The sequence below is a fragment of the Macrococcus bovicus genome (genome assembly GCF_004359575.1).
GTDB classification, from domain to species: Bacteria; Bacillota; Bacilli; order Staphylococcales; family Staphylococcaceae; genus Macrococcus; species Macrococcus bovicus.
In genome coordinates this window covers 113,974-169,752 of the sequence record NZ_SCWF01000001.1, presented here as the reverse complement: position 1 = coordinate 169,752, position 55,779 = coordinate 113,974, and the positions used below count along the sequence as shown (strand labels likewise).

Below are 55,779 nucleotides of genomic sequence, written 5' to 3'. Positions count from 1 at the left end.
TATTTTTCCGACCTATACGCTGGAGGAATTTGTTCAGAGTCTTGAGACACCTCGCCGGATTCTGATGATGGTCAAAGCCGGGGAAGCAACAGACCATACGATTGAAAGTCTGATCCCCCACTTAGAGAAAGGCGATATTCTGATAGACGGAGGTAACACGAATTATAATGACACCATCCGCCGGAATAAATATCTGTCAGAAAAAGGTCTTAACTTCATAGGCACAGGCGTCTCAGGCGGTGAAGAAGGTGCGCTCCATGGTCCATCCATCATGCCGGGCGGCCAGAAGGAAGCCTATGAACTTGTCAGACCTATTCTGGAGGATATCGCCGCAAAAGCGGAGGACGGTAAACCTTGTGTCGCTTATATCGGACCGGACGGAGCAGGTCATTACGTCAAGATGGTGCACAACGGTATTGAATATGCAGATATGCAGCTCATCGCTGAGAGCTATCACTTGATGAAAAATGTGCTGAAAATGTCTCACGAGGAGATTGCAGACACATTTACTGAGTGGAACAAGGGTGAACTTGACTCCTATCTGATTGAGATCACAGCGGATATCTTCAGAAAACTGGATGAAGACGGCACGCCGCTTGTTGAGAAGGTGATGGATAAGGCCGGTCAGAAAGGTACAGGTAAGTGGACATCTATCAATGCACTTGATCTCGGTATCCCGCTGACGATTATCACGGAATCTGTCTTTGCACGTTTCATTTCATCTCAGAAAGAAGAGAGAGTCGCTGCCTCAAAAGCTTTTGATGCGCATGAATATGACTTCAAGGGTGACAAAGCAGAGTTTCTTGAACAGATCAGACAAGCTTTATATATGAGCAAAATCTGTAGTTACGCCCAAGGCTTCAGCCAGATGAAAGTGGCGAGCGATACGAACAGCTGGAACCTTCGTTTAGGCGACTTAGCGATGATCTGGCGTGAAGGCTGTATCATCCGGGCGCAGTTCCTGCAGAAGATCAAGGATGCTTATGACAACAATGCGGAGCTCAAGAATCTGCTGCTTGATCCATATTTCAACGGGATTGTCTCCCAGTATAACGGCTCTCTGCGCCGCGTAGCGGGTACAGCGATTGAAGCGGGCATCCCGGTCCCATCATTCGCAGCAGCGATCACTTACTTTGACAGCTACCGTGCCGAGGATCTGCCGGCGAACCTGATCCAGGCGCAGCGTGACTATTTCGGTGCGCATACCTATGAACGTAAAGATAAAGAGGGCATCTTCCACACCGAGTGGAAATAAGGCCGCAAATAACCCCTGCAGATGAGTCTGCAGGGGTTATTTTAGTCGATGGGCAGATGGAAGAGAACTTTATTATGGGCGTTGTCGAAATCCAGCGGTTCATTCAGCTGGATGATATAGTAGTCATTTTTTCTGAAGCTCAGCATGACGGCTACTTGCTGCTCGATGGATTGCCAGATCTCATTGAAGATATAATCGAGATGGCCTCTTTCCTTGAAGACCGCAAACTTCTGATGATGCAGATGTTCTGTCTCAAGCTGTGTCGAGGCATTGCTCTCGATTCCGAGAAAGACCTCCAGACCGTAAGCATGCGGATGGATGACCATATATAGCGGGACACGATGGTTGGAGGTGAGGCGCTCCAGTCTGCCGTCCTGCTGGTAGCTATACAGCAAGTCGGCCAGCAGAAAATGATGATACAGATCCCGGTTATGGATCTGCTCCCGGTAACCAATCATTCTTGCGAAATCACGGGTTTGGATTAAATAGGGAAGAGGCGGCTTTTCTGTGACGCTGAACTTGACATAGAGCCGCTTCAGCTGTTTAAGCTGCTCCTGATGTGAACGTGCCTGCAGGGGTGAAAGGCCATGATAATCTCTGAAATCCTCACTGAATGAAGCCGCATCCTGATACTGATACTGCTCTGCGATTTCGAGCAGACTGCTGCGGCCCTCCACAAGCTCTCTTGCCGCTTCAGTCAGACGTCTGTTCCTGATATATTCCTCGATATTCATGCCTGTAATCATCGTGAACGTCTGATTGAGATGAAAGGGAGTTTCTCCGATATGACGGGCTACTTCCTCCAGTTCAACCTGCCTGAGTAAATTATCTTCCAAGTAAACGATGGTCTGCTGAATCATGTTTAACGGTTCCATAGTGCCTCATTTCTAGATTTAACCAATCTGGTAAATAACGATGATATCGTCGGGGTCGTCCTTAAAGCCGGCAAGTTCAATCCGGTGAATTTCTGTAAATAGTCCGAACTGCTCCAATATGTCAATATATTCATGCTTTGCATAATATAATATCACAAACGCACGTCTTTTGTACGGATAACTCGATAAGAAACGATGAATGATCGTCCTGAATAATTCACCGGAAAACGGATTGAAAAAGAACAGCATGCTTTCGCTGCCGTCAAACTGATAGTCGAGCACATTTAAATTGATCGCCTGGACCTGAAAGTGAGCTTTATCTGTGGCAGGGTGAAAGGTCTGACGGTACTGTTCGATATTCTGACAGCTTGCCAGGTACAATGCCTTATTGAGCTCGATCCCTGTCGTTTTTATGCCAAGCAGATGATGGATGGCGATAGGGACACGCATTAAACCGGAGCCGAAGTCGACGAAATGGTCATTCTTTGCGACTGTCAGTAAATAATCGGCCAGTTGCACAAGGTCGGAATAGGCCGTAGCCTCATAGCGATGATAATGTCTGAGTGCCGGGAAATGGCGCTCGCCGTCATGCGTCATGATATTCAGTTCTTCATCTGACATGTTGTCATCTCCTCAAAAAAAGCCTGAGACTAAGGTCTCAAGCTGATTAAAAATCCCACCAGTGCAGATGATCACGTGTGAGCAGGAGCTCGCTCTTAACAGGGCCGTTTGAACCTGCCTGATAGTTAGGGAAGGGAGCCGGGTGCTCGCGCCAGTACTGATCAACCGTATCAACATAGCTCCAGGTTGCTTTCAGTTCTTCCCAGTGCGTGAAGTTGGTCGCATCACCTTTGAGGCAGTCATAGATCAACCCCTCATAAGCATCGACGGTATTCATTTTATCCTGTGCGGTTAAGGCGTACGATAATTTGACAGGTTCAGTGTCGATGCCTTCAATATATTTGCGAGCATTCAGGTGAAGTTCAATCCCTTCATTCGGCTGTATATTGATGACGAGCAGATTTGAATCCAGATGCTGGTCGCGTTTGTAGTATAAATTCATCGGGACTTCCTTGAATTCAACCACGACGCGTATTTCTTTCTTTTTCATGCGTTTACCTGTACGGATATAGAAAGGAACACCGGCCCAGCGGAAGTTATCAATCATGACTTTCGCTGCGACGAAAGTAGGTGTATTAGATTCTGGATTGACGTTCTCTTCATCGCGGTACTTAGGGACAGCTTCGCCGTTGACGGTTCCTTTATCATACTGGCCACGCACGAAATAACTACGTACTTCTGACGGTTTGATTTGTCTGATGGAGCGGAGTGCTTTGACCTTTTCATTCCTGATATCGTCGGACTCAAGCGAGATAGGAGGCTCCATCGCAAGGAGTGAGACAATCTGCAGCATATGGTTCTGCACCATATCCTTCAGGGCCCCGCTGTTATCGTAGTAGCCACCCCGGTCTTCGACGCCGAGTGTCTCTGAAGATGTCACCTGAATATTAGAAATGTATTTATTGTTCCACAGCGGTTCAAACATCGCATTGCTGAAACGCAGAATCTCGATATTCTGCACCATATCCTTGCCGAGATAATGGTCGATACGATAGATCTCTTCTTCTTTGAAGGAACGTGTGATCTGAGCATTCAGTGCTTCAGCTGATTTCAGGTCAGTGCCGAACGGTTTCTCGATGATCAGACGCGTGAAGCCTTCTGTATCTGTCAGACCACTTTCTTTCAGGGCATCAGTGACAGTACCGAAGAATTCAGGTGCCATCGCCAGGTAGAATAATCTGTTGCCTTCAAGGCCATACTTCGTATCAAGCTCTTGGGAGAGGGATAACAGCTGCTTGTAGCTTTCAGGATCCTTGACATCGTGAGACTGATAGTACACATGTGTCATAAAATCATCAAGCCGCTCCGTATCTTTGACGTGTTCTCTAATAGAGGCTCTGATTTCCTCTCTAAACTTCGTATTATCCCAGTCTCTGCGGCCAATACCGATGACCGCAATATGCTCATTCAGATTACCCTGCTGAAAGAGGTGGAATAATGATGGGAATAGTTTGCGATGACTTAAGTCGCCTGTAGCGCCAAAAATAGTGATGAGACAAGGAATATTCTGCTTTTCAATATCCATCTAGGGGACCTCGATTCGTTTAAATTCCTTATTATTTTTTCATACAATGACCTAAAATACAATTAAAACATGCTATAATATCTTGATAAATTAAGTAGGTGAACAAACGTGGAAATCATATTTTTAGGAACAAGTGCAGGCTTGCCCACAAAAGAAAGAAATACACAAGCAACGGTTCTGAGTCTTGAGCCGCTGCTCAATGAATTCTGGCTGTTTGATGCAGGGGAAGCGGTTCAGCATCAGATTCTCCAGACGAGAATTAAACTGGGCAAGCTGCGGAGAGTCTTTATTACACACATGCACGGTGACCATCTCTTTGGACTGCCCGGACTATTATCATCCCGGAGTTTCCAGGGCGGTGAGAATAAGCCGCTGACCTTGTACGGGCCGGCTGGCATCAAGGCATTTATCGAGACCACTTTAAAGCTGTCGGAGTCTCGCCTGAACTATCCGCTGGAAATAGTGGAAGTGGAAGATGCCGCTGTCTTTAAGGAAGACGATATTACCATCAAAGTCCATCTGCTGGCTCACGGTATCCCGTCTTATGGCTATAGACTTGAGCTGCCAGCCAGTCAGGGCCGGCTGCTGCAGGACAAACTGGAGAAAGAGGGCATTATGCCGGGCCCTATTTACCGGGATTTCAAGATGCATGATACCGTTGAATATGAAGGCAAGGTGTATCGCGCACAGGATTATCGTGCTGAAGCGGTGCCCGGCAAGATTCTGACCTTCTTCGGTGATACGATGCCGAACAGCAATGAAGACCTGCTTGCCGAGCAGGCGGATGTCATGGTGCATGAGAGCACTTATTTGGAAGGAGACCATCTGCTCAGCCATCAATACCATCATAGTCATATAGCAGATGTGGTCAGCCTGGCAGAGCGCAGCCAAGTTAAGCTGACTCTAATCAATCACGTGAGCAACCGTTACCACCAGCAGGATGTCACAGCGCTCAGTGAGGTCATCCGAGCAGAACATCCTGATTTTAACTTCAGGATTGCCCATGATTTTATGACGGTGAAGATAGATTAGACAAAAAGAGTGTCACTCTCTCCGATAAAGAAAGGGACACTCTTTTTGTCTATTCAGCTAACTCTTTACTGCGTTTAATGGCCTGTTCAAGACAATCCTTGAAGATATCTTCAATAGGATACTTTTTCAGGGCATCAAGCCCCGCTTTTGTCGTTCCGCCTTTAGAAGTGATGTTCTCTCGCAGCTGCTCGATTTCCAGCTCACTTGCCTCCAGCATATGGCCTGTGCCGATGATGAGGTTTCTGACAGCGGCATCGACATGCTCTTTATCAAGCCCCATCTTCGTAGCTGCTTTGATGTACTGTTCGTACATATAGTAGAGAAAGGCAGGGCCGCTGCCCGTGATGGCAGTCACCTGATGCAGCTTATCTTCTTCAACTTCAAGTGCTGTCCCGAATGAGTTGAGAATGTTGAATAATTCTGCCTTATGACTGTCATCGAAGGCCTCTGAGAAAGTGATGCCGGTCACTGACTGCTGGACCTGTGCGTTTGTATTCGGCATGATACGCGCGACGGGGTTCTGCGTTTTCAGTTTAGTCTTGATCTGATGGATTGAGATTCCAGCCATAATAGAGATGAAATGATTGCCGGGCTGAATTTTATCCTTGATGCGTTCCGCTAAGGCATCAAAATCATAAGGTTTAGCCGCTAGGAAGACGTAGTCCGCATCAGTCAGGAGCGCCATATCATCGTAACTGTATCTGATGTTCAGTTTCTGCTGATAATCCTGCAGCCGATTCTCACTGGAACGGTTCGTCAGATAAATATCATGACTATTCAGCAGGCTGCTGCTGATCAGTCCTTCGAATATTGCACTTGCCATATTGCCTGCACCATAGAATACAATTTTCATGCCGGGGCCCCCCTTGGTTTCATTCTCCTATCATCTAGTGTAACATTGAACGAAAAAGAGTAAAAGTGGAGGATAAGATGATAGGCAAAAAATTTATTCTGACTGGCGGCACAGGCGGACTGGGAGAGTCCATTCTGAAGGAACTCATCCACCGCGGTGCACAAGTATTGGTGATCGGCAGGAACGGGGAGCAGCTCAAGTCTTACACCGAACACTATCAGCATATAGCTGTTTATCAGCTGGATTTAAGTGACAAAGAGCAAGTCAGTGCTCTGATCACTCATATTCGCTCAAAAGGCGAGAGTTATGACGGCATCATCAATAATGCGGGATACGGTTACTTTAAGACGTTTTTGGACCATACCGACGACGAGGTCACAGATATGTTCAACGTCAACGTCGTGCATGCCTTACGTCTGCAGAAAGGTCTGCTGCCTGTCTTAAGACCCGGCGCATCTATCGTGAATATTGCTTCGCAGGCTGCCCGTGTGACGACGCCTTACGGTTCTATCTATGCCGCCACTAAAGCCGCGTTACTCAGCTTTTCAGACGCGCTCAGGCTGGAGCATCCTGAATTCCATGTCATGACTGTGAATCCGGGGCCGATTGCGACGAATTTTTTCAGCCGCGCTGATGCGACAGGCCGATATGAGATTCTTACAAAAGGCATCCAACTGGATAAAGATGCACTCGCCAGGGAAATTGTCGCAGGAATGACTGACAGAAAGCTGGAAGTGAACCGGCCGCTCTGGATGCATCACGGTCTGACCTTATATAATCTGGCGCCGCGCTCCATTGAGAAGTTATTCAGAAGATTTTTTCTGTCCAAGAAACCTTAAAGGTCAGGCAGCAGATTAAATTCAGTCAGAAAGTTTCTGACTTTTTTGCGGTATGTGACAGGGTTCACATTGAAGCTGGCAGCATGACCGCCGTATTCAGGGTACCATTTTCTTTTCGGGCCTCTCTTTTTGTTATAGAGGTCGACAGAATGGGTGTAAGGAATAAAGAGATCCGGTTTTGAATGTATAAAAAGGACGGGCTGTTCTATATTCTGGACCACTTTAATGGGTGAGACCGCATAAAGAGAAAACCTTGAGCGTATTCTGAGGAAGATATTGATGAACTTGAGCAGAAACCCTGAACCAATCTGCAGTCTCTGGCCGATGAGATGCGTCAGGATACGTTCAAATGAAGAGAATGAACAGTCAGAGATATAGAATTCTGCTTCATTGGCCAGTTCCCCTGCATAGAGGAGCATCGTCGCTGCGCCCATTGATTCACCGTGCACACCAAACTTCAGATCAGATCCGTATGTAGCTTTCAGATAGCTGATGACCGACTCCAGATCATATTTCTCAAAATAGCCGTAGGTCGAAAACTTGCCGCCGCTCGAGCCGTGTCTGCGATGGTCGAAAATGACGCCGTTGTAACCTAATTCCAGGAAAAGATTCATATACTTAATAGAAGTAATGCTGTTCTCTGTGACTCCATGGCAGAAAATCATCCAGTGATTATGGGGATATTTCTTGATGATCTCTGCATTGATATGATAACCATTCTTCGATTCAATGGAAACTTTTGTCGGGTTCAGTGCCTGATAGGCTTTCTCGTCCAGGCGTTTCGCCTTGATTTCACGCCGTCTGATGACATCCACATCCCGTATCTTAAAGTTGAGGATGTAATGACTGCCCACTGCGCCTGACGTGACCAGGATGAGCGTCGTCAGTGCTGAGACACCTGCAGCGATGTTTCTCAGTCTCATAGATGGTCCTCGTAGTTCAAGTCGTGGAACAGTTCTCTGTGATGCGTGCGGTAATCCACTTGCTGATAAGCGCTGACAGTTGATTGCAGCTGACCGACCGAACTCGCGCCGGCGACGATGCTTGCTACCGGCTGGCTTAAGAGATAGTTCATCGTGCTGACAGCTAAAGGTGCAGGAATTTTACCGAGTGTTTCTTTCAGTTCATCTTGACTGTAGTCGAAGACACCGTCAGCAAACTTGCGGTCCGCTACAGACGCAGCGTTATCAGTCAGCAGCCCTTTCATCACTGGACCCCGTGCCAGTATCTTGACATCTCGTTCACTGATTTCGTCGACCAGCATTTCCGGGCGGTTGTCGATGAGATTGAACTGCATCATAATGACATCGATATCGCTGTGCGCCAGATAATGACGGATCACATTCGGACGGATAGAACTGATGCCATAGGCTCTGATCAGGCCATCCTTCTTCAGTACATTGAACGCGTCAATGGTTTCTTCCTTATTATCTTCTATCATGCCGCCGTGCAGCATATAGAGGTCCAGATAATCGGTGCCGAGACGGCGGAGAGAGTCCTTGACACTGCTGAGAATATGTTCACGTGATGGATTCCATTTTACTTCATCATTCTGCTGAAAGAACTCATTGCCGACTTTAGAGCCGATCATAATATCCTGACGATGGCCGTTTTCTCTGAAAAATCTGCCGAGAAGTTCTTCATTCGCGCCTTTATGATAGAGATCTGCTGTGTCAAAATAACCCATGTCCGATGCCAGAGCTTCCTTCAGTATCGCTTTCGCCTCCGGATAATCAAGCGGGAGATTCATACACCCAAGACCCAGCTCCGAAAATTTCAGACCACTTTTAGTTGTTCTATAATTCACATGAATACCTCCTAGTGTTATATTATTATTAGTTTAACATGAACGGAAAAGAGGGCAAAAGAATGTCATTGATTGAAAAAACACTTTCTGTTGAAAAGATCTACGACGGGCGCATCATTAAAGTGGAAAAGCAGCAGGTGGAACTGCCGAACGGCAGACAGACGACCCGTGAAGTCGTTAAGCATCCCGGTGCGGTCGCCTTGCTGGCAGTCAGAGAGAATCAGGTGCTGCTGATTAAACAGTTCCGAAAAGCCATGGATGAAGTGCTGATAGAAATTCCGGCGGGTAAAGTGGAAGCGGGTGAGGAACGGATCCATACTGCAGCGAGAGAGCTGATTGAAGAGACAGGACTGGAGGCGGGTAAGCTTACGCTTCTCCATGAATTCTATGTTTCACCCGGCTTCTGTGATGAGCTGATTTCACTCTATCAAGCAGAGGAGCTGACGGCATCCAGTGAATACACAGCGGACGATGATGAGTTTATCGAACTCTTCTGGCTCCCTGTCAGTGACATTGAATCATTGCTGCAGTCAGGACAGCTTAGAGATGCGAAGACGATTCTCGCCCTGCAGACGCTCCTTCTAAATTATAATAATTCTAAATAATAGAGAATGATAGTTGCATTGTCAGGTGATTACTGCTATTTTATTAATATAAAAAGCCCGTCAGGAGTAGGTGAACTATGCAGGAACGAATAGATAGAATTAAAGATCAGCTTCACGCTGCTTCCTATAAATTGACACCTCAACGTGAATCAACTGTTCGGGTTCTACTGGAAAATGAATCAGATCATTTAAGTGCTGAAGATGTCTTTCTGAAGGTAAGGGAAAGTTCTCCTGAAATCGGGCTTGCGACTGTTTACAGGACGCTCGAGTTACTTGCGGAACTGAAAGTGGTTGATAAAATCAACTTCGGTGACGGTGTCGCAAGATTTGACCTCAGAAAAGAAGGGGCAGAACACTTCCATCATCATCTCGTATGTGTAGAATGCGGTGCGGTGGATGAAATAGAGGAAGACCTGCTCGGGGAAGTAGAGAAGAAAGTAGAACGTGACTATCAATTTAAAATTATGGACCATCGGCTGACATTTCATGGGATCTGCCATCGATGTCACAAATAACCGCAATGATTTGCGGTTTTTTATATGATTATAAAAAGATTATGGTAAACTTTTAGTGAGGTGATTGAATGGAAGATATCGTGGAAGAATTTCTGCATTTCATCGCGATAGAAAAAGGACTGAGTGACAATACGATTGCAGCCTATAGACGGGACCTGACTGGGTATATCCGCTTTCTGGCTAAAGAGAAGATCGGCCACCTTGATAATGTGGACCGCGTGACAATCGGTCTTTATCTCGGCGAATTAAAAGAACAGAATAAATCCCAGAAGACCATTGCGAGACAGACAGCTTCGATCAGAGGGTTTCATCAGTTTGCACTCCGTGAAAAATATGCTGTGAAAGATCCGAGTGTCATGGTAGAGCCGCCGAAAGTGGCCCAGCATCTGCCGGATGTGCTCAGTGTTCAGGAAGTGGACCAGTTCCTGCAGTCACCTGACACGACCAAGCTGTCCGGTAAAAGAGATCAGGCCATGCTTGAACTGCTCTATGCGACAGGGATGCGTGTGAGTGAACTGATCAATCTGAATGTCAATGACATCAATTTGATCATGGGCTACGTCCGAGTGTTTGGTAAAGGGAATAAAGAACGTATTATCCCGCTTGGCACAACCTCAATGGAAGTACTTGGCAACTATCTTGAATATACGCGTCCGCGCATGCTGAAAAAAGAGACGACAGAGAGTCTGTTCATGAATTTTCATGGCAGAAGAATGACACGCCAGGGATTCTGGAAGATTATCAGACAGCTGAAAGAAGATGCAGGTATCAAGAAGAAACTGACGCCGCATACTTTGCGTCATTCATTTGCCACTCATCTGCTGGAGAATGGCGCTGATTTAAGAGCAGTTCAGGAGATGCTGGGCCATGCTGATATCAGCACCACACAGCTCTACACCCATATCTCGAAAAAACAGATCAGGGATGTCTATAAGAAGACACATCCTAGAGCGTAGGAGGTTTATATGAAGAATAAATATAGCACGTTATCTGCACTGTTAATCATGGCGCTTATCTGGGGCGTTATCTACTGGGTGTTTATCGCGCATTGAGCGGAGCCGCGCTGCAATGACGTCGCTTCTATCGCGTGTGCGGTGATAATGTATCCACTGCGCGTCTGTCTCATGGTTGACAGAGAAATCCGGATGGACCTTGATGATCGCCTGATACATGTCATCTGTTAAAGGCAGGTCAAGGGGTGTATAGCCGTCACTCATCATGTTCGCTTCAAGAAGCGGCAGTGTCGAATCTTGCAGCCCTATCTCTGTCAGCGTATAGGCCTGCAGAATATGATGTGATTTTTTCAGACAGGTTCTCGCGCCGTTCTTGTTGCCCCGCCGCAGATGATACTGGCTGGTCGCCAGAAGAATCAGTCCCACTTCAACATCATGTTTAGTGCGGACGGACTTTTCTTTCCAGGCGTCCTCCATAATTTCATGGCACTCAAAGTAATGCCGCATATGCAGAAAATGATAATAGAATTCAATTAATGTTTTGACCATCACAAGTACCTCCTGAAAGGATTCATTATGTATGAAGTAAAACTCGATGCATTTGAGGGTCCACTTGACCTGTTGCTGCATCTCATCAAAAAACTTGAAATAGATATCTATGATATCTCAATGAAACATCTGACGGAACAATATCTTCATTATATCAACTCGATGTCTGAATGGGACATCAATATTCAAGGGGAGTATCTGGTCATGGCAAGTGAACTCCTGCGCATCAAGAGCCGCATGCTGCTGCCTGCTGCAGATGAGGCTGAAGAAGACCCCCGCGAAGAACTGGTTACTCAGCTCATTGAATATCAGAACTATAAATACTACGCAGCACTGCTCGGCGAAAAACGGGATGCGGCAAGCGAACATTTCGTCAAGGCACCCCAGGATCTATCAGTATATGAAACAGCGGAGCCGGCAGAGCTGGCACTGAATATAACCGATTTAATTGCCGCATATGAGAAGGCGAAAAGCCGCAAGAAACGTGTTGCGCCTGTTATGACGGTCAAGCGTGAAAACTATACGATCCAGCAGGCCACTGCGGTGATCCATGACAAGCTGAGACGTTCCGCTCAGATCAAGTTTACCGAGCTCTTTCATTTTTCGGAGACGAAACACCAGCTCATCACCCTGTTCATGGCGATGCTTGAGATGATGAAAAACCAGGAAATTCACGTTGAGCAGCAGGTCCTGTTCGGCGAAATCTATATTAAGAGAGGAGCCTAGTATGCCGGAAAAAATAGACATATTCGAAGCGCTTTTATACGCTGTAGGAGATGAGGGGCTTGAGAGTGAAAGAGTTGAAAGTTTACTCGCTATCACCCATGATGAAGTAGAACAGCTGGCGGCTGACTTTACCTCTTCCGTCTTTCAGCTGCGTCGTTACGGCGGAAAATGGTTCTTAGAACTAAGAAGTGACTATACCCCTTATCTCGTTTCACTCGTTGACCAGCAGACAGAACGTAAATTGACCCAGGCATCGATGGAGACACTGGCTATTATCGCCTATAACCAGCCGGTGACAAGAAGTGATGTGGAGACCTTGCGCGGGGTCAATTCTGACGGGCCGGTCAGGACATTGATTGAACGGGGGCTTGTTGCGGTCAAGACAGAAGAATCAAGAAGTCAGCAGTTATATACCACCGATTACTTCCTGCAGGTATTTGGTCTGACATCCATTGAAGAACTGCCCGAGGACAGCGAGACAGATACAAAAGAAGAGATGGATCTCTTCTTCAAGTCATTGACAACTAAAGGAGAATAATATGGAACAATTAGATCGGTTACAGAAAGTCATCGCAAGAAGCGGTGTCACATCGAGACGTAAGGCAGAAGCGCTGATAGAGGAAGGTAAGGTGACGGTCAACGGCGCAGTGGTGAAGACGCTGGGAACGAAGGTCAGACCTTCTGACCGCATTGAAGTAGAAGGGATCCCGCTTGAGAATCCGGATAAGGTCTACATCCTTTTTCATAAACCCACGAAAGTCATCACCAGTGTATCAGATGACAAAGGCCGTACTGTTGTCACTGATTTCTTCCCGCAGCTGGAAGAAAGAGTCTTCCCTGTCGGCCGGCTGGATTATGACACATCAGGATTACTGCTCTTGACGAATGATGGTGAATTTGCCAATCAGATGACGCATCCGCGCTATAAAGTGAAGAAAAAATATGTGGCCAAACTAAAAGGTTATCTGCTGCGTGAACAAGTCAGACAGCTTGAGAAAGGCATTATGCTTGAGGACGGTAAAACAGCGCCGGCCATCGTCAAGGTGAAATCTCAGGACCGTGAGAAGAATTCCACTTTAGTCGAAATCACTATTTCAGAAGGACGCAATCGTCAAGTCAGAAGAATGTTCTCGCATTTCGGCCATGAGGTGGTCAAACTATCCCGTGTTGAGTACGGGCCGCTTAATCTGAAGGGGTTAAACGCGGGGGATGCGCGGGAGCTCAGTCCGCATGAAGTGAAAACCTTGCGTAACCTCGCGCAGCATCAGTCTTAAAATTTCACATAGTTGCCACTATTGGCTTTTAGCCGAGTGCTATAATAGATTTAGATATGTGAGAAAGAGGAATTAAAATGACCAAAAAAAATAAAAAATGGATTCAATATATCGTGATGACACTGATTGCACTGGCAATTGCCTTCATCGTCTATTCGACTGTGACGCAGAGCAAAAGTAAAGCAGTAGCAGTAGGTGACGAGGCACCGGCCTTTGAGCTGCAGAAGATGGACGGCAGCACTGTTAAAATGAGCGATTATAAAGGGAAGGGTGTCATCCTGAACTTCTGGGGAACGTGGTGTGATCCTTGTAAACGGGAAATGCCTGCTTTGAGTAAGAACTATGAAGCATACAAAGGTAAAAACGTTGAAGTACTGGCGATTCATTTAAGAAAGACACCTCAGCAGGTGGAACAGTTCTTCAGCGGACTGAAAGAGGAAGTTCATCTGCCTGTTGCCTTCGATAAAGATAATGAAGTGGCTGACGCTTTCGGTATCGACCCGCTGCCTACAACAGTGGTCATCGATAAAAACGGTAAAGTAAAAGCGATTCATAAAGGTGAAATGAACGATCAGACGATTAAAAATTATATGAACAGCGTGACACCGTAAGTGAGGGTCGTATATGAATGAAAAGCAAATAGTCTGTACTTGTGGACATGTCAATCCACCCGGCACACAGCTCTGTCAGAACTGCGGCCGCTTGATCAATGATGATTACGATAAGAAGAAAACAACTGACATCATGCGTTACGATGGTTCAGCTGTACGCTCAAAAACTAAAAACAAGACAGTGACAGATAAAATATGGAACTTTTTTGCCTCTGTCAAGACAGGTGTGATCCTGCTAGTGCTCACCATCATTGCAGCAGCAATCGGCTCTATTATGCCGCAGGAATACTTTATACCTGCCAATGTTGATCCCGCTACGTTTTATCAGGACAAGTACGGTTCCTTAGGTTACCTTTATCATCAGCTGGGACTTGACAACTTATATACCTCATGGTGGTTCCTGATTCTGCTGAGCCTGGTGGCATTCTCTATTATAGCTGCAAGTATCGACCGCGGCGTGCCGCTCTTTAAATCATTGCGTAATCAGGCAACCAGAAAACATCCTTCGTTCTTGAAACGTCAGCGACTGACGGGAGAGCTGGTCAATCCAGACTTAGACCAGCTGGAGCAGACACTGACGGAAAAACGTTATAAAGTAAAGCGTGAAGGAGATGCGCTTCTTGCTGAAAAAGGGCGTCTCAGCAGATACGGCCCCTATATCAACCATACCGGTCTGATCATCCTGCTGCTCGGTGGCATGCTGAGATTTGTGCCTGCCCTGTATTATGACGGTGCAGTGGCAGTCAAAGAAGGTGACACAAGAGCGATACCAGGAACAGATAAACATTATTATATGCGTAACGACAAGTTTATTCTCGAGCATTATGACCAGCAGATGAATTCAAACACTGAATCGACTAAAGCGGATAGCGCGATGAATAAAATTGCCAAGAATTATGAGACGCGTCTGACATTGTTTGAAAACACGAAAGATTCTATTCCTGGTGCAGAGCCCGAACTGAAAGAAGTCAAGACGGGAAGCATCAAAGTCAATCATCCGTTTAAATTTGATCATTTTGAGCTCTATCAGAACAGCTATGATCAGAGCCTTCTGAAAACAATGACCTTTAAAGTGATGGATAAGAAGACGGAAAAAGAAGTGGGGCAGACATTTACAGTTAACCTGGATGAACCAAGAGCGACCTATAAGGTTGCAGATGACCTGACCGTTCATCTGCGGAACTATGCACCTGATTTTGATAAAATTGAGCCGAATGGTACACTCGCTACGAAGACACCGAATACGGTCAATCCGGCATTTGTATTTGAGGTGGACAAGGCCGGCCGGCAGCCGGAATACAGTCTGCTGAAGATTCGGGCCTCACAGGATATTTCACAGGATAATCAGTACGCGGTGAAATTTGTCAGCGCGACGAATCATACGATGACTTATCTGAATGTCAAGAAGGACCTGACCTTACCATATCTCTTTATCGGTTTTACGATCTTCCTGCTGGGTCTGGCAATCGGCTCATACATCAATCATCGTAGAATCTGGATCAATGGTAATCAGATTGCAGCACATACAAGTAAAAACTATTACGGATTAAAAAATGAACTGAACTCTATCCTTGCACAGAACAATCAGCCTGCTGTTAAGGATAAGTACGAATCGGAGGAAACAAAATGAACCACGAAACATGGCTGAATATCAGCAGCACCTCTCTGTATGCAGCTTTTATCTTGTATCTGATCGCCATTTTACCTTTTTCGGCGAGCATTAAAGCAAAGAATAAGCGCTATGAACGGATAGGCGTTGCCTTGACGACTATCGGTTTCATCATGCAGCTCATCTATTTCATTACACGCTGGATTGCTGCGGGTCATGCACCTGTCAGCAATATGTATGAATTCCTGACGATGTTCGGTATCATGATGGTCGGCGGTTTCCTGGTCATCAATGCGATCTACCATACGCCGATACTGGCCCTATTCTCTCTGCCTATCGCGATGCTCGTCATTGTCTACGCCAGTATGTTCTCACGTGAAGTCAGTCCGCTTATTCCTGCCCTGCAGAGTAACTGGCTTGCCATTCACGTCATCACAGTCACTATTTCTTATGGTATTCTCTCAGTCAGCTCGATGGCCGGACTCATCTATTTGCTGCGCTATGTAGATGCCAAGGAGAAATCTCGGGACGCTTTCTGGCTGGAAGTGGTGATGTACTTCGGTGTCCTTGTCATCGCATTTATATTGACAACCATTGTGATGAAAGGGATTGTCCATTATGACGATCAATATTACTACATCGATAAGAATGAAAACCCGGCCATCAGTCATTACCATCTGCCTGCACTTGTGACATTCAAGGACGCCTATCCAGTTGTGCCTGAAGGCAATAACAACTACCGCGAAGTGAAACGTTTCTCAACAGGACTTGAAGTGCCGCCTGTCTTAAATGCACAGAAACTGACCACTGTCTTATGGTCTATTATTATCGGTACTGTGTTATATGGATTGATCCGTCTGATTGCGAGAAGAACCATCTTCTCCATGGTGAAGCCGCTGACGAATAAGGTGTCACTGCAGCTGATGGATGAGATTGGTTACCGTTCAGTGATCATCGGTTTCCCGCTCTTTGCATTAGGAGGACTCTTATTCGCCAGCATCTGGGCACAGATTGCCTGGAGCAGATTCTGGGGCTGGGACCCTAAAGAGGTATGGGCCCTTGTCACTTTCTTATTCTATGCTGTTTTCCTGCACCTGAGACTGGGCCGTGGCTGGGAAGGTAAGAAATCAGCATGGCTGGCTGTTGTCGGGCTTGCTATCATCTTATTCAATGTGATAGCGGTCAACTTGATTATAGCTGGTTTACATTCATACGCTTAGGAGGCCGTGCAGTGATGAAGGAAAGAATTTTAATCGTTGATGATGAGGATAGAATCAGAAAACTTGCTAAGATGTACCTTGAACGTGAAGGATTCGAGACAGTAGAAGCAGCAGACGGAGAAACGGCAGTGGAACTGGCGCTCAGTCAGAACTTCCATTGTGTGCTGCTGGACATCATGCTGCCTGGCATGGATGGTCTGGCAGTGTGCAAAAGAATTCGGGAGGAGAAGTCGACGCCTGTCATCATGCTGACGGCTAAAGGCGAGGAGAACAACCGGGTGGAAGGTTTTGAGATTGGGGCTGATGATTATATCGTCAAACCGTTCTCGCCGCGTGAAGTGGTGCTCCGGGTTAAAGCAATCTTAAGACGTTCGCAGTCTTCGATGTTCTTTCAGAATGACGCCCACGCCAAAGATCTGATTGTCTTCGATTCTCTTGTGATTGATAATGATGCACATCGCGTCACAGCCAATAACCAGGAAGTCAGCTTGACGCCGAAGGAATATGAGCTGCTGCTATTCCTGGCTAAATCGCCGGACAAAGTCTTTGACAGAGAGCAGCTGCTGAAAGAAGTCTGGCACTATGAATTTTACGGCGACCTTAGAACTGTGGATACACATGTCAAGCGTCTACGTGAGAAGCTGAATAAAGTCTCACCTGAAGCGGCAGAGATGATTCATACTGTCTGGGGCATCGGCTATAAGTTCGAGGCGAGAGACTGATGCATTTTTTAAATAGTATTGTCATAAAACTGTGGTTCACTATCATTTTGATAGTAACGACAGTTTTACTTATATTATCGGTTGCGCTTGTGGGCTTCTTTAATTCATATTTCATCTCGGAGACGGGGAAGACCTTGTACCAGCAGGCGAATAAAATTGAAAACATTCTGATGAGCCGTCATAACCAGCAGGACGCGATGAATTATGTCATGGAACTCGTCGAGAATCCGGCGGGTCTGATCATCATTGAAGATAAAGCACAGCTGACTGAAGCGCATGATGACCTCAAGCAGATCATGATCGATGAGTTTCGCACGAATCCAGACTTCAAGGCCGTCTTTGATGAGAACAAGCATGTCACCAAGATTATTGATGTCAATTATCAGAAGGAGAAACACCGCTATATTCTTCTCGGCTTTCCATCACAGGCCTTTCAGGAGAAGGGCGCGATCATTCTTTATCAGGATATTAATTCCATCAGTTCCACCTTGCAGTATGTCAGCCTGATTATACTGATAACCGCACTGATACTCATCGTACTGTCAACGATTTTTGCGTTCTTCTTATCCAACAAGATCACGAAACCGCTGCTCCGGCTCAAGGCATCAGCGTTCCAGGTGGCTAAAGGTGAAAGGGCACAGAAAATCAAGACGACTTCCCGTGATGAGATAGGTGAACTCACCGTCGCATTCAATAAGATGGAGGATGATATCAGAAACAACATCGCTTCAATTGAGACGGAGAGGAATCTGCGGGATAAACTGATTAATGCCATGGCTGACGGTGTGTTGAGCTATCATATGGACCTAGATGAGCAGCTGATGAATCCGAAAGCTGCCCAGTTTCTGGCGGTGATAGATGAGGACGAAAAAAGACGGCTTGAAGAGGCATTTGAAGAAGTGGTGGAAACAAATGATTCAGCCGTCATAGAAGTTGCCACCCTTCAACATTATTTTGTGGTCATCATCTCACCTGTCAGACGAGCAGCTGCCAATCATCAGTTGGGCGCTGTTGCCCTGATACGCGATATGACTGAGGAGCACCGGAATGATGAGATGAAGAAGCGGTTCGTTGCGGATGTCTCTCATGAGCTCAGAACGCCGATCCAGATGCTGCAAGGCTATACTGAAGCACTGCTGGATGATATCGTCGAGACACCGGAAGACCGTAAGGAATTCCTGAATATTATTCTGGATGAGAGCAAACGCTTAAACCGTCTCGTAAACGAGCTGCTGAATGTCGCCCGCTACGATGCTGGCGATGTGAAACTGGATCTCGAGGAGACACCGGTTGATGCACTGCTGCGTAAAGTGAAGGCGACATTCAGCCAGTCTCTTGCGGATAATAAGCTCAATCTCGTGATTGATGCGCCGCCGGGACTGATATGGTCGCTTGACTATGATAAGATGTTTCAGGTTCTGACCAACCTGGTTGACAATGCAGTTCGCTATACTCATGAAGGTGATACCATTCAGCTGACGGTAAGAGCGGACAGTGAACTGCTGATTGAAGTCAGAGACTCAGGCGTCGGTATTTCACCTGAACACCTGCCTCATCTGTTTGACCGTTTCTATAAAGTGGACGCTGCCAGAACGAGAGGTAAACATGGCACGGGTCTCGGTCTGTTCATCGTTAAATCCATTATCGAGTCACACGGGGGCCGTATCTCAGTGACAAGTGAACAGGGCACAGGCACCACCTTCAAGATTGTGATCCCAAAACATTGATTTAATAAAAAGATGTGCTAATATATTAACAGGATGAAAATCCGAAAAAATAAAATAATTCATCTTCGGGGTACGGTGTAATTCCGAACCGGCGGTATAGCCCGCGACCTGCCTTCGGGTGGCTGATTCAGTGTGATTCTGAAGCCGACAGTATAGTCTGGATGGGAGAAGATGGAGTGCAAAGCAAAAAAGCTTTGCTTATTTGTGATGCCTCCTTCCTTCAGTTGATGAATGTAAGGAGAAGAATATGTCAAGTATCAACAGAACCAAGAAGCTGATTCTGATCAGCATGCTGAGTGCCATCAGTTTTGTCCTGATGTTTCTCAAGTTCCCGCTGCCTTTTATGCCGCCTTATCTGACGATTGATTTCAGCGATGTGCCGGCACTAATCGGATTATTTACAGTGGGGCCAGCCGGTGCCGTATTGATTGAACTCATCAAAAACCTGCTGAATTTTGCAACGAATCCGGTCGAACCGGTCGGTCCGGCTGCTAACTTTATAGCCGGAGCTAGTTTTGTGTTAACCGCCTATTATGCCGGCAGCAGAAATAAATGGGCGGGATTAGTCGCAGCGACGCTTGTCATGACGCTTGTTATGAGTCTCATGAACTATTTTGTCTTACTGCCGCTATACGGCATGATCACCAACTTAACCGATATTACGAACAATCTGAAAGCGATTGTCTCAGCAAGCATCATTCCTTTCAACATCATTAAAGGACTGATTGTTTCAATAATTTTTATGCTGATTTTCAGACCACTGTTACCTGTTATAGAGAAAAGATTCAAATAAAAAGAAGGAATTCCGGCGGAATTCCTTCTTTTTATTCGTATTTAAGCGCATCTCCGTCAAATGATTCGTCTGCTACTTTGATAGAGTCTGTTGGACAACCTTCAAATGCATCCATCATATCTTCCTCAAGTTCTTCAGGTACTTCCTGAGTTCCCTGGTTATCATCAAGAATAACAAAAGCGATGCCTTCATCATCATAATCATATATATCAGGTGCCGCTGCACCACAAGCACCGCAGGCGATGCAAGTATCCATATCTACGATTGTATATTTCCCAGCCAAATGATTCGCCTCCTTACATAAAAATGCTACACTAGTACATATACATTCTAGAGATTCAGACACTATTTTTCAACAAAAATTATCTGGAGGCATTGATGGATTCTATTTATCAGCAGGCGAAACAGCGTAAATTCGCAGAGAAGACAGATAAAAGCTTCAATAATATTCTGATGGGCTTCAAGTCACATCAAACCTATTTCGACGCCATGATGCAAGGCCAGCTTCCCTTTTATAACAGTCGGCCGGAACGTACAGGTGACACGGCTGAAGAAATGAGATTTTATCCTTATTTTTTTGACGCCACGCATATGACGTTCCAGGCTCTCAGATTACTGACACAGACCATGGCGGCCCGCTCCTGTCATATTCATGATTTCTATCCGGTCACGAACCATTTGTATATTCAGCAGCAGGTGAAACACTGGCTTCATTCATCTGAGAGTCGGCCGGACGTATATGAAGCAGAACTGCTTACGCTCTATGACACTCTGGCACAGGCACTGCCGGTCTTCAGCTTTAAGCTGCTGCCGGATGCGAAGGGCAATCATTTCTCTGTAGATGAGATCTGCAGCGCCGCTCGCTTTGCACAAGGAGAATACCCTCTTATGCTGCTGAGAGAGCTGAACATGCTGACGCATCTGATCCATCATCATCCTTATTTTAACAGCTTGTATATCCGCATGCCCCTTCATAGTGCGACTGAACAGACACGGGAATGGATTGCCAACGGAGCGGCGCTTGAGGATATCGCTTTAAAAAGAGGAGTCAAACTTCATACGATAGAAGATCATATCATTGAAATGATCATTAAAGACTACAGTGTGGACATCAGCCGATATGTCACTGAGGATGAAATCGCGGAGATACGAGCGCTCTATCACGAGCATCATTATCAGCGGCTGAAACCTTATTTCGAGGAATCTCAGATGGACAGTTACTTTAAGGTGAAGATCGCACTCTGTCAGATCATGAAAGAAGTGACATTATGACAACAGAAGAAATTCTCCAGAATATATACGGATTTTCTGAACTGCGGCCCAGTCAGAAGGCAGTCATTGAAGCCATCGAAACGGGACGTGACGTACTGGCGCTTCTCCCGACTGGCGGCGGGAAGTCGCTCTGCTATCAGCTGCCCGTCCTGAAGGCAGCGGGTCGTGCCCTGGTGGTCACCCCCCTTATCTCATTGATGGAAGATCAGGTAGCTGAGCTGAAACGACTGAGATTAAAGGCAGTATGTATTCACAGTTATCTGGATATACGTGAGAAACGTCTCATCTACCATCAGCTGCAGGACTATCAGTTTATTTTCTGCTCGCCGGAATGGCTGGCGACTGACAAAGCTCGTGCCACGGTCGCACAGCTGAATCTGACGCATATGGTGATCGACGAAGCACACTGCATCTCAGAGTGGGGATATGACTTCAGGCCGCATTATCTTCTCCTCCACGAGATCATTAAACCGGGCATGCAGGTGATTGCCCTGACGGCAACCGCTGATGATAAAATCATCAGAGACATCAATCAGCTCTTGAGAAGGGAGCTGCTCCTGATCGATAAACGTGAGGAGCGTCGCAATATCTTTCTGTCAGTCTGTAAGAGCCCGGATAAGCTGAAAGAGATTGAATCGCTCCTTGACACCAGCGGGCCGACCATCATCTATTTTTCATCCAAAAAACGCTGCAATGAAGTTCACCAGCTGCTCAGTAAGCGCTACAAAGGCATGACGTATCATGCTGACATGACATACGAGGACCGGATGTCTGTACAGCTGGCATTTTTAGGTGACAGAATTCACTATGTCTGTGCGACGAGTGCCTTTGGCATGGGTGTCAATAAAAGCAATGTGCGGACAGTGGTTCATTACCATACGCCTAAGTCCGTGCTGCAATATATCCAGGAAGTTGGCCGCGCCGGGCGGGACGGTGAAGAGGCGCAGGCTATCCTGCTGTATGATGAAGAGGATCTTCACTTAAGTTACCGGCTGCTGCAGGAAGAACATTTATCAGAGTCTGATTTTAATCTTTATCTGAATGGTGCTCAGCTCACGGCAGAGAAGATGGAACGGCTCAGCATCCTTCGTGCAAATTTCCCTGACCGGGAAGTCCTGAACGTACTCAGAAAAGAGTATCACACTAAACTGGCTGCTCTCAGAAAAATGGCCGAGTATGGTCAGCTGACTGCGTGTCTGAGTCATCAATTATACAATGGGGAGCAGTCCTGTACGCATTGTGAGTACTGTCAGGGCCGGAGACTATTCACTTTTGAGACATTTAAGGAAGTGCATGAGAATGATGATAGGGTGGCTTATATAAAATCATTATTTAAACAGGGCTAGCTCTTTACTATTCACTTTATAGTTGTCTATAATTAATGGTATATTTAAATAAATTTCAATGAAGTGGGTGTAAGCATGGCTAGAGATAATTTCAAAGATGAGTTCGAAAAAAGTAAGCAGCCTGTAGAGAGACAGGAGGAAGTCGGTCAAGATGATTTAGTATTTGAGGGTGAGGATTTCTCAGATGACACATCTTCAGCTGAATTTCCTAAACGCGGTGTATCAAGACGTAATCGGTCAGCAGACCGTCGTCGTCGCGAGGAATCAGCAGAAGAAAATGCCAGTGTCAAAGATTCTAAGAAGAAACGTCGTCGTTCAGCCGCTGCAGGCACAGGCGCCGTTGCAGCCGGAGCTGGAGCAGACAATCATATAGAAGAGCCTGCAAAAACAGGTGAAGTGAAATCAGAAACATTTGTTGCAGGATCAGGACAACCGGTCGTGCAGCACGAAGACGAGAGAGAGCATGAGCCGGAAGAAAAGGAAAAGAAAAACAGCTGGTTACCTATTCTGGCTGGCTTGCTGATTTTAATTCCGATACTTTTCCTGTTATTCATGTTCCTGGGTAACCGCGATAACAAAGATGATCAAAACGAAAACGCGGTGAAGACGGAAGAGGTGACGACAGAAAAAGCGACGACAGAAAAATCAAAAGAAGAAAAAACGACTGAAGAAAAAACAGTGGAGAAAGCGACAACTGAAGCACCTGCAACTGTAGAGGAAGCAACTACTGAAACCACAACAGAAGTACCATCTTCTGAGGCAGTCACAACAGAGGCAGTCACAACAGAGGCAGTTACAACAGAAGCCGTCACAACAGAAGCGCCAGCTACAGAAGCACCTGCAGCGACGGGCGGCGGCACGACGCATACAGTAGGCGCCAATGAAAATCTCTATAGAATCGCAATCCGTTACTACGGCAGCGGTACACCGGCAAATGTCGACAAAATCCGTAAAGCAAACGGAATCTCAGGTAACAATCTGACAATCGGTCAGGAACTTGTAATTCCTAAATAAGACAATATCAAAGGGGATGGGTTTATGTACTTAAAAACAATTATGATTCCAAAAGAGAAATGTTATATTGCCAATCCGAATGACTCCGTCAAGTCGGTCATTGATAAACTTGAGCATCATGGCATAGATGGGATGCCCGTGGTCAGTGAAGGTCTTTATCATGGCACAGTGACACGTTACAATATCTTCAGACATTATTTCTTCAAGAAAGATGCTCAGCCGCGTGAAGAGTTTATCGAGAGTACACGGATCAAAGATATTCTGGCGATCGATGAATATAGCGTGACAGATGAGTCACTGTTTGAAGAATCATTCCTAAGTCTGCAGGATTTCCCGATCTTAAGCATCATTAATAAGAACAATGAGTTTTTAGGTGTGGTCACACGTTTTGATGTAATGGAGCAGTTCAAGAGTGCGTTCGGCATGAATCAGCCCGGCACACGCATTGCGATTACTTCCATCGATGCAGAAGGCCGTATTAAACGCCTGGCACAGGCACTGCAGAAATATAAGCTGAATGCCATCTCTTTCGTGACATTTGACGAAACGGACAAGATGCATCGACGGATGATTGTGAAAGTGGACAATAGAAATCAAAAAGAGATCGAAAAATTTACAAAATATCTGGCTAAGAATGGCTTTAAAGTGCTGGATGTTCAACATAATTAACGAAGGGGCTCATTTGAGCTCCTTTTTTTGAGAAAGGTGATTACTGTGAAATATATTGAGAGCATTATTATCGGAGCGGGTCCCTGCGGTCTGTCAGCCGCCATTGAACAGAACCGGCAAGGAATCGAGAACTTGATCATAGAAAAAGGGAACGTAGTGGAGGCTATCTATAATTACCCGACCCACCAGACGTTCTTCTCATCAAGTGACAAGCTGGCTATCGGAGACGTGCCGTTTATCGTTGAAGAACATAAACCGCGCAGAAACCAGGCACTGGTCTATTACCGTGAAGTGGTCAAGCATCACCAGTTAAATATCAACACGCGTGAAGAAGTGCTGTCAGTGACGAAAGAAGATGACCGGTTCATTGTCAGGACTTCTAAAGCGAGCTATGCATGCACGTACTTAACAGTGGCAACCGGCTACTACGGCCAACATAATACGTTGGATGTCCCCGGTGCAGAGCGCGCGAAAGTGCATCATTATTTTAAGGAGGCTCACCCGTTCTTCAATAAGAAGGTGCTGATCATCGGCGGCAAGAATTCAGCGGTGGATGCTGCCATTGAACTGGAGAAAGCGGGGGCTGAAGTGACCGTCATCTATCGGGGCAGCGGTTACTCAAAGAGCGTCAAACCGTGGATACTGCCAATTTTCGACGGCCTTGTCAGAAGCGAGAAAATCAAGATGTATTTCAATGCTCAGTTAAATGAAATCACGGCAGATACAGTGACATTCAGTGTGGCAGGCGAAGAACAGACGATCCAGAACGATGACGTCTTCGCAATGATCGGTTATCATCCCGACTATGATTTCCTGCAGGCAATGGGAATGGACCTCGTGACCACTGAATATGGGACAGCGCCGAAATTCAACCCTGAAACGATGGAAACGAACGTTAACAATCTGTATATTGCGGGGGTCATCGCTGCAGGGAATGATGCCAATTCCATCTTCATTGAAAACGGCAAGTTCCATGGCGGCTTGATCGCAGCAGCTATCAAAAATAAAAAAGAGGCTTAGGCCTCTTTTTATTTGCGGAAATAGGTATTCAATTGCGCCTTAGTGAGTTGGTTGCTTAAACCGACAATCAGTTTCAGTCTTGCTTTCTGACCATTTAAACCATTGGAGAAGATGACCCCTTTCCTCTCCAGTTCATAGCCGCCGCCCTCATAACTGTAGTTGTTGCTGGCAATGCCGTTGAAGCAGCGCGAGACAAGGACCACAGGCATGTCTGCAGCAAGAAGACTGTCCAGCCCCGCCAGTGAGGACGGAGGCAGATTGCCTTGACCGAGCGCCTCGATGACCACACCATCATAACCATGTGTCAGAAAGAACTCGAGAAGTTCAGCATCCAGGTCGCTATGCGCCTTGATTAAGCCGACTTTGACGGCTTCATCCACTTTGACTAGCGGCCGGTTGACGACAGGCAGGTGATGATAATAGATGGCGTTTTTAGTGATGATGCCGAGCGGTCCATAGTTCGGGCTCTGGAAAGTACTCGTGTTAGATGTGTGCGTTTTTGTCACATTCATGGCGCTGTGAATTTCATCGTTGAAGACAACGAGAACCCCTTTACCTTTTGACTGGTCATCACAGGCCGTCCGGATGGCGGCAATATAGTTGTACAGCCCGTCTGCTCCGATCTCATTGGAGGAGCGCATGGCACCTGTCAGAATGACCGGGATGCTGACATTCAGCGTCAGGTCGAGGAAAAAGGCGGTTTCCTCCAGTGTATCCGTGCCGTGCGTGATGACGACACCTTCATAATTGTCTGTGTTGATCTGCTCGATGATCAGTTTTCTGAGCCTGTTCATATGCTGGAGTGTCATATGTGGAGAAGGAACCTGAAAGGGATTCAGTTCGGTGATATCGGCAAGCGACCGGATGGACTCGAGACCTGACACAGGATTGATATCATTGGTGATGACATGGCCGTCAGGATTCTCAGACATGCTGATGGTACCGCCGGTGTGTATAACAAGAAGTTTTTTCATATGTGCCTCCTTTATGCTTCTATGATAAAATATTAATGATCAAACAACAAGGTAGGTAAGAAGGATGAAAAAAATTAATATTGCGATAGATGGGCCGGCAGCAGCAGGCAAAAGTACCATCGCTAAAAAAGTGGCAGCTGCACTTAATATGGTTTATGTGGATACAGGTGCCATGTACCGCGCCATTACATTAGCCTACTTAAAATCGGATGACAAAGATTTCAGCACATTGCTGGAGCAGATAGATATCCGTCTTGTAGCGGATCATGGACAGCGAGTGCTGCTGTCAGGGGAGGATATCACAGAACGTATCCGTGAGAATGATATAACGGAAAACGTCTCTTTTGTAGCCAGTCAAGCTGCGGTGCGCAGCTATTTAGTGGAGCTGCAGCAGCAGCTGACACGTGACAAAGGGGTGGTCATGGACGGCCGGGATATCGGGACGACTGTGATCCCGGATGCCGAGCTGAAGATCTATATGATTGCATCCGTGGAGGAACGGGCCCAGAGAAGACAGCTTGACAATGAATCGCGCGGGATTGACAGCACAGTCGAGCAGCTGAAGGCAGATATCGCGCATCGTGATCATCTGGATATGACACGTGAGATATCACCGCTCACTCAGGCAGCAGATGCCATTGAAATCGATACGACGGGACGTTCTATTGAAGAGGTCACTGCGATAATCTTGAAACTTGCGTCAGATAAATTGGAATAAAGACGATTTTCTTGACTTTTTTAGGGTAATATAAGAACGTTAGATAAAGAGCTTTTACATTTTAGGAGGATAAGATTATGACAGAAGAATTCAACGAAAACATGATTACAGAAATTCAAGAAGGCGACAAAGTGAAAGGGACAGTCCAGAAGATTGAAGATAAGCATGTGATCGTCTTCATTGAAGGGGCTAAATTTGACGGGATTATCCCGATCAGCCAGTTGACAAGTCTTCATATCGATAAAGCAGAAGAAGCTGTTTCTGTGGGAGATGAAATTGAAGCATTCGTGACGAAGATTGAAGATAAAGAAGAGGATGGCCATTACATCCTGTCTAAACGTCAGTTAGATGAATCACAATCTTTTGAAAGCCTGAAAGAAAAATTCGAGAACAATGAAACAATCGAAGCGGAAGTGAAAGAAGTCGTTAAAGGCGGTTTAGTAGTAGATGTAGGTCTTCGTGGTTTCATCCCTGCGTCACTTATCTCAACTGAATATATCGAAGATTTCTCAGATTACCAAGGTCGTCAGTTAACCCTGAAAATTGAAGAGCTTGACCAGGAGAAAAACCGTGTCATCTTAAACCACCGCGCTATCGAAGAAGAAGAAAATAAAGTGAAACGTGCTGAAATCCTGCAGAACCTTGAAGTCGGTTCAATCGTTGAAGGTAAAGTTGCACGTATCACAAGCTTTGGTGCCTTCGTTAATATCGGTGGTGTAGACGGCTTGGTTCACATCTCACAAATCACGCATGACCGTCTTGAAAAAGTAGAAGATGCACTTGAGATCGGTCAGGAAGTTAAAGTGAAAATCCTAAGTGTGGATGCAGATGCTGAACGTATCTCATTATCAATCAAAGATGCGTTACCTGGACCGTTTGAAACGATTGAAGAGAACTTCAAAGTCGGTGACATCGTCGAAGGTAAAGTGATGCGTCTTGCGAACTTCGGTGCCTTCGTGGAAATCGCTAAGGGTCTTCAAGGTCTTGTCCACATCTCTCAAATCAGTCATGACCACATCGGTAATCCAAGTGAAGTGCTTGAGCCGGGCCAAACTGTGAAAGTGAAGATTCTGGACATCAATAAACAAGAAGAACGTATTGCATTATCAATCAAAGCAACTGAAGAGCAAGGACAGGATTTTGATGCTTCATACTTAGATACAAGCTCAAATGACGATGCACCGACGCTCGGTGATGTCTTCGCTGATAAGTTCAAAGACTTAAAATTATAAGAGAGACTCGAAAAGTAACGCTTCGGCGTTACTTTTTTTGATTATGATAACAAATCAAGGTGTGTTAAAATAGGGAAGATCATATATTGAGAGGAAGAAAAAAGTGACTAAACCAACCATAGCCATCGTCGGCCGTGCGAATGTCGGCAAGTCGACGATATTTAATAGAATTATAGGAGAACGGGTGTCCATCGTTGAGGATACACCCGGCGTTACACGTGACCGCATCTACTCAAGCGGCGAATGGCTGACGCATGAATTCAATATTATTGATACAGGGGGAATTGAACTGGGGGACGAACCCTTCCAGGAACAGATCCGTGCCCAGGCTGAGATCGCCATCGACGAAGCGGATGTCATCATTTTTATGGTGAACGGCCGTGACGGCATCACGAATGAAGATGAATTCGTGGCAAAGCTGCTGTTTAAATCCAGTAAACCTGTCGTTCTGGCAGTCAATAAAATCGATAATCCGGAGATGCGTGCTGATATTTATGAGTTCTATTCACTCGGTTTCGGTGATCCCTTCCCGATTTCAGGCTCTCATGGTCTAGGTATCGGTGATCTTCTGGACGAGGCAAGCAAACATTTCCCTGAAGAAGAGGAAGACGAATATGATGATGATGTCATCAAGTTCAGTCTGATCGGTCGTCCGAATGTCGGCAAATCAAGTCTAATCAACAGTATTCTGGGGGAGGAACGGGTAATCGTCTCCAATATCGCCGGTACAACGCGTGACGCCATTGATACCCTCTACACGTATGATGACCAGGATTATGTCATGATCGATACAGCAGGTATGCGTAAAAAAGGGAGAGTCTATGAATCAACTGAACGATATTCCGTCCTGCGTGCGCTGCGTGCAATCGAGCGTTCTAATGTGGTTCTTGTCGTCATAGATGCTGAAGAAGGCATCATAGAGCAGGACAAGAAGATTGCCGGTTATGCCCATGAAGCGGGTAAGGCGGTCATCATCGTCGTCAATAAATGGGATACAGTCGAAAAAGATTCCAAGACGATGAAGAAGTTCGAGGACAATATTCGTGCCCACTTCCAGTTCCTTGACTATGCGCCGATTGCATTCGTTTCAGCACTGAAAGGGCAGCGTCTGAAAACGTTGTTCCCGCTGATCAATATGGCGAGTGAAAACCACAAGAAACGCGTTCAGAGCAGTACACTGAACGAAGTGATAACAGATGCGGTGGCGATGAATCCGACACCGACTGATAATGGCAGCCGTCTGAATATTTTCTATACGACGCAAGTAGCGATTGAGCCACCGACCTTTGTGGTCTTTGTCAATGATGTCGAGATGATGCACTTCTCATATCAGCGTTTCCTGGAAAACAGAATTCGTGATGCCTTTGGATTTGAAGGCACGCCTATTCATCTCATCGCCCGAAAACGTAACTAGGAGGTTATTTCATGACAGCAATTACTGTGCTTGGGACAGGCAGCTGGGGAACAGCGCTTGCCAATGTGCTGCTGGATAATCATCATGATGTCCTTATGTGGGGCAGAGATGAGAAGACGGCTGCAGCATTGACTGAAGAGAAGATGAATCCCAGATACCTGCCGCATATCCCTTTAAATGAGGGGATGAAGGCCACGACGAACTTGACTGACGCGCTTGCACATGCAGCTGTGATCGTACTCGCTGTTCCGACAAAGGCGATGCGCGATATCTGCCAGCAGGTCAATGCATTAGTGCATGACAGGAAAACAATCATTCATGTCTCTAAGGGTCTGGAACCGAAGACCTTCAAGCGTGTATCTGAAATCATTGAAGAGGAAATAGATGCGGATAAGCTGCAGGGCGTCGGTGTGCTGAGCGGACCGAGTCATGCAGAGGAAGTGGCGACACGTCAGCCTACAACGGTGGCCATCGCATCTAAAGATGAGCGTATCCGGCAGCTGGGGCAGGATTTATTCATGTGCGATTACTTCCGGGTCTATACGAATGAAGATTTAGTCGGTGTGGAAATAGGCGGTGCGCTGAAAAACATCATTGCGCTCGCAGCAGGTCTGAGCGACGGCATAGGTTATGGTGACAATGCCAAAGCTGCTCTGATGACGAGAGGTCTGGCGGAGATTACGCGGCTCGGCGTGAAGATGGGTGCGGATCCCATGACTTATCTCGGTATGGCAGGGCTCGGTGACCTTATTGTGACTTGCACGTCTGTACATTCCCGTAACTGGCGCTGCGGTGAAATGCTTGGCAAAGGCATATCACTTGACGCGGCGCTCGACCAGATGGGCATGGTTGTTGAGGGCGTAAGAACAACCCAGGCGGCCTACGAGATGGCTGCTGCTTATGAGGTAGATATGCCGATAACAGCTGCGCTTTATGATGTACTGTTTAATGAGGGGCCAGTGGAGGAGAACGTCAGAGCGCTGATGAACCGTCAAAAAACAAATGAATAGGTGGAAGAGATGTTTAATATAACTAGAATGGATTTAATGTGGGTCTCCTTTTATTCACTCGGACTCATGATGCTTGCCATGGTGCTGATATATTTGGCACGTTTTAAAGCGAAGAATAGAGCCTTATCCATCGCGCTTTCTATTCTGGCATATGGCTCACTGCTTCTCAGCGGTCTTCTGATGATCATTGTCCTAGGTGGCTCCAGTCATGCTTAAACGGATGTTGATGCTGATGATTCCGTTACTCTTTTTATCGGGATGTTTCTATCCGAATGCCGAGAAAGTCGAGAATCAGGTGGCGCCTCTTGATCAGCTGAATATGGTCCAGACAGCAGTCGATCAGTACCGTCAGGACAACAAAGGACTGCTGCCTTTGAAGGACCGTGACCAGTCATATGATCAATATGTCAAGCATCCAGTTGACTTCAGTAAACTGCAGCCTCGCTATTTATCTGAGCTGCCGGGTTCGTCCTTTGAAAAAGGCGGTTATTATCAATATGTCATGATGGATGTAGAGACGGATCCCACTGTAAAACTCGTGGATCTCCGCAACGCTGAAGTGTTAAAAGACTTAAGAATCAGATTGAATATTCAGGATCGAACACTTGCACTCGACCAGAAAGTGGGACCGAATGTCTATAAAATCGCCTACAAGAAATATGGACTGGATGAGTATCCGACGGTCAACAGCCCTTATAGCGGTGAGGCCCTTCCTGTCTATATCAACGGCGGCAACGACTTTATCATTGATTACACGCAGGATTTAGGCCGGGTGATCAGAGAGAAGAAGCTGAAGTTGAAGCAGGGGGAAGACATCCGTTACATTTTATACCAGGATTCGCCGATACTGCCGGCATACAGCGTACCTTATACGGTAAATGAGAAAAATGAGCCCATCTTTAAATCGAATGCCAATCCTGATAAAAAATAAAGAAACAGGACATAAAACGTTGCAGTATCAACGTTTTGTGTGTTAAAGTCATAACAGAATGATATTCACTTATCATTACATAACCTTAGGGGAGGTGAATTGACATGAATAAAACAGATTTAATCAATGCGGTTTCTGAAAATGCTAACTTGACTAAAAAAGAAGCAGGTCTTGCTGTTGATGCTGTTTTTGAATCAATTCAAAAATCTTTATCAAACGGAGATAAGGTTCAACTGATTGGTTTCGGTAACTTTGAAGTTCGTGAACGTGCTGCTCGTAAGGGTCGCAACCCACAAACTGGTAAAGAAATCGATATTCCTGCAAGCAAAGTGCCTGCATTTAAAGCAGGTAAAGCATTGAAAGACGCAGTGAAATAATGAGATTTTTAAGAAAGCCCTGCTGCAGGGCTTTTTTTTATTGAGTTTTTTTCTTTATTAGCGTCTGTTTTAAGTTATAATGGAGTATAACGTTTGGGAGGCTGCAGGATGGATTTTTATACACAGTACAAAGAGGACAACTTAAAACTGGAAAGTCGCTTTCCTCTCTATCGCTGTCCGGCAGTGAATGCTGATCTTGTCGGTATTCTGACCCGACTTTCCATCGCAGACAATATCAAGAAGAGTATACTGGCTATTGATTCTGCCATGCGGCTCGGCGGAAATGTGGACGATGACAACAAGGCGCATACTCTGCTTGCAGCCGATCTGCTGAGTGCACAGTTTTACCATTATAATGCAGAGGATTTTGATCAGACTGTCTTCAGCAATTTGACGGAATGTGTGAAACGCTATAACCTGCTGATGTCGGCTTTTCATACATCACAGGATGAATCACTGATACCGGAGATAGAAGCGGCGTTTGTGCTGCCTTTTATTTCCATGGATGATCCAGCTGTCCAGCAGATGATCAGACACTCTGAACTCTATACTAAATAAAGTAGGTGCTCTATGACTAACAATGAAATGCCGCGTACACCGGAGGAGAAAACAGAACTTGTCCATGGTGTCTTTGAAAATATATCAACACGTTATGACCGTCTCAATGATATCATCAGCTTTAATCAGCACAGACGCTGGAGAAAAAAAGTGATGCAGCGTATGCAGGTCCGCCGGGGGGCTCGAGCGCTCGATGTCTGCTGCGGCACAGCTGACTGGACAATCCAGCTCGCTCAGGCAGTCGGTCAATCGGGCCGTGTGACAGGCCTTGATTTCAGTGCGAATATGCTTGAAGTCGGCAAGCAGAAGACGGCAGGTTACCGCAATGTTGACCTTGTCCTCGGCAATGCAATGGATCTCCCGTTTGAGGACAATACGTTTGATTACGTGACGATCGGTTTCGGCCTGCGCAATGTGCCTGACTACTCCAAGGCGATCGAGGAGATGTACCGCGTCTTAAAACCGGGCGGCATGGTGGTCTGTCTGGAAACCAGTCAGCCGACACTGCCAGGTTTCAAACAAGGTTACGAGGCGTATTTCAAATATGTGATGCCGCAGTTCGGCAAAGTCTTTGCGAAGTCCATGAAGGAATACAGCTGGCTCCAGCAGTCAGCCTTCAATTTCCCGGATCGTTATGCACTGGCCAAGCTGTTTGCAGCGGCAGGATTTGAGAAAGTGGAATTTAAAGGTTTCACAGGAGGCGTGAGTGCCATGCATCTCGCCTATAAACCACAATAAGGATGAGCTTATATGTTAAAGGGGCAAATTAAAGAGGTTGAAGCAATCATCAATGACATCATCAGCCGGGATGAATCAACCATCAATGCGGCAAGTGCGCATATCCTGTCATCAGGCGGCAAGAGGATACGTCCTTATTTTGTCCTGCTGTCAGGCGGTTTCGGCCAGGAGCGTGAGACTGAACTGATCAAGACAGCTGCAGCGCTTGAAATCGTCCACATGGCGAGTCTGGTTCACGATGACTATATTGATAACAGTTCAAAGAGACGGGGGAAGGATGCGATTCATGAAGTCTGGGATGGTCAGACTGCTGTCCGGACCGGTCATTATCTGCTGGCTTCTGCACTTCAGCTCATCTCCGATATAGACAATCCTGACTTTCACCACTATTTCTCTGATATCATTCTTGAGGTATGTTACGGGGAATTTGATCAGCTGTCTGACCGCTATGACGCCGCAGTCAGCCTGACGGATTACTTGAGACGCATCAACCGTAAGACGGCTGTGCTCATTGAAGCGAGCTGCAAATTGGGCGCGATGAGTACGGGCAGCGATGCCAAGACGGTCTTCCATTTAGCCAGATTCGGCCACTTCATGGGTATGAGCTATCAGATCATTGATGATATTCTTGACTATACCAGCTCTGAAGCGGTGCTCGGCAAACCCGTCGGCAGTGATATCCGCAACGGCCATGTGACCTTGCCTTTGATGTATGCCGCTTCAGACGCTGACGTCAGAAAGATGCTGAGTCTGCTGTCGCCTGACCAGCCGGATGATTATTTCAATCAACTGATTGAGCACGTCAACACCAGGGGCATAGAGCCTGCTGCTGCTATCAGCCGTAAATATGCTGAAAAAGCAGCCTATCATCTGCTCAAGCTGCCGGATACTGATGACCGCAGACAGATGGAGAAACTACTGGTTAAAATGACAAAAAGAATATTTTGATAATTGAAAGAAATCGTTTTCAATGGTACACTATCTATGGTTTTATAAAACATCAGAGGGTGGGTATTTTTAATGGAAAGAACTTTTTTAATGATCAAACCAGACGGCGTCGGTCGTAACTTAATCGGTCCGATTGTCAGCCGTATTGAAAACAAAGGCCTTAAAATCGTCGGTGCCAAGTTGATGACGGTGTCAGAAGACTTAGCGAAGACGCATTATGGTGAACATAGCGAGCGTCCATTCTTCGGCGAACTTGTTGACTTCATCACTTCAGGGCCTGTCTTTGCGATGGTGCTTGAAGGGGAAAATGTAGTTGAAATCGGCCGTACGCTGGTCGGTAAGACGAATCCGGCAGAATCAGCGCCTGGCACAATCCGTGGTGACTACGGCATGACAGTCGGCAAAAATATCATCCATGGTTCAGATTCAGTCGCTTCTGCAGAGAAAGAGATTGCGCTGTGGTTCAAAGAAGATGAAATCATCGATTATTCATTAGTGAATGCAGCCTGGGTTTACTAATTTTAGAGTCGTGTCAGTGATGACACGGCTTTTTTTATGCTAAAATAGAATTATTTACAGGAGGAAGATTATGTTGCGATTTTTGACAGCAGGTGAGTCTCATGGACCACAGCTCACAGTGATTATAGAAGGACTGCCGGCAGGCCTTGAGCTGACGGGTGACGCCATCTCTCTTGAGCTCTATAAGCGCCAGGGTGGTTACGGTCGTGGCCGACGGATGCAGATCGAGAAGGATACGGTTGAAATCACTTCCGGTGTCAGACATGGCTATACACTGGGCAGTCCGGTCACCTTGATTGTCAGGAATGACGATCATAAGCACTGGCTTAATATTATGGGTGTTGAACCGATTGACCAAAGTGCCCATGATGAAATGAGACGTGTCATCACGAAGCCGAGACCTGGCCATGCGGATCTCGTCGGTGGCATGAAATATAACCACCGGGATCTGCGGAATGTCCTGGAGCGCTCAAGTGCGAGAGAAACCGCTGCACGTGTAGCAGTCGGTGCGGTCTGTAAAATTTTGCTGCAGCAGCTGGATGTAGAGATTTTCAGCCGTGTGAAAGCAATCGGCGGTGTCAGAGATGAGGGGGTCTATTCACCGGCAGAGATCAAGGCGAAGAATCATGCCAACGATGTCAGGGTGGTGGATGAGTCTCTTGCCCAGGCTATGCGTGACCGGATAGATGCCGCTAAGAAAGCGGGTGATTCTCTCGGCGGTGAAGTGGAAGTGACGGTTATGAATGTGCCGCCGGGTCTTGGCAGCTATGTTCATTATGACCGCAAACTGGACGGCCGCATTGCGCAGAGTGTCATCAGTATCAACGCATTTAAAGGTGTGTCATTTGGAGACGGATTTAAGATGGCGGATATGCCGGGCAGTGAGGTCCAGGACCCTATTGCGCATGATGAAGAGGGGTATTCAAGATTGTCCAATCATCTGGGCGGCTTGGAAGGCGGCATGACCAATGGAATGCCTATCGTCGTCAATGCTGTGATGAAACCGATTCCGACTCTTTATAAACCGCTTCAGTCAGTTGATATTGAGACGAAGGAAAGCTATCTCGCCAGCATAGAACGCTCGGACAGCTGTGCTGTACCTGCTGCTTCTATTGTCTGTGAACATGCTGTCGCATTTGAGATAGCAAAGGCCGTCCTGGAAGAATTCCAGTCTAATTATATGGAACAATTAAGGGAACAGATCAATGCCCATAGAGAAAGAGTGAGACAATTCTGATGGAATTCTCCACACACTATAAAGATGACAATTATACAGTTTATGTCGAACACGGGGCGCTCAGGAAACTGGATACCTCTTCCTATGACCAGGTCATCGTCATTATCGATGAGAAGGTTCATGCCTTGCATGAGGAACGTCTGACAGCTATCACCGCCACAGCCACCGTCTTTCAAGTAGCAGCAGGCGAATCGCTGAAGACACTCGCGGCTTACAGTACACTGATCAATCAGATCATCGACAGAGGTGTGACCAGAAAGTCTGTTATAGTGGCGATCGGCGGCGGCAGTGTCGGAGATTTTGCAGGATTTATTGCGGCAACCCTTTTAAGAGGTATTGATTTTATCCAGGTGCCGACGACTATTCTGGCTCACGACTCGGCTATAGGCGGTAAAGTGGGCATCAATGCCGAGAGCGGTAAGAACTTGATCGGTGCATTCAAGCGGCCGAAAGCTGTTATCTACGACCTTGATTTTCTGACGACACTATCTTATGCGGAGAAACTGAGCGGCTTCGGTGAAATAGTGAAGCACGCCATGCTCGATTCATATGCGGCACTCGAAGCTCTGCAGCAGGATTATAGCGATAAGAATAAGTTGGCCCGCTTGGATGCTCTTGATCACTGGCTGATAAAAGGCATGGCCCAGAAACTGAAGATAGTTGAGGCAGATGAACATGAAGCGGGCCTGAGAAAAGTATTGAACTTGGGTCATACATTCGGTCATGCAGTAGAATTCACGCATCATATTCCGCATGGCCAGGCAGTGATGCACGGTCTATTGCTGACAGGCATCCTGTCAGACAGGGATATGAGACCGCTAGCAGCGTGGTTCAGAGAACTGGGTCTGGCACCGATTGACTATCAGCCGTTTGATACCTATTATCAGTTGATGCTGAAGGATAAAAAAAATCAGGATGGCAGCATTCAGTTTGTGCTGATGGATCAGCGCATACAAGCTGTCTCGAAAGAGCGGCTGCTGCATGCCTTCAATAAGTTAGGAGAATTCGATGCGGATTAATTTGACAGGACCTCTTACAGGTCAGACACAAGTGCCCGGTGATAAATCGATGACACACCGCGCGGTAATATTCAGTTCCCTGGCAGCGGGACGCTCGACGATTGAAGGGGCACTGCTCGGAGAAGATTGCATGCGCACGGTAGATATATTCAGACAGCTGGGGGTGACGTTTGACAGAACAGGCACCACTTTGACGGTCGACTCACCTGGCTTCGCTCAATTTACTGAACCTTCACAGGTCCTTTATACCGGCAATTCAGGCACGACGACGCGACTACTGGCAGGCCTGCTCTCTGGTCTGCCCTTCCGCACCGTGCTGTCGGGCGATGCCTCCATCGGGCGCCGGCCGATGAAACGAGTCATTGACCCTCTTAAAGAGATGAACGCGCATATTTCAGGCAGTCATGACAATACGAGAACGCCGCTGATCATTGAACCCGCTGCACTTGAAGGCATTCACTATGTGATGCCGGTCGCCAGTGCTCAAGTCAAGTCAGCTATTCTCTTGGCAGGGCTGCATGCTGAGACAGAGGTCACTATCACTGAGAAGACCGCCTCAAGAAATCATACCGAGACCATGCTGCCCCTGTACGGCGTGGCACTTGAAACCGGAGAGACAATCACACTGCCGGCGCGAGGTATCGAGCGCATCAGACCATGTGATTTCAAGGTACCCGGTGATATTTCATCAGCTGCCTTTCTCATGGTGGCCGCCCTCATCACGCCGCATAGTGCAGTCACAATACAGGGAGTGGGCATCAACAAGACACGGGACGGCATCATCGAAGTCATCAGAATGATGGGCGGTGACATCAAGGTCATCAATCAGACAGCAGAGAGCGAACCCGTGGCGACGATTGAAGTGCGCTATACACCGGACCTGAAACCTGTGACCCTGGACGGTGCACTGATTGCACGCTTGATAGATGAGATTCCGGTCATTGCGCTCCTGATGACCCAGGCGGGTGGCATCAGCATCATTCGCGACGCAGAGGAATTAAAGGTCAAAGAGACGAACCGGATTGACACAGTGGTCAACGAACTCAATAAACTGGGCTTCAACCTGACGGCAACAGCGGACGGTATGGAGATCAGACCGGGCAGAAGACAGATGAAGACGGGTGTGGATAGTCACGGCGATCATCGCATCGGCATGATGCTGGCAGTTGCCACCCTGATAACCGGCGAAACTGAAATAGCGGGCTTAGATAGTATCAATGTCTCGTTCCCCGGGTTTATGGAACAATTCAAGCAATTAGGAGTGAAAGAATGAATATATATGAACTGATCGATCAGATTCATCTGCAGCATATCGACAATCTGGATGACAATGTCAACCGTGCCCTTGGTTCTGATGACCACGATGCACTCTTTATACTCGGAGAAACACTTTACCAGTATGGGCTGGTGCCACAGGGCCTTAAAGTGTTTGAACAGCTTTATCTGCTGTATCCGGATGAACAGGAACTGCTCGTCTACTATATCGAAGGATTGGTGGATGAAAATGAGCTGGATAAAGCGCTCACTGTTCTGCACCGGTCACCCCTGACGACAGAACGTCTGCTGCTTGAAGCGGACCTCTATCAGCAGCAGGATATGCTTGAAGTGGCCTTACAGAAGCTGCAACAGGCAGAAGAACTGGCGCCGGATGATTTAATCGTGTCATTTGCGCTCGGGGAACTGCTTTACTTTGATGGTGAATATTTGCAGGCAGCACGACGTTATGAACAGCTGCTATCAGCTGGCGAACAGCATATTAACCGGATCAATCTGACGAGCCGGCTGGCGGACTGTATGCTTCAGGCAGGTAATTATGAAGAAGCGGAAGCCTACTATCAGTCACTGGATGAAGAAGAGATGACAAGCGATGATTTCTTCAAGAAAGCATTAGCACTTGAGAAGAACGATCACCTGCAGGATGCCATCCAGGAACTGACGACCTTAATCGACAAAGATCCAGATTATATGCAGGCTTACTTAGTGCTTGTCAACTTACTTGAAGCAGAGCGCCGTTATGATGAAGCCGTTTTAGTCGGCAAAAAAGGTCTCCTAATCAATGAGTTCTTTAAAGAGCTGATGGTGGATACTGCACGTATTATGCTGAGGCTGAAGGATACAGAAGGGGAGCAGCTCTTGATTCAGGCTCTGACCATTGACCCTTCCTATACAGAAGCATCCTTACTGCTGGCAGATTATTATAAGGAAGAAGGCAAATTCGAAGAGATGATTCAGCTCTTCTCAATGATTGATGAAGAAGAGATGGATCCAGTCGTCAAATGGACCCTCGCTTACAGTTATCAGCAGCTGGAAAGAGATAAGGAAGCCAAGCATTTCTTCGAAGATGTCTATCCGGATCTGCAGGACAATATCGATTATTTGAATGATTATTACAGTTATCTCCTTGAAATCGGTCAGCCGGCTGACAGAGTGGAGCAGAAGCTGATCAAACTGGATCCGAATTTTGAGCCTTATGGTCACTGATTTAATAGAAGAACGTCGTGGACTGCTCAAATATATCCTGTTTAAGTACCATATTAAAAACAAAGAGACCGTCTGGGTACTCAACTATCTGAAGGACCATCCGGTCATGAAGTATTGCCGGTTCAGTGCGCCTGTGGATGGTCTGGACGGTATCACGCTGACAGCAAGTTTTCAGCTGCTCTTCAGTCATCAGAATATGATCCTGACGGAAGCAGATGTCATATTCAATCTGCTCAATGCTATTGAGGAACCGTTTTATCTCTATATCACCTTCAGAGATGACAAAATCAATCAGATGTACGAATATGAGTGGCTGCTTGAACAGATGGACAAACAGCAGCTGCCTGACCAGCTGGCTCTCTCTGCGAGGATGAAAACGCAGATGATGGCAATAGTTGAAACACGCATTGATTTGGCGCTGATCATGAATGAAAGAGCAGGCTTCCAATACTACAGCAAACTACTCAAGAAACTGAAGGAGAGTTAATATGTTATTCAATCATCACGACCTGAAAGAGATCAAGCATCAGCTCGAATATATCGATACAGCGATGATTCCTGTCATCGATGTCGACTATAGAAGTCAGCTGCTGAATATTGTTGATCGCTACGAAGTCATTCAGATGATGACCTTAGCGGTTGAAAATCAGTTTAAGGGCAGAGTCCTTCTTGTGCCGCCTGTGCAGGTGCAGGAGGATTATACGCTTGCGACGGTGATAGGTGAGCAATTAAAGCGCTATGGCATGAAAAATATTTTGTTTGTGACGCCGGCCAGTTCTCATTTTGAAACCGCTGAGACACTCTTCAAAGTGAACGTCTTTCCGCTTGCTTCCATGGATGCGGATATGCGCGAAGAAATGCTGGAACCACAAGTCAAAAGCCTGATGAGAACGATTATTTCGATGTGGAATAAGTAATTAATTTTTCATGACATATTTCCGACATTTTATTGACCATCCTAATGTATTAGGCTAAAATTGATATGTCCTAGTATATTTTTGAATTAACAAAGCATTAGAGGGGGGAAAACTAAATGAGCCAACGTGTCACAAGACGCCAATTTTTAAACTATTCCCTGATGGGAGTTGGATCATTTATGGCTGCTGGTATCGCTTTACCATTAGGTCGGTTTGCGCTGGATCCAGTCTTCAAGAGTGGAGCGGCTGGAAATATGATTACAACAAGTATGAAAACTTCTGAAATCACACAAGTGCCAACAAAAGTTGACTTCAAGTTCGAGCAGAAGGATGCATGGTATACAAGTGAAGTCACTGAATTCGCTTGGGTTTATAAAGACGGCGAAAACATTGTAGCACTTTCACCGACTTGCAAACACTTAGGTTGTACGGTCAACTGGAATGGTGATGATGCAAACCCGAATCAATTCTTCTGTCCTTGCCATAATGGTCGTTACGAGAAGAACGGGAAGAATATCCCGGGTACACCACCACTTGCACCACTTGATCAGTACGAAACAGGCGAAAAAGGCGGAATGCTGACTATCGGTAAAAAGCATCCGAATGAGTTAGCGAAATAGGAGGGTAATTAAATGATCGAGAAAATCTATGACTGGGTCGATGATCGACTTGATGTAACACCCATCTGGCGAGATATTGCGGATCATGAGGTGCCTGAGCATGTCAACCCTGCTTATCACTTTTCTGCATTCGTCTACTGCTTCGGTGGATTAACATTTTTCATCACAGTAATTCAAGTATTATCAGGTATGTTCTTAACGATGTATTATGTACCGGATATCGTCAATGCATGGAAATCTGTCTATTACCTGCAGCATGATGTGGCAGCTGGTGTGATCGTCCGTGGTATGCACCACTGGGGCGCAAGTATCGTAGTCGTCATGATGTTCCTGCATACGCTGCGTGTATTCTTTACCGGTTCATACAAACAGCCTCGTGAATTAAACTGGGTTGTCGGCGTATTAATCTTTATTATTATGGTTGCATTAAGTTTCACTGGTTACTTATTACCATGGGATATGAAAGCTTTATTCGGTACTAAAGTAGGTCTTCAGATTGCAGAATCTGTCCCATTCATCGGAGGATGGGTGAAGACGTTGCTTGCCGGTGACGCACAGATTGTCGGTGCACAGACGTTAACACGTTTCTTCGCGATTCACGTGTTCTTCTTACCTGCATGTTTATTCGCGTTATTAGCGGCTCACTTCATCATGATTCGTAAACAAGGTATTTCTGGTCCATTATAAACCGAATATAAAAGGAGGTAATGAGAGATGCATCGCGGTAAAGGGATGACATTTGTCGGTGATTCCCGTATCAAAAAGTACGAGAAAGCCAAATTAAACAGAGATTATTCAGAATTTCCGGGTAAAACAGAGAGCTTCTGGCCCGATTTCCTACTTAAAGAATGGATGACAGGCGCGGTTTTCCTTATCGCATTCTTATGCTTGACGGTTGCGCATCCAGCTCCGCTTGAACGTGTAGCGGATCCTTCTGATACAGGATATACACCACTGCCTGACTGGTACTTCCTATTCTTATATCAGATCTTAAAATACACATATGCTTCTGGTCCATTCAATACGTTCGGTGCTATTGTCTTACCAGGTATCGCATTTGCAGCACTGCTGCTTGCGCCGTGGTTAGATACGAGCCGTCACCGCTTATGGTATAAACGTCCGGTAGCTTCAGGTATGATGTTACTGACGGTCGCTATTTTATTCTATACGACTTGGGAATCTAGTCATTACCATGACTGGGAGAAACAAGAAGCGCAAGGTAAAATCACCTTCTCTAACTTAGATAAAAAAGATCCTGCGTATACTGACATCATCAAGTCTAACTGTACAAGTTGTCACGGTGGTGAGCTGACAGGGGGCGCAGGTCCAAACTTAGTAGAAGCTAATCTGCAGCCTGCAGCGGTTGAAGCATTCGTTACAAATGGTGCCGGTAAAATGCCAGCATTCAAAGATACATTATCAAAAGATCAGATCAAGCAGGTAGCTGAATATGTAGCTAACCTTGAACTGACTGATGAAAACGGCAAACCATTAAAGAAATAACAGTTAAGAGTCATCTTTGAGATGACTCTTTTTTTATAGGAGGATTTCAATGCAGCAGCTTTACTTCTGGTTGACAAACCGCTATTTTCTTCTCTTTCTTATCGTCTGTAACCTGTTAGGCACGGCATATGGCTATTACTGGTATTTAGGGCAGCTGGCGCACACACGCTGGTACTTCATGCCTTTCGTTCCGGACAGTCCGACCGCGAGTCTTTTTCTGTGTATCGCCCTGCTTTTCATCGTCCTGAAGAAACATGCCGGACTTTTTGAGGCACTGGCATTCGTCACACTGATCAAGTACGGGGTCTGGGCAGTGGCCATGAATATTTTCGCCTTCATCGAACTAGGAGAAGTGACGGCTACGGGCATCATGTTATGTATTTCGCATGGCATCATGGCAGTTGAAGCTTTATTATTTTTACCTTTCTTCAGAATAAAGAAATGGCATATTTTAGCGACGCTTATCTGGGTCTTTCATAACGATGTCATCGATTATGTCTATATGCAGTATCCAGTCTACAGCATGCTGGACGCGTATATCAGACATATCGGCTATTTTGCATTCTGGCTGACGGTCATACCGGTTGTCATGTTGTGGCGCAAATTTGTGGGCATGAATTATTTGACTTAGTCTGACCTTCACAATAAAATAGAGGTAAGCACATTATCGAGGAGGAAATCAATGAGCTATATTATTTATTTCGTGATTATCATGTTGATTCCTATGTATTTTCAGCATAAGGTCAAATCGACATACAACAAATATTCTAAAGTCAGATCGACTTCAGGGAAATCAGGAAAACAGGTCGCAGAAGAAATTCTCGCGGCGAATGGTATTCATGATGTGGAAGTACTGGAAGGACAAGGCTTTCTGTCAGACCATTACGATCCACGGACAAAACGGGTGGTATTAAGTCCTTCTAACTTCCGTCAGCCGAGCGTGGCAGCAACAGCTATTGCGGCTCACGAAGTCGGACATGCTATTCAGCACGCAACAGGATATAACTTCCTGAAAGTGCGTTCCAGTCTGCTGCCGCTTGCAAACTTAGGGACATCATTCAGCTATCTGCTGATCATGATAGGTGCTGTCCTGACAGGCATTTCATCATCTGGCAGCAGTCTCGGTACTTTAGCCATCTGGGCTGGGGTCTTCTTCATGTTCTTCGCTGTCCTCTTTTCTATCGTCACACTGCCGGTCGAATTCGATGCTTCTCACCGTGCAATGAATCAGATAGAGAAACTGCAGATGGTGGACACACAGGAATATCGTCATGCGAAGTCTGTGCTGTCAGCTGCTGCGATGACTTACGTCGCTGCTACAGCAATCGCAGTCGCAGAATTCCTGAGAATGTTCATGCTGGCAAGAAGCAATGACTAAATAAAAAAGTTCTATCCTGTATGGATAGAACTTTTTTTAGTGGTTCTGGATCAGCTGCTTGTTTTCATCGAGCGTAAATCCTTCACCATGCACTTCATGCACTTCAAGCATGGAGATAAAGGCATGAGGATCGATGGCATGAATCAGCTGCCGCAGTCTGGAGATTTCATTTTTAGGCACGACGCAGTACAGCATTGGCCGCTCTATATTCGAATACTGGCCATGTGCAGAGATTCGCGTCACGCCGCGTTCCAGCACGGTGTTGATGGCGTCTCCGATCTGATTGAATTCTTCGGAGATAATGAGGGCGCCCCGGGCTGTATAGCCGGCATCCTGGACGATATCGATAATCTTGCCGCCGACACCGACGCAGATTAAAGTGTAGAGCGTGATTCTGATATCACCTAGTGCAAGATAGGTGATGATGAGCACCATGCAGTCAAAGATAAATATCACCTGTCCCATCGGCCAGTTGAACTCCTTCTTCATCACCCGGGCGATGATATCTACACCGCCTGTCGTTCCCCCCGCTCTCAGGATGATACCGAGACCGAGACCGATAAGGACACCGCCGAGCAATGCGACCAGAAACAGATCCTGTTCTGCCAGCGAAAAATTGAACGGGAATCTCTCAAAGAGATAGAGAAAGAAACTGGAGCTAAGCGAGCCGATCAGCGTATACAGAAAAGAGGTTCTTCCGAGAAACCTGTAACCGATGATAAAGAGCGGAATGTTGAAAATCAGATTCATTAGAGCAGGGCTGATCCCGAATAAATGATATAATATGAGAGCAATGCCGGTGAAGCCGCCTTCTGTCAGATGATAGGCCATATTAAAGTTGATAATTCCAAAACTGAAGATAATACTACCGATCAATATCAAGATGATATTCATCACTTTTAATTTTATATTCAAATTGTTACACCCCTTTTATCCATCATATAATGAAAGAAAGTCAGGACGCAATAGGAGGTACCATGAAAACATTAAAAGAGATGCAGCAGCAAGTGGATGATTACATCAGCGGCTTTAAAGCCGGCTATTTCACGCCGATGGAAAATATGGTCCGTCTCACTGAAGAAGTCGGTGAACTGGCGCGTGAAATCAATCATGTCTACGGGCCGAAGCAGAAAAAGTTAAGTGAGCAGCAGAAAGAAATCGGGCTTGAACTGGCTGACAATTTATTTGTGCTGATCTGTCTGGCTAATTCCATGGGCATTGATCTGACAGCAAGCTTTGCTGCGACGATGGAGAAATATGAAGCACGGGATTTCAATCGTTTCGAAAGGAAGTGACCTTATGAAATTTGCTATTATCGCACATGACCAGAAAAAAGAGGCACTCGTCAGATTCATTCAGGCGCATCTGGACGAGTTCAGTAAACATACGCTCTACGCAACAGGGACTACCGGACTACGGGTGTCAACAGCGACGGGCCTTACCGTCCATCGCTTTAAGTCAGGGCCGCTTGGCGGTGACCAGGAGATAGGGGCGCTTGTCGCCAATAAAGAGGTGGATGCCATCTTCTTCTTCAGAGACCCGCTCACTGCTCAGCCGCACGAACCGGATGTCTCCGCACTTTTACGTTTATCAGACGTCTATGATGTGCCGCTTGCAACGAACGAAGGGACAGCACTGGCTGTTATTTCTTATTATGAGAACGGAGGACTTTCATGAAAATAGGGATTACTTGCTACCCGACGATGGGCGGCTCAGGTATTATAGCGACAGAGCTCGGCATACAGATGGCTGAGCGGGGACATGATGTGCATTTCATCACATCAAATACACCGTTCAGAATACAGTTCCAGCGGCCGAATATTACGATTCACCAAGTTGATGTGAATCAATATGCGGTCTTTCAGTATCCGCCGTATGATATCACGCTGGCGACTAAAATAGCAGAAGTCATCAATGCATACGACCTGGATGTCCTGCACATGCATTACGCGGTCCCTCACGCCATCTGCGGGATTCTAGGACGCCAGATTGCCCGGAAAGATGTCAAAATCGTCACCACTCTGCACGGGACCGATATCACTGTTCTCGGCTATGATTCTACGCTGAGAAGTGCCATTCGTTTCGGTATAGAAGAAAGTGATATCGTCACGAGTGTCAGCGATGCCCTGACAGCGGACACCATGTCGCTTATCGCACCGAATAAAGAAATCAGAACGGTCTATAACTTCATCAATGAAAAAGATTTTACAAGGGTCGATTCTTCGGCACTCAAGGAGATGTATGGCATACCGAAGGACTATAAAGTGATCTCGCACGTCTCCAACTTCAGAAAAGTGAAGAGAATACAGGATATTCTCGCCACTTTCAAGCAAGTACGAGAATCACTGAAAGTCAAGCTGCTGCTCATTGGTGACGGGCCCGAGTTATCCAAAATGCGAAGTCTGGCGCATAAGCTCGGCATCGATGAAGATGTCATGTTTGTCGGCAAACAGGAGCAAGTCGCAAGCTTTTATCAGATGTCAGACCTCTTCCTGCTGATGTCTGAAAAAGAAAGCTTCGGTCTGGTATTACTGGAAGCCATGAACTGCGGCGTCGTCTGTATCGGTACAAGAGCAGGGGGGATCGGTGAAGTCATCAGACACGAGGAGACAGGCCTTTTAGTAGATGTGGGGGATTCAGAGCAGGCTGCAGCCTATGCTGTCAGACTGCTGACGGATGACGCCTATTATGCGCAGCTGCAGCAGAATATGCTTGAAGATATCGCTGTCCGTTTTTCTTCGGCAGCTATCACTTCACAGTACGAAATGCTCTACAAGGAGCTTATCGATGGACAAGCTTAAGTCCGCTCTCCCAGTCCTGGATCAGCTGCAACGTGCAGGGTACGAGGCTTATATTGTAGGGGGAGCTGTGCGCAATCATCTGCTTGAGCTGCCGATCAGTGACGTGGATATCACGACAAGTGCATTACCGGACGAAGTGGAGGCATTATTTGAGCGGACAGTGCCGATCGGCAAAGAGCATGGTACGGTGATGGTCATACTGAACGGGACATTTGAAGTGACGACCTTTCGCATAGACGGCGACTACGAGGACCATAGGCGGCCGGATTCCGTTATATTCGTCAGTGATCTGAAAAAGGATCTGCTCAGGCGTGACTTTACAGTGAATGCGATGGCGCTGGATCACAGCATGTCAGTCATCGATTATACCGGGGGACAGAATGATTTAGAGCAGCGGCTGATTCGTGCCGTGGGCGATGCAGAGAGACGTTTTACTGAAGATGCCCTACGGATGATACGGGCAGCCCGTTTTCAGAGCGTCCTGGACTTCACGATTGAATCGCAGACGCTTGAGGCGATGAAGACATGTGCGCCTCTGATTGAATATGTGGCAGTAGAACGTATCATAGTAGAGCTGCAGAAATTATTGAATGGCCTGCAACCATCAAGGGGTATGAACACCCTGACGGTAAGTGGCATTGTCAACTACCTGCCGTATTTCCGGGGGTGGCAGGAAGTGCTGCTGCTTGAAGCACCCATGTCACTTGAAGTCTATATCGCATTCCATATCTTTAAAGGGTTGGCAGACATGGACGGTATGCGGAGCCTGAAGTTATCCAATGACAGCTACCGGACCATCAAGCAGGCAGTGGCCATACTGCAGCAACTTGAGCAGCAGGAGGAATTCACGATGGAGCGACTGGTCTATCATTACCCTCTGGCCACAATAGAGGCCTGCCAGAAGCTCGCGGGGAATCAATCAGATGCAAAAGCATACCGTCAGGCACGCAGAATACATAGCAGACAGGATATAGCAGTGAACGGTCATGATGTGATGACACATCTTAAAAGAGAAGGGGGCAGCTGGCTGAAAGTGATGCTTGCTGAGATGGAGGATGCGATTATTACGGGTCAGCTGAAGAATCAGCCTGATGCGATAATGAAATGGGTGGATGAACATGGCGAAATATAAAGGTGACATTCTCGAGCTGCTCTATCATAACCGCTCGACCTATCTATCAGGTCAGACGATTGCTGAACGTCTGGCCATCAGTCGCACAGCTGTCTGGAAAACCATTGAGCTGTTAAAGCAGCAGGGATTCCGAGTGCATTCCGTGCAGAATAAAGGCTACCAGCTCACCGGATTTCCGGAGGAGTGGGACCAGGATATGATGGCACTGATCATCAAGCAGTCTTCTTATTTTAAGAGACGTTTCGTCTATAAGGAAGTGACGTCCACTCAGCTGGTCGCGAAGGAGAAACTGCTAGAGATAGATGAGCCATTCATTGTCATCAGTGAAGTGCAGACAGCAGGAAGGGGCCGTTTTAACCGCAGCTGGGATTCGCAAGGGACAAAAGGGCTGTGGATGACAGCTGTTTTCAGAAGAGATGTGCCGCTCCAGAAAATGATGTCGTTCAATCTTTTTCTGTCTCTCGCAATCGCCAAGACGATCCGCCGTATGAGTGGCGCTGAGGCTAAAATCAAGTGGCCGAATGACATTTATATCGATGACCGGAAGTGCTGCGGCTTCCTCACGGAAATCAGCGGTGAGGCTGCACTGATCCAGAATATCATCTGCGGAATCGGCATTAATCTGAATCATGAGGCGTCAGATTTTCAGCAGGACCTTGCAGTGAAAGCGACCAGTCTGAAAGCTGCAACAGGTCATCCAGTCAACCGTTATCAGTTTCTGGAAGAGCTGCTTATTGAAATAGAAGCAGCCTTCAGGCAGTTCCTGGTACTTGATTTCAAGGATATCAAAGATGAGTATGGGCAGTATTCAAACATCTGGCAGCGAAAACTGCGGTATACGGAAGGGACGACTGTAGTGGAGGGCGTCGCTGTCGAAATCCTGGATGATGGCCGTTTAGTTGTACAGGATGAAAAGGGCACGCTGCATCACTTTATGAGTGCGGATATAGAAATTTAGGAGGGAAGATATGCAGTACGCAGTAGTCGATATAGAGACGACAGGTAATAATATGGCGGTTGATGATATCATCCAGATTGGTATCGTCATCATGGACGACAGGACGATTATCGACCGTTATGACAGCTATGTCTATACCGACCAGCCGATTCCTCCGTTTATTGAGTCACTGACCGGTATTACGGATGACATGGTCAGTCAGGCCCCTACATTCAGGGAGATCATGCCGGATGTACTGGCGCTTTTGCAGGATAAAGTATTTGTCGCACATAATATTCATTTCGATCTTAATTTTCTGACAGGGCTCTTTGATAAGGCGGGCATCCACTTTCAGCCGCGGCACTGTATCGATACAGTCGACCTTTTCAAGATTGTCTACCCTGATGCTGAAAGTTATCAGTTAAGTGCGCTGGCGCAGACACTTGATATTCAGCTGGATGATGCGCATAGTGCCATAGCAGACGCACAGGCAACGGCTGAGATCATGCAGCTCGCGCTTGCCAAGCTGGCCGCATTTCCGAAAGAGACGCTGATTCAGATCTATCATCTGGCCAAAAAGATGAGAAATGATATCGACAAACTGCTCTTTCCACTGATTGAGCGTCATCAGACAGTCAGTCATTTTCCTGTCTTAAAAGGGCTGGCCTATCACTTGACGACGATAGATGCGCAGAAAGTCACGATAGATGAATCTCTCGAGGCATTTTACAGACGTATCATAGAAGTGAATGAGCTGCATTTCCGGCAGGAGCAGCTGTATTTGACGGAGCTGATCTATGAGACGATGCTGACCGGTAATATGCAGTTGATTGAGGCGGAAGTCGGCAGTGGTAAATCCCTCGCCTATCTGACCGCCGCCACTTACTATCTGGCGCAGCACGGGGAGAATATATTGCTGACTACTGCCACTAAAGCGCTTCAGCAGCAATTGATTCAGTCAGATGCTGTACTGATTGAAAAGGCACTGGGACAGCCGGTTCCACTCATCCTGCTGAAAAGTAAGCGCAACTATATTTCAGTTGAGTTCGTTAAGTTCCTGCTTGATGACACGAAGGAAAACCACGATATTCTCTTGCTGAAGATGCAGTTACTTGTTTTTCTGCTGGCCGGCCAGTCCGGAGATATCAGTCAGTTGAACATAAACGGTGGACGCAAGATTTATCTGGATTTGATGCGCACCCTCTATAAAGGCAGACAAGACACTTATCTTTATCAGGATGTCCGTAAAATCAACGTCCCAGTGCTGGGTGTGACGAATCATGCCCATCTGTTGCATTCAGGTAAGGAAGGGTTCCCGGGCCAGTTCAGTCATCTGATTATCGATGAAGGCCATCAGCTGCAGGAAGTCGCGCTGGAACACACGTATGTGTCCTGGAGCTACCAGGCCGTGAAATACCACCTGTCTCAGCTGGCTAAAGAAGAGGGTCTTGTCTTCAGCGCCTATCAGCAGCTGAACCAGTCGAAAAGAAGTCTGGATGAGCTGGCCGTCTCGCATTTTGAGCTGAAGGCGGTCATCCAGGAAGTCGAGCAGCTGAACGACCAGTTCTTTCAGGAGATTGCGCTTGACTCCAGCAGCCCGTTCGTCAGACTCAGGACGTCAGCAGTGCTGCCGCAGCTGCTGCATAAGATAACAGCCTTCAAAGCAATGACGGATCAGCTGGATCTCAATCGCATGGTGAACAGAGAAGTCAATTTCGTCCATCAGATTTATCAGCAGATCACGACTGCGCTGACAGGAGGGAAGCTCGTCTTCGTTCAGCCCGGCCGCAATTATACCGCCGCCACTTTGTTCATTAAGGATAAAAAGCTCGGTGATATTTTCAGTACCCAGCTGTTCAGCCATTTCGATTCCCTGACCTTGTTATCAGGTTCCCTGATGTTAAATCAGTCGCTCAGACATCTGAATCCGCTGCTTGATATGCATCAGGACAATATCACATTGTTTGCGCCAGTCGCGCGTCAGGACGAGGTGACGTTCTTTATACCGCATGATATGCCGGAATTTCACTATCAGGACCACGAGGCTTATATCGAGCAGCTGTCACTGTATATTTCGTCCTATTTTGCGACAGAACATAAAAAGATGCTTGTTTTATTCAACAATTATCAGATGATCAGCGAAGTGGAAAGTTATCTGAAGGACGTGCTGGAGACCACACTGCTCGTTCAGACCCCGCAGTCCAATGCGCACAAACTGCTACTTCAGTTCAATCAGCTGGACAGTGCCGTCCTCCTCGGGACTCAGGCCTTTTATGAGGGGATGGATTATCAGTCCGATGCCTTTAAGTGTGTGATGATTGTCACGCTGCCTTTCATTCATCCGAGCGACAGACGGATTCTACTGATGAAAGATGAACTTGCGGATAGTTTCAATGACTATCAGCTGCCCTATGCAGCAACGAAGATCAGACAGGCAGCGGGACGTCTGATTCGGCGTGAGGAAGACCGGGGTATCATTCTCTGTATGGATAAGCGAATCGTTGAAGCCAGTTATCATCACATCTTTGATAGCGTGCTGGCGAAGTACGACGTCACTAGAGGAGATGTGACAGATTTTCTATCTTTAGTGACTAAAAAAAGAAGCGGCAGACAAGAAATGATTTAACCTGAGTGTGCTTCTTTGGTAAACTGAAAGTATCATCATTAAGGAGCTGTTGAAATGGAATTATCTCAACGAGTACAGAAACTGACGCCATCCTCTACACTGGCGATTACCGCTAAGGCAAATGAACTGAAAGCGGCGGGTCAGGCGGTCATCGGACTTGCAGCAGGTGAACCCGATTTTAATACACCTGAAAACATCATTCAGGCTGCATTCAAGGCCGTTGAAGAAGGCAAGACAAAATATACGCCGGCCGGAGGACTGCCGAAGCTGAAAGAAGCCATCCAGCAGAAACTGGAGCGCGATGAAGGTCTGCGCTATGAGCTGAACGAAATAATGGTGGCCTCAGGCGCGAAGCATGCACTTTATAACTTATTCCAATCGATTCTTGATGAAGGCGATGAAGTGATAATTCCAATCCCTTTCTGGGTCAGCTACCCTGAACAGGTCAAACTGGCAGGCGGTGAACCCGTTTATGTCACAACAGATGAATCGACAGAATTCAAGGTGACAGCTGATCAGCTTGACAGCGTGTTATCGGATAAGACGAAGGCCATTATTCTGAACACACCAAGCAATCCGACAGGTGCCATCTACTCCAGGGAAGAATTGCAGGCGGTCGCTGACTGGGCAGTGCAGCATCAGATCATCGTCGTCTCAGATGAAATCTATGAGACGCTTGTCTATGACGGCGAACATATCAGCATCGCCGCACTGGGAGAGGACATCAAGAAGCTGACGGTCATCATCAACGGTGTATCGAAAAGTCATTCCATGACAGGCTGGCGGATCGGCTATGCAGCAGGCGACAGGCAGCTGATCAAAGCTATGACGGATCTTGCGAGTCATTCAACAAGTAATCCGACGACGCCTTCACAGTGGGCGGCGATTGAAGCCTACGAGGGGGACCAGACGTTCCTGCGGGAGATGAACAAGACGTTCAAGTCACGTCTTGATGCCATCTATCCTCAGCTGATGGAGATTCCTGGGATTGAATGTATCAAGCCTAAAGGCGCATTCTATCTGTATCCGAACGTCAAAGAGACGGTTCGTCTCTGCGGACTCGACAATGCGGACCAGTTTGTTGAAGAACTGCTGGAAACCTCACTGGTAGCGGTGGTTCCGGGCTCTAGTTTCGGTTCACCTGATAACATCCGTCTGTCATACGCAACCGATCTCGAGTCGATGACAGAAGCGATCAAACGTATCAAACAATTTGTAGAAGAAAGAATGGAGAAATAGACATGGCAGATAAAATTACTATTAATCAGTCGTCCGATTTTGTCGGTCAGACAGTCACGATTGGTGCCTGGATTTTAAACAAACGTTCCAGCGGTAAAATTGCATTCCTGCAGTTGCGCGATGGCACAGGATTTATGCAGGCAGTTGTGGTGAAAGAAGATATCGGTGAAGAACTCTTTAAAGTGGCAAAAGGCATGACTCAGGAGACTTCCCTCTATATTACAGGTGTCATCAAGGAAGATGACCGCTCTGACTTCGGCTATGAGATGGAAGTGACGGATCTTGAAATCATCCATGAGGCAGTGGATTATCCGATTACACCGAAAGCCCATGGTACAGACTTCCTGATGGACCACCGCCACCTGTGGCTGCGTTCAAAACGTCAGCATGCCGTCATGAAGATCAGAAATGAAATCATCCGTGCGACTTATGAGTTCTTCAACAATGAAGGCTTCACTAAGATTGACCCGCCTATTCTGACAGGCAGTGCGCCTGAAGGGACAAGTGAACTCTTCCATACGAAGTACTTCGATGAAGATGCCTTCCTCTCACAGAGTGGTCAGCTGTATATGGAAGCGGCAGCGATGGCACACGGCAAAGTCTTCTCATTCGGCCCGACGTTCCGTGCTGAGAAGTCGAAAACGCGCCGTCACTTAATTGAGTTCTGGATGATTGAGCCGGAAATGGCCTTCTATGAGCATGAAGACAGCCTGAAAGTACAGGAAGACTACGTCAGCTATATCGTTCAGTCCGTCCTGAAGAACTGTCAGCTTGATCTTAAGCTTCTCGGCCGTGATACGGAGAAACTGGAGAAAGTGAAGGCGCCGTTCCCGCGTATCACTTATACCGATGCAATCAAGATGCTTAAGGAAATGAACTTCGATGATATTGAATGGGGCGATGATTTCGGTGCGCCGCATGAGACAGCGATCGCCAATCATTTTGACCTGCCAGTCTTTATCGTCAACTATCCGACTCAAATCAAGCCGTTCTACATGGAACCGAATCCGGAAGAAGAAGGTACCGTGAAATGTGCAGACTTGATCGCACCGGAAGGCTACGGTGAAATCATCGGAGGTTCAGAGCGTATCAACGATCTTGAACTTCTGGAAGCCCGTCTGAAAGAACATCATCTTGATCCGGCGGCTTATTCATACTATACGGATCTCCGGAAATACGGCAGTGTGCCGCATTCAGGTTTCGGTCTCGGTCTGGAAAGAACAGTAGCCTGGATTTCTGGTGTTGAACATGTCAGAGAAACAAGTCCGTTCCCACGTCTTCTGAACAGACTTTATCCATAAAAATCACAACGCTAACAATCGTTAGCGTTTTCTTGTAGGTGAGAGTATGCTTATCAATCAACATCTAGCAGTGCCGCATATTCTGTTGAAGGATTACCGGCACTTAAATATGAATGAAACAGAGCTGGTCGTGCTGCTTAAGCTGATGCAGTTTGACGGCAAGGAGATGCCTGGATTCAAGGAACTGGCAGATGAGATGTCCTTAACGACAGAGCAGGTGGCTGCGCAGATTCAAGGGCTGATTCAGAAGGACCTGATCGCGATACATGTCGACCACAGCCATCAGCAGTACAGTGAAATCATTTCACTTGAACCGCTGGACCGTCAGCTGCAAGCCCGTTATCAGGCGCAGACAGTCAGCCATGAGCTGAGTTTCAATACCCTCTTCGAACGCTTTGAAGTCGCGTTCAGCAGGCCGCTGACGCCTATAGAGATGCAGACACTCAATCACTGGCTGGATAGTGACCATCATTCGCTGGATATCATTCAGGCTGCGCTCGATGAAGCGGTATCGCATGATAAGCTCAGCTTTAAGTATATCGACCGTATCCTGCTGAACTGGCAGAAGCGGAATGTCAAGACGATTGATGATTCCAAGACGGTCAGCAACGATTTCAAGACCGGCCGCAAAATGACCAAAACGATTGAAAACTTTCCGGTGTTTGACTGGGTGAACGGAGAGAATCCATATGCTAAGTAAAAAGAAGACACTCGAGCTTCTTGATGTCATCGCTGACATGTATCCGGATGCCGAGTGCGAGCTGAATTACCGCAATCCATTCGACTTGACCATCGCTGTCCTGCTGTCAGCACAGTGTACAGATGCGACAGTCAACAGAGTAACAGCGTCACTGTTTGAAAAATATCATACGCCGGCGGATTATCTGAATGTGCCCCTGGAAGAACTGATGACAGATATCCGTTCGATCGGTCTTTATCGCAACAAGGCCAAGAACATTCAGGCGCTCTGCCGCATCCTGCTGGATGAATATGACGGGCAGGTGCCAAAAGAGCATGCTCAGCTTGTCAAGCTGCCAGGCGTCGGCCGGAAGACGGCGAATGTCGTCGTCTCTGTGGCATTCGGTGTACCGGCTCTGGCAGTTGATACGCACGTTGAACGCGTTTCTAAAAGGCTTGGAATCTGCCGCTGGAAGGATAATGTCACAGAAGTGGAAACGACCCTGTGTCGTCAAGTGCCTAGGGAACGCTGGACAAAAACACATCATCAGCTTATTTTCTTTGGCCGCTATCACTGTACCGCCAAAAATCCGAAATGTAATGTATGTCCGCTGCTGAGTGACTGCCGTGAAGGGAAGAAAAGAAAGAAGGTGATAATCGGTGATGAATGAGGCATTTTTTGAGTCGCTTGAAGAACAGCTGGACGCACTGGCGGATGACAAAGCGATGCAGAGTGACAGGGGGTTAGTCTTACTGGACCAGTACAAAGAGGCGCTGATCACATATTTATTTGAGGTCAATGAGCAGCCTGTCGATGTCACTCAAATCGAACAGCTGGCCTATAAACCGCTCAATGCTGCAGAACGGATTGACTTTATTTCAGCGAATAGTTTTCATTTTATGCGTTATCAGCAGATGAAGACGATGCGGTCCGAGGTCAAGAAGCTGGCCGCTATCAAGAAGATAAGAGATAACAGAAAAGCTAAAAAAGAGCCTATCGAATGATAGGCTCTTTTTTATGAGGCTTTTTCTTTAGGTGCTTCTGTGACAGGTGCTGCT

Annotated in this window: 64 protein-coding genes and 1 riboswitch (2 of these 65 cut by a window edge); of the genes, 53 read left to right on the top strand and 11 right to left on the bottom strand. The window is 46.7% G+C overall.

Annotated elements, in window-relative coordinates:
* Positions 1–1,255: the 3' portion of an NADP-dependent phosphogluconate dehydrogenase gene (gene gndA, locus ERX55_RS00950; protein ID WP_133450709.1), read on the top strand. Its footprint begins 149 nt before the window's first position; only the last 1,255 of its 1,404 coding nucleotides appear in the window; the start codon falls outside the window, past its left edge; the stop codon is at positions 1,253–1,255.
* Between the two features lie 41 nt (positions 1,256–1,296).
* Here gndA and ERX55_RS00945 read toward each other — a convergent pair whose 3' ends face one another.
* Genes ERX55_RS00945 through zwf form a run of 3 tightly spaced genes read right to left on the bottom strand, consistent with a single transcriptional unit; the run spans position 1,297 to position 4,276 of the window.
* Positions 1,297–2,130: a helix-turn-helix domain-containing protein gene (locus tag ERX55_RS00945; protein WP_133450708.1), complete on the bottom strand. Its 834-nt coding sequence runs from the start codon at positions 2,128–2,130 to the stop codon at positions 1,297–1,299.
* Between the two features lie 18 nt (positions 2,131–2,148).
* Positions 2,149–2,751, bottom strand: a complete 603-nt coding sequence (locus tag ERX55_RS00940) for a hypothetical protein (RefSeq protein ID WP_133450707.1) — start codon at positions 2,749–2,751, stop codon at positions 2,149–2,151.
* 46 nt (positions 2,752–2,797) lie between these two features.
* Entirely contained in the window at positions 2,798–4,276 is a 1,479-nt protein-coding gene (zwf, locus tag ERX55_RS00935) for a glucose-6-phosphate dehydrogenase (protein ID WP_133450706.1), read from the bottom strand.
* A 108-nt stretch (positions 4,277–4,384) separates the two neighbouring features.
* Here zwf and rnz point away from each other — a divergent pair, with 108 nt between their 5' ends.
* Complete coding sequence (gene rnz, locus ERX55_RS00930; RefSeq protein ID WP_133450705.1) at positions 4,385–5,308, top strand: ribonuclease Z; 924 nt, start codon at positions 4,385–4,387, stop codon at positions 5,306–5,308.
* Positions 5,309–5,357: 49 nt separating this feature from the next.
* Here rnz and proC read toward each other — a convergent pair whose 3' ends face one another.
* Entirely contained in the window at positions 5,358–6,161 is an 804-nt protein-coding gene (proC, locus tag ERX55_RS00925) for a pyrroline-5-carboxylate reductase (protein ID WP_133450704.1), read from the bottom strand.
* A gap of 77 nt (positions 6,162–6,238) precedes the next feature.
* On the opposite strand from proC, the gene ERX55_RS00920 reads away from it, so the two are divergent.
* Positions 6,239–7,000, top strand: coding sequence for an SDR family NAD(P)-dependent oxidoreductase (locus ERX55_RS00920; RefSeq protein ID WP_133450703.1), 762 nt, complete (start codon positions 6,239–6,241; stop codon positions 6,998–7,000).
* Here ERX55_RS00920 and ERX55_RS00915 read toward each other — a convergent pair.
* Together ERX55_RS00915 and ERX55_RS00910 are read right to left on the bottom strand one after the other, a co-directional pair.
* Positions 6,997–7,923: an alpha/beta hydrolase gene (locus tag ERX55_RS00915; protein WP_133450702.1), complete on the bottom strand. Its 927-nt coding sequence runs from the start codon at positions 7,921–7,923 to the stop codon at positions 6,997–6,999. The two genes, ERX55_RS00920 and ERX55_RS00915, sit on opposite strands and share 4 nt — an antisense overlap.
* On the bottom strand, positions 7,920–8,807 hold the full coding sequence (locus tag ERX55_RS00910) for an aldo/keto reductase (protein ID WP_243721418.1): 888 nt from the start codon (positions 8,805–8,807) through the stop codon (positions 7,920–7,922). The genes ERX55_RS00915 and ERX55_RS00910 overlap by 4 nt, the downstream gene beginning before the upstream one ends.
* 62 nt (positions 8,808–8,869) lie before the next feature.
* Between ERX55_RS00910 and ERX55_RS00905 the strand changes: the two genes are divergently transcribed.
* The 3 genes from ERX55_RS00905 to xerD all read left to right on the top strand — a co-directional run bounded on the left by ERX55_RS00905 (position 8,870) and on the right by xerD (position 10,883).
* Entirely contained in the window at positions 8,870–9,412 is a 543-nt protein-coding gene (locus tag ERX55_RS00905; protein WP_133450701.1) for an NUDIX hydrolase, read from the top strand.
* A gap of 77 nt (positions 9,413–9,489) precedes the next feature.
* Positions 9,490–9,927 (top strand): ferric iron uptake transcriptional regulator, encoded by a 438-nt coding sequence (gene fur / locus ERX55_RS00900; RefSeq protein WP_133450700.1) that lies wholly within the window; start codon positions 9,490–9,492, stop codon positions 9,925–9,927.
* 68 nt (positions 9,928–9,995) lie between these two features.
* Positions 9,996–10,883, top strand: coding sequence for a site-specific tyrosine recombinase XerD (gene xerD / locus ERX55_RS00895; protein ID WP_133450699.1), 888 nt, complete (start codon positions 9,996–9,998; stop codon positions 10,881–10,883).
* A gap of 42 nt (positions 10,884–10,925) precedes the next feature.
* Here the strand turns inward: xerD and ERX55_RS00890 are convergent, their stop codons facing one another.
* On the bottom strand, positions 10,926–11,429 hold the full coding sequence (locus tag ERX55_RS00890; RefSeq protein WP_165983669.1) for a DUF309 domain-containing protein: 504 nt from the start codon (positions 11,427–11,429) through the stop codon (positions 10,926–10,928).
* Between the two features lie 27 nt (positions 11,430–11,456).
* Here ERX55_RS00890 and ERX55_RS00885 point away from each other — a divergent pair, with 27 nt between their 5' ends.
* The 9 genes from ERX55_RS00885 to ERX55_RS00845 all read left to right on the top strand — a co-directional run bounded on the left by ERX55_RS00885 (position 11,457) and on the right by ERX55_RS00845 (position 20,111).
* Complete coding sequence (locus ERX55_RS00885) at positions 11,457–12,155, top strand: segregation and condensation protein A (protein ID WP_133450697.1); 699 nt, start codon at positions 11,457–11,459, stop codon at positions 12,153–12,155.
* A gap of 1 nt (position 12,156) precedes the next feature.
* Positions 12,157–12,693 (top strand): SMC-Scp complex subunit ScpB, encoded by a 537-nt coding sequence (scpB, locus tag ERX55_RS00880; RefSeq protein ID WP_133450696.1) that lies wholly within the window; start codon positions 12,157–12,159, stop codon positions 12,691–12,693.
* 1 nt (position 12,694) lies between these two features.
* On the top strand, positions 12,695–13,429 hold the full coding sequence (locus ERX55_RS00875; RefSeq protein WP_133450695.1) for a pseudouridine synthase: 735 nt from the start codon (positions 12,695–12,697) through the stop codon (positions 13,427–13,429).
* Between the two features lie 77 nt (positions 13,430–13,506).
* A complete protein-coding gene (gene resA / locus ERX55_RS00870; RefSeq protein ID WP_133450694.1) occupies positions 13,507–14,040 on the top strand; it encodes a thiol-disulfide oxidoreductase ResA in 534 nt (177 codons plus the stop codon).
* 13 nt (positions 14,041–14,053) lie between these two features.
* Positions 14,054–15,670: a cytochrome c biogenesis protein ResB gene (resB, locus tag ERX55_RS00865; protein ID WP_133450693.1), complete on the top strand. Its 1,617-nt coding sequence runs from the start codon at positions 14,054–14,056 to the stop codon at positions 15,668–15,670.
* The gene (ccsB, locus tag ERX55_RS00860) at positions 15,667–16,869 is read left to right on the top strand and encodes a c-type cytochrome biogenesis protein CcsB (protein ID WP_133450692.1); all 1,203 of its coding nucleotides are present in this window, start codon (positions 15,667–15,669) and stop codon (positions 16,867–16,869) included. Before resB ends, ccsB begins: the two co-directional genes overlap by 4 nt.
* A gap of 14 nt (positions 16,870–16,883) precedes the next feature.
* Positions 16,884–17,591, top strand: coding sequence for a response regulator transcription factor (locus ERX55_RS00855; RefSeq protein ID WP_133450691.1), 708 nt, complete (start codon positions 16,884–16,886; stop codon positions 17,589–17,591).
* Positions 17,591–19,318, top strand: a complete 1,728-nt coding sequence (locus ERX55_RS00850; RefSeq protein ID WP_133450690.1) for an ATP-binding protein — start codon at positions 17,591–17,593, stop codon at positions 19,316–19,318. Before ERX55_RS00855 ends, ERX55_RS00850 begins: the two co-directional genes overlap by 1 nt.
* Positions 19,319–19,375: 57 nt before the next feature.
* Positions 19,376–19,495: riboswitch (FMN riboswitch) on the top strand.
* Positions 19,496–19,574: 79 nt separating this feature from the next.
* A complete protein-coding gene (locus tag ERX55_RS00845) occupies positions 19,575–20,111 on the top strand; it encodes an ECF transporter S component (RefSeq protein ID WP_243721435.1) in 537 nt (178 codons plus the stop codon).
* A 31-nt stretch (positions 20,112–20,142) separates the two neighbouring features.
* On the opposite strand, the gene ERX55_RS00840 is transcribed toward ERX55_RS00845, so the two are convergent.
* Positions 20,143–20,367, bottom strand: a complete 225-nt coding sequence (locus ERX55_RS00840; protein ID WP_133451054.1) for a ferredoxin — start codon at positions 20,365–20,367, stop codon at positions 20,143–20,145.
* A gap of 122 nt (positions 20,368–20,489) precedes the next feature.
* Here ERX55_RS00840 and ERX55_RS00835 point away from each other — a divergent pair, with 122 nt between their 5' ends.
* From ERX55_RS00835 to ERX55_RS00815, 5 genes are all read left to right on the top strand, one after another.
* Positions 20,490–21,383, top strand: coding sequence for a helix-turn-helix domain-containing protein (locus tag ERX55_RS00835; RefSeq protein ID WP_133450688.1), 894 nt, complete (start codon positions 20,490–20,492; stop codon positions 21,381–21,383).
* On the top strand, positions 21,380–22,729 hold the full coding sequence (locus tag ERX55_RS00830; RefSeq protein WP_133450687.1) for a RecQ family ATP-dependent DNA helicase: 1,350 nt from the start codon (positions 21,380–21,382) through the stop codon (positions 22,727–22,729). The genes ERX55_RS00835 and ERX55_RS00830 overlap by 4 nt, the downstream gene beginning before the upstream one ends.
* Positions 22,730–22,804: 75 nt before the next feature.
* Positions 22,805–23,743, top strand: a complete 939-nt coding sequence (locus ERX55_RS00825) for a LysM peptidoglycan-binding domain-containing protein (protein WP_133450686.1) — start codon at positions 22,805–22,807, stop codon at positions 23,741–23,743.
* 24 nt (positions 23,744–23,767) lie between these two features.
* A complete protein-coding gene (locus tag ERX55_RS00820) occupies positions 23,768–24,412 on the top strand; it encodes a CBS domain-containing protein (RefSeq protein WP_133450685.1) in 645 nt (214 codons plus the stop codon).
* Positions 24,413–24,457: 45 nt separating this feature from the next.
* A complete protein-coding gene (locus ERX55_RS00815) occupies positions 24,458–25,432 on the top strand; it encodes a YpdA family putative bacillithiol disulfide reductase (protein ID WP_133451053.1) in 975 nt (324 codons plus the stop codon).
* Positions 25,433–25,440: 8 nt separating this feature from the next.
* Here ERX55_RS00815 and ERX55_RS00810 read toward each other — a convergent pair whose 3' ends face one another.
* Positions 25,441–26,406, bottom strand: coding sequence for an asparaginase (locus ERX55_RS00810; protein ID WP_133450684.1), 966 nt, complete (start codon positions 26,404–26,406; stop codon positions 25,441–25,443).
* Positions 26,407–26,470: 64 nt separating this feature from the next.
* Here ERX55_RS00810 and cmk point away from each other — a divergent pair, with 64 nt between their 5' ends.
* The 22 genes from cmk to ERX55_RS00700 all read left to right on the top strand — a co-directional run bounded on the left by cmk (position 26,471) and on the right by ERX55_RS00700 (position 44,006).
* Positions 26,471–27,124, top strand: coding sequence for a (d)CMP kinase (cmk, locus tag ERX55_RS00805; protein WP_133450683.1), 654 nt, complete (start codon positions 26,471–26,473; stop codon positions 27,122–27,124).
* Positions 27,125–27,201: 77 nt separating this feature from the next.
* On the top strand, positions 27,202–28,356 hold the full coding sequence (gene rpsA, locus ERX55_RS00800) for a 30S ribosomal protein S1 (RefSeq protein WP_133450682.1): 1,155 nt from the start codon (positions 27,202–27,204) through the stop codon (positions 28,354–28,356).
* A 103-nt stretch (positions 28,357–28,459) separates the two neighbouring features.
* Positions 28,460–29,770, top strand: a complete 1,311-nt coding sequence (gene der / locus ERX55_RS00795; protein WP_133450681.1) for a ribosome biogenesis GTPase Der — start codon at positions 28,460–28,462, stop codon at positions 29,768–29,770.
* A gap of 11 nt (positions 29,771–29,781) precedes the next feature.
* Complete coding sequence (locus ERX55_RS00790; RefSeq protein WP_133450680.1) at positions 29,782–30,780, top strand: NAD(P)H-dependent glycerol-3-phosphate dehydrogenase; 999 nt, start codon at positions 29,782–29,784, stop codon at positions 30,778–30,780.
* Between the two features lie 9 nt (positions 30,781–30,789).
* A complete protein-coding gene (locus tag ERX55_RS00785; RefSeq protein ID WP_133450679.1) occupies positions 30,790–30,996 on the top strand; it encodes a DUF2768 domain-containing protein in 207 nt (68 codons plus the stop codon).
* The gene (locus ERX55_RS00780) at positions 30,989–31,711 is read left to right on the top strand and encodes a hypothetical protein (RefSeq protein ID WP_165983668.1); all 723 of its coding nucleotides are present in this window, start codon (positions 30,989–30,991) and stop codon (positions 31,709–31,711) included. The genes ERX55_RS00785 and ERX55_RS00780 overlap by 8 nt, the downstream gene beginning before the upstream one ends.
* 104 nt (positions 31,712–31,815) lie before the next feature.
* Positions 31,816–32,088 carry an HU family DNA-binding protein gene (locus tag ERX55_RS00775; protein ID WP_133450677.1) on the top strand — a complete coding sequence of 91 codons (273 nt, stop codon included), beginning with the start codon at positions 31,816–31,818 and terminating at the stop codon, positions 32,086–32,088.
* 108 nt (positions 32,089–32,196) lie between these two features.
* Entirely contained in the window at positions 32,197–32,646 is a 450-nt protein-coding gene (locus ERX55_RS00770; RefSeq protein WP_133450676.1) for a hypothetical protein, read from the top strand.
* 27 nt (positions 32,647–32,673) lie between these two features.
* Positions 32,674–33,384, top strand: coding sequence for a demethylmenaquinone methyltransferase (locus tag ERX55_RS00765; RefSeq protein ID WP_133451052.1), 711 nt, complete (start codon positions 32,674–32,676; stop codon positions 33,382–33,384).
* Between the two features lie 12 nt (positions 33,385–33,396).
* Positions 33,397–34,332 carry a hexaprenyl-diphosphate synthase large subunit gene (gene hexs-b / locus ERX55_RS00760; protein ID WP_133450675.1) on the top strand — a complete coding sequence of 312 codons (936 nt, stop codon included), beginning with the start codon at positions 33,397–33,399 and terminating at the stop codon, positions 34,330–34,332.
* A 72-nt stretch (positions 34,333–34,404) separates the two neighbouring features.
* Positions 34,405–34,851 (top strand): nucleoside-diphosphate kinase, encoded by a 447-nt coding sequence (ndk, locus tag ERX55_RS00755; RefSeq protein WP_133450674.1) that lies wholly within the window; start codon positions 34,405–34,407, stop codon positions 34,849–34,851.
* Positions 34,852–34,924: 73 nt separating this feature from the next.
* On the top strand, positions 34,925–36,088 hold the full coding sequence (aroC, locus tag ERX55_RS00750) for a chorismate synthase (protein WP_133451051.1): 1,164 nt from the start codon (positions 34,925–34,927) through the stop codon (positions 36,086–36,088).
* Entirely contained in the window at positions 36,088–37,107 is a 1,020-nt protein-coding gene (locus tag ERX55_RS00745; protein ID WP_133450673.1) for a 3-dehydroquinate synthase, read from the top strand. The genes aroC and ERX55_RS00745 overlap by 1 nt, the downstream gene beginning before the upstream one ends.
* Positions 37,097–38,380 (top strand): 3-phosphoshikimate 1-carboxyvinyltransferase, encoded by a 1,284-nt coding sequence (aroA, locus tag ERX55_RS00740; protein WP_133450672.1) that lies wholly within the window; start codon positions 37,097–37,099, stop codon positions 38,378–38,380. Before ERX55_RS00745 ends, aroA begins: the two co-directional genes overlap by 11 nt.
* Positions 38,377–39,588: a tetratricopeptide repeat protein gene (locus ERX55_RS00735; protein ID WP_133450671.1), complete on the top strand. Its 1,212-nt coding sequence runs from the start codon at positions 38,377–38,379 to the stop codon at positions 39,586–39,588. The genes aroA and ERX55_RS00735 overlap by 4 nt, the downstream gene beginning before the upstream one ends.
* Positions 39,578–40,075: a YpiB family protein gene (locus ERX55_RS00730; protein ID WP_133450670.1), complete on the top strand. Its 498-nt coding sequence runs from the start codon at positions 39,578–39,580 to the stop codon at positions 40,073–40,075. Before ERX55_RS00735 ends, ERX55_RS00730 begins: the two co-directional genes overlap by 11 nt.
* 1 nt (position 40,076) lies before the next feature.
* Positions 40,077–40,505 (top strand): DUF2487 family protein, encoded by a 429-nt coding sequence (locus ERX55_RS00725; protein ID WP_133450669.1) that lies wholly within the window; start codon positions 40,077–40,079, stop codon positions 40,503–40,505.
* A 116-nt stretch (positions 40,506–40,621) separates the two neighbouring features.
* Positions 40,622–41,125 (top strand): Rieske (2Fe-2S) protein, encoded by a 504-nt coding sequence (locus tag ERX55_RS00720; RefSeq protein ID WP_133450668.1) that lies wholly within the window; start codon positions 40,622–40,624, stop codon positions 41,123–41,125.
* 12 nt (positions 41,126–41,137) lie between these two features.
* A complete protein-coding gene (qcrB, locus tag ERX55_RS00715) occupies positions 41,138–41,812 on the top strand; it encodes a menaquinol-cytochrome c reductase cytochrome b subunit (RefSeq protein WP_133450667.1) in 675 nt (224 codons plus the stop codon).
* Positions 41,813–41,839: 27 nt separating this feature from the next.
* Entirely contained in the window at positions 41,840–42,628 is a 789-nt protein-coding gene (locus tag ERX55_RS00710; RefSeq protein WP_133450666.1) for a menaquinol-cytochrome c reductase cytochrome b/c subunit, read from the top strand.
* 49 nt (positions 42,629–42,677) lie between these two features.
* Entirely contained in the window at positions 42,678–43,259 is a 582-nt protein-coding gene (locus ERX55_RS00705; protein ID WP_208001492.1) for a DUF1405 domain-containing protein, read from the top strand.
* A 51-nt stretch (positions 43,260–43,310) separates the two neighbouring features.
* The gene (locus ERX55_RS00700; protein WP_133450664.1) at positions 43,311–44,006 is read left to right on the top strand and encodes a zinc metallopeptidase; all 696 of its coding nucleotides are present in this window, start codon (positions 43,311–43,313) and stop codon (positions 44,004–44,006) included.
* Positions 44,007–44,042: 36 nt separating this feature from the next.
* On the opposite strand, the gene ERX55_RS00695 is transcribed toward ERX55_RS00700, so the two are convergent.
* The gene (locus ERX55_RS00695) at positions 44,043–44,921 is read right to left on the bottom strand and encodes a YitT family protein (RefSeq protein WP_208001491.1); all 879 of its coding nucleotides are present in this window, start codon (positions 44,919–44,921) and stop codon (positions 44,043–44,045) included.
* Between the two features lie 62 nt (positions 44,922–44,983).
* Between ERX55_RS00695 and ERX55_RS00690 the strand changes: the two genes are divergently transcribed.
* From ERX55_RS00690 to ERX55_RS00640, 11 genes are read left to right on the top strand one after another with little or no spacing between them, the layout of a single operon-like run.
* A complete protein-coding gene (locus ERX55_RS00690; protein WP_133450663.1) occupies positions 44,984–45,301 on the top strand; it encodes a nucleotide pyrophosphohydrolase in 318 nt (105 codons plus the stop codon).
* 4 nt (positions 45,302–45,305) lie between these two features.
* Positions 45,306–45,683, top strand: a complete 378-nt coding sequence (gene mgsA / locus ERX55_RS00685) for a methylglyoxal synthase (protein ID WP_133450662.1) — start codon at positions 45,306–45,308, stop codon at positions 45,681–45,683.
* Positions 45,680–46,807 (top strand): N-acetyl-alpha-D-glucosaminyl L-malate synthase BshA, encoded by a 1,128-nt coding sequence (gene bshA / locus ERX55_RS00680; protein WP_133450661.1) that lies wholly within the window; start codon positions 45,680–45,682, stop codon positions 46,805–46,807. The genes mgsA and bshA overlap by 4 nt, the downstream gene beginning before the upstream one ends.
* Positions 46,794–47,939 (top strand): CCA tRNA nucleotidyltransferase, encoded by a 1,146-nt coding sequence (locus ERX55_RS00675; RefSeq protein ID WP_165983666.1) that lies wholly within the window; start codon positions 46,794–46,796, stop codon positions 47,937–47,939. Before bshA ends, ERX55_RS00675 begins: the two co-directional genes overlap by 14 nt.
* A complete protein-coding gene (locus tag ERX55_RS00670; protein ID WP_165983665.1) occupies positions 47,926–48,897 on the top strand; it encodes a biotin--[acetyl-CoA-carboxylase] ligase in 972 nt (323 codons plus the stop codon). Before ERX55_RS00675 ends, ERX55_RS00670 begins: the two co-directional genes overlap by 14 nt.
* Positions 48,898–48,907: 10 nt before the next feature.
* Positions 48,908–51,502 (top strand): helicase C-terminal domain-containing protein, encoded by a 2,595-nt coding sequence (locus ERX55_RS00665; protein WP_133450658.1) that lies wholly within the window; start codon positions 48,908–48,910, stop codon positions 51,500–51,502.
* Positions 51,503–51,556: 54 nt separating this feature from the next.
* Entirely contained in the window at positions 51,557–52,741 is a 1,185-nt protein-coding gene (locus tag ERX55_RS00660; protein WP_133450657.1) for a pyridoxal phosphate-dependent aminotransferase, read from the top strand.
* A 2-nt stretch (positions 52,742–52,743) separates the two neighbouring features.
* Entirely contained in the window at positions 52,744–54,042 is a 1,299-nt protein-coding gene (asnS, locus tag ERX55_RS00655) for an asparagine--tRNA ligase (RefSeq protein ID WP_133450656.1), read from the top strand.
* Between the two features lie 46 nt (positions 54,043–54,088).
* Positions 54,089–54,742: a DnaD domain-containing protein gene (locus ERX55_RS00650; RefSeq protein ID WP_133450655.1), complete on the top strand. Its 654-nt coding sequence runs from the start codon at positions 54,089–54,091 to the stop codon at positions 54,740–54,742.
* Entirely contained in the window at positions 54,732–55,391 is a 660-nt protein-coding gene (gene nth, locus ERX55_RS00645; protein ID WP_133450654.1) for an endonuclease III, read from the top strand. The genes ERX55_RS00650 and nth overlap by 11 nt, the downstream gene beginning before the upstream one ends.
* Complete coding sequence (locus ERX55_RS00640; RefSeq protein ID WP_133450653.1) at positions 55,384–55,725, top strand: YpoC family protein; 342 nt, start codon at positions 55,384–55,386, stop codon at positions 55,723–55,725. The genes nth and ERX55_RS00640 overlap by 8 nt, the downstream gene beginning before the upstream one ends.
* A gap of 11 nt (positions 55,726–55,736) precedes the next feature.
* Here the strand turns inward: ERX55_RS00640 and ERX55_RS00635 are convergent, their stop codons facing one another.
* Positions 55,737–55,779, bottom strand: partial view of a transglycosylase domain-containing protein gene (locus tag ERX55_RS00635; protein WP_133450652.1) — the end only. 2,276 nt of this gene lie beyond the right edge of the window; 43 of the gene's 2,319 nt are visible here — the last part of the coding sequence; its start codon lies beyond the right edge, outside the window — the gene reads right to left on this strand; it ends in the stop codon at positions 55,737–55,739.

Bases quoted from the DNA above. Each gene is read 5' to 3' on its own strand.
- ERX55_RS00945 (WP_133450708.1), bottom strand. From the start codon at position 2,130: ATGGAACCGTTAAACATGATTCAGCAGACCATCGTTTACTTGGAAGAT.
- ERX55_RS00940 (WP_133450707.1), bottom strand. From the start codon at position 2,751: ATGTCAGATGAAGAACTGAATATCATGACGCATGACGGCGAGCGCCAT.
- zwf (WP_133450706.1), bottom strand. From the start codon at position 4,276: ATGGATATTGAAAAGCAGAATATTCCTTGTCTCATCACTATTTTTGGC.
- proC (WP_133450704.1), bottom strand. From the start codon at position 6,161: ATGAAAATTGTATTCTATGGTGCAGGCAATATGGCAAGTGCAATATTC.
- ERX55_RS00920 (WP_133450703.1), top strand. From the start codon at position 6,239: ATGATAGGCAAAAAATTTATTCTGACTGGCGGCACAGGCGGACTGGGA.
- ERX55_RS00915 (WP_133450702.1), bottom strand. From the start codon at position 7,923: ATGAGACTGAGAAACATCGCTGCAGGTGTCTCAGCACTGACGACGCTC.
- ERX55_RS00905 (WP_133450701.1), top strand. From the start codon at position 8,870: ATGTCATTGATTGAAAAAACACTTTCTGTTGAAAAGATCTACGACGGG.
- fur (WP_133450700.1), top strand. From the start codon at position 9,490: ATGCAGGAACGAATAGATAGAATTAAAGATCAGCTTCACGCTGCTTCC.
- xerD (WP_133450699.1), top strand. From the start codon at position 9,996: ATGGAAGATATCGTGGAAGAATTTCTGCATTTCATCGCGATAGAAAAA.
- ERX55_RS00890 (WP_165983669.1), bottom strand. From the start codon at position 11,429: ATGGTCAAAACATTAATTGAATTCTATTATCATTTTCTGCATATGCGG.
- ERX55_RS00885 (WP_133450697.1), top strand. From the start codon at position 11,457: ATGTATGAAGTAAAACTCGATGCATTTGAGGGTCCACTTGACCTGTTG.
- scpB (WP_133450696.1), top strand. From the start codon at position 12,157: ATGCCGGAAAAAATAGACATATTCGAAGCGCTTTTATACGCTGTAGGA.
- ERX55_RS00875 (WP_133450695.1), top strand. From the start codon at position 12,695: ATGGAACAATTAGATCGGTTACAGAAAGTCATCGCAAGAAGCGGTGTC.
- resA (WP_133450694.1), top strand. From the start codon at position 13,507: ATGACCAAAAAAAATAAAAAATGGATTCAATATATCGTGATGACACTG.
- resB (WP_133450693.1), top strand. From the start codon at position 14,054: ATGAATGAAAAGCAAATAGTCTGTACTTGTGGACATGTCAATCCACCC.
- ccsB (WP_133450692.1), top strand. From the start codon at position 15,667: ATGAACCACGAAACATGGCTGAATATCAGCAGCACCTCTCTGTATGCA.
- ERX55_RS00855 (WP_133450691.1), top strand. From the start codon at position 16,884: ATGAAGGAAAGAATTTTAATCGTTGATGATGAGGATAGAATCAGAAAA.
- ERX55_RS00850 (WP_133450690.1), top strand. From the start codon at position 17,591: ATGCATTTTTTAAATAGTATTGTCATAAAACTGTGGTTCACTATCATT.
- ERX55_RS00840 (WP_133451054.1), bottom strand. From the start codon at position 20,367: ATGGATACTTGCATCGCCTGCGGTGCTTGTGGTGCAGCGGCACCTGAT.
- ERX55_RS00835 (WP_133450688.1), top strand. From the start codon at position 20,490: ATGGATTCTATTTATCAGCAGGCGAAACAGCGTAAATTCGCAGAGAAG.
- ERX55_RS00830 (WP_133450687.1), top strand. From the start codon at position 21,380: ATGACAACAGAAGAAATTCTCCAGAATATATACGGATTTTCTGAACTG.
- ERX55_RS00825 (WP_133450686.1), top strand. From the start codon at position 22,805: ATGGCTAGAGATAATTTCAAAGATGAGTTCGAAAAAAGTAAGCAGCCT.
- ERX55_RS00820 (WP_133450685.1), top strand. From the start codon at position 23,768: ATGTACTTAAAAACAATTATGATTCCAAAAGAGAAATGTTATATTGCC.
- ERX55_RS00810 (WP_133450684.1), bottom strand. From the start codon at position 26,406: ATGAAAAAACTTCTTGTTATACACACCGGCGGTACCATCAGCATGTCT.
- cmk (WP_133450683.1), top strand. From the start codon at position 26,471: ATGAAAAAAATTAATATTGCGATAGATGGGCCGGCAGCAGCAGGCAAA.
- rpsA (WP_133450682.1), top strand. From the start codon at position 27,202: ATGACAGAAGAATTCAACGAAAACATGATTACAGAAATTCAAGAAGGC.
- ERX55_RS00790 (WP_133450680.1), top strand. From the start codon at position 29,782: ATGACAGCAATTACTGTGCTTGGGACAGGCAGCTGGGGAACAGCGCTT.
- ERX55_RS00785 (WP_133450679.1), top strand. From the start codon at position 30,790: ATGTTTAATATAACTAGAATGGATTTAATGTGGGTCTCCTTTTATTCA.
- ERX55_RS00780 (WP_165983668.1), top strand. From the start codon at position 30,989: ATGCTTAAACGGATGTTGATGCTGATGATTCCGTTACTCTTTTTATCG.
- ERX55_RS00775 (WP_133450677.1), top strand. From the start codon at position 31,816: ATGAATAAAACAGATTTAATCAATGCGGTTTCTGAAAATGCTAACTTG.
- ERX55_RS00770 (WP_133450676.1), top strand. From the start codon at position 32,197: ATGGATTTTTATACACAGTACAAAGAGGACAACTTAAAACTGGAAAGT.
- ERX55_RS00765 (WP_133451052.1), top strand. From the start codon at position 32,674: ATGCCGCGTACACCGGAGGAGAAAACAGAACTTGTCCATGGTGTCTTT.
- hexs-b (WP_133450675.1), top strand. From the start codon at position 33,397: ATGTTAAAGGGGCAAATTAAAGAGGTTGAAGCAATCATCAATGACATC.
- ndk (WP_133450674.1), top strand. From the start codon at position 34,405: ATGGAAAGAACTTTTTTAATGATCAAACCAGACGGCGTCGGTCGTAAC.
- ERX55_RS00745 (WP_133450673.1), top strand. From the start codon at position 36,088: ATGGAATTCTCCACACACTATAAAGATGACAATTATACAGTTTATGTC.
- aroA (WP_133450672.1), top strand. From the start codon at position 37,097: ATGCGGATTAATTTGACAGGACCTCTTACAGGTCAGACACAAGTGCCC.
- ERX55_RS00735 (WP_133450671.1), top strand. From the start codon at position 38,377: ATGAATATATATGAACTGATCGATCAGATTCATCTGCAGCATATCGAC.
- ERX55_RS00730 (WP_133450670.1), top strand. From the start codon at position 39,578: ATGGTCACTGATTTAATAGAAGAACGTCGTGGACTGCTCAAATATATC.
- ERX55_RS00725 (WP_133450669.1), top strand. From the start codon at position 40,077: ATGTTATTCAATCATCACGACCTGAAAGAGATCAAGCATCAGCTCGAA.
- ERX55_RS00720 (WP_133450668.1), top strand. From the start codon at position 40,622: ATGAGCCAACGTGTCACAAGACGCCAATTTTTAAACTATTCCCTGATG.
- qcrB (WP_133450667.1), top strand. From the start codon at position 41,138: ATGATCGAGAAAATCTATGACTGGGTCGATGATCGACTTGATGTAACA.
- ERX55_RS00710 (WP_133450666.1), top strand. From the start codon at position 41,840: ATGCATCGCGGTAAAGGGATGACATTTGTCGGTGATTCCCGTATCAAA.
- ERX55_RS00705 (WP_208001492.1), top strand. From the start codon at position 42,678: ATGCAGCAGCTTTACTTCTGGTTGACAAACCGCTATTTTCTTCTCTTT.
- ERX55_RS00700 (WP_133450664.1), top strand. From the start codon at position 43,311: ATGAGCTATATTATTTATTTCGTGATTATCATGTTGATTCCTATGTAT.
- ERX55_RS00690 (WP_133450663.1), top strand. From the start codon at position 44,984: ATGAAAACATTAAAAGAGATGCAGCAGCAAGTGGATGATTACATCAGC.
- mgsA (WP_133450662.1), top strand. From the start codon at position 45,306: ATGAAATTTGCTATTATCGCACATGACCAGAAAAAAGAGGCACTCGTC.
- bshA (WP_133450661.1), top strand. From the start codon at position 45,680: ATGAAAATAGGGATTACTTGCTACCCGACGATGGGCGGCTCAGGTATT.
- ERX55_RS00675 (WP_165983666.1), top strand. From the start codon at position 46,794: ATGGACAAGCTTAAGTCCGCTCTCCCAGTCCTGGATCAGCTGCAACGT.
- ERX55_RS00670 (WP_165983665.1), top strand. From the start codon at position 47,926: ATGGCGAAATATAAAGGTGACATTCTCGAGCTGCTCTATCATAACCGC.
- ERX55_RS00665 (WP_133450658.1), top strand. From the start codon at position 48,908: ATGCAGTACGCAGTAGTCGATATAGAGACGACAGGTAATAATATGGCG.
- ERX55_RS00660 (WP_133450657.1), top strand. From the start codon at position 51,557: ATGGAATTATCTCAACGAGTACAGAAACTGACGCCATCCTCTACACTG.
- asnS (WP_133450656.1), top strand. From the start codon at position 52,744: ATGGCAGATAAAATTACTATTAATCAGTCGTCCGATTTTGTCGGTCAG.
- ERX55_RS00650 (WP_133450655.1), top strand. From the start codon at position 54,089: ATGCTTATCAATCAACATCTAGCAGTGCCGCATATTCTGTTGAAGGAT.
- nth (WP_133450654.1), top strand. From the start codon at position 54,732: ATGCTAAGTAAAAAGAAGACACTCGAGCTTCTTGATGTCATCGCTGAC.
- ERX55_RS00640 (WP_133450653.1), top strand. From the start codon at position 55,384: ATGAATGAGGCATTTTTTGAGTCGCTTGAAGAACAGCTGGACGCACTG.